Source organism: Oceanobacillus sp. HCA-5259 (genome assembly GCF_037892815.1).
Classification (GTDB): Bacteria; Bacillota; Bacilli; order Bacillales; family Amphibacillaceae; genus Oceanobacillus; species Oceanobacillus indicireducens.
On the sequence record NZ_JBBKBV010000006.1, the window covers coordinates 115,343 to 167,830 of the forward strand.

The 52,488-nt window shown below is 40.5% G+C and carries 53 protein-coding genes (1 of these 53 running past the window's edge); 3 read left to right on the forward strand and 50 right to left on the reverse strand.

Annotated elements, in window-relative coordinates:
- The 27 genes from fliF to smc form a co-directional block, all read right to left on the reverse strand.
- Nucleotides 1-1,461, reverse strand: partial view of a flagellar basal-body MS-ring/collar protein FliF gene (fliF, locus tag WKU33_RS05810; RefSeq protein WP_156855458.1) — the 5' portion only. 147 nt of this gene lie to the left of the window's left edge; the window shows 1,461 of its 1,608 coding nt (coding positions 1-1,461); it begins with the start codon at nucleotides 1,459-1,461; its stop codon lies beyond the left edge, outside the window.
- A gap of 73 nt (nucleotides 1,462-1,534) precedes the next feature.
- Nucleotides 1,535-1,834, reverse strand: a complete 300-nt coding sequence (gene fliE, locus WKU33_RS05815; RefSeq protein ID WP_156855459.1) for a flagellar hook-basal body complex protein FliE — start codon at nucleotides 1,832-1,834, stop codon at nucleotides 1,535-1,537.
- Nucleotides 1,835-1,854: 20 nt separating this feature from the next.
- Nucleotides 1,855-2,307: a flagellar basal body rod protein FlgC gene (gene flgC, locus WKU33_RS05820; protein WP_156855460.1), complete on the reverse strand. Its 453-nt coding sequence runs from the start codon at nucleotides 2,305-2,307 to the stop codon at nucleotides 1,855-1,857.
- A 2-nt stretch (nucleotides 2,308-2,309) separates the two neighbouring features.
- Complete coding sequence (gene flgB, locus WKU33_RS05825) at nucleotides 2,310-2,705, reverse strand: flagellar basal body rod protein FlgB (RefSeq protein ID WP_156855461.1); 396 nt, start codon at nucleotides 2,703-2,705, stop codon at nucleotides 2,310-2,312.
- Nucleotides 2,706-3,362: 657 nt separating this feature from the next.
- Nucleotides 3,363-4,142 carry a GTP-sensing pleiotropic transcriptional regulator CodY gene (gene codY, locus WKU33_RS05830; protein ID WP_156855462.1) on the reverse strand — a complete coding sequence of 260 codons (780 nt, stop codon included), beginning with the start codon at nucleotides 4,140-4,142 and terminating at the stop codon, nucleotides 3,363-3,365.
- A gap of 26 nt (nucleotides 4,143-4,168) precedes the next feature.
- A complete protein-coding gene (hslU, locus tag WKU33_RS05835) occupies nucleotides 4,169-5,563 on the reverse strand; it encodes an HslU--HslV peptidase ATPase subunit (RefSeq protein ID WP_156855463.1) in 1,395 nt (464 codons plus the stop codon).
- Nucleotides 5,564-5,582: 19 nt separating this feature from the next.
- On the reverse strand, nucleotides 5,583-6,128 hold the full coding sequence (gene hslV, locus WKU33_RS05840; RefSeq protein WP_156855464.1) for an ATP-dependent protease subunit HslV: 546 nt from the start codon (nucleotides 6,126-6,128) through the stop codon (nucleotides 5,583-5,585).
- 25 nt (nucleotides 6,129-6,153) lie between these two features.
- Complete coding sequence (gene xerC / locus WKU33_RS05845; RefSeq protein WP_336251632.1) at nucleotides 6,154-7,065, reverse strand: tyrosine recombinase XerC; 912 nt, start codon at nucleotides 7,063-7,065, stop codon at nucleotides 6,154-6,156.
- Between the two features lie 422 nt (nucleotides 7,066-7,487).
- Nucleotides 7,488-9,566, reverse strand: a complete 2,079-nt coding sequence (gene topA, locus WKU33_RS05850; protein ID WP_156855466.1) for a type I DNA topoisomerase — start codon at nucleotides 9,564-9,566, stop codon at nucleotides 7,488-7,490.
- Between the two features lie 195 nt (nucleotides 9,567-9,761).
- Complete coding sequence (dprA, locus tag WKU33_RS05855; protein WP_198042594.1) at nucleotides 9,762-10,667, reverse strand: DNA-processing protein DprA; 906 nt, start codon at nucleotides 10,665-10,667, stop codon at nucleotides 9,762-9,764.
- 65 nt (nucleotides 10,668-10,732) lie between these two features.
- Nucleotides 10,733-11,635: a succinate--CoA ligase subunit alpha gene (sucD, locus tag WKU33_RS05860; RefSeq protein ID WP_156855467.1), complete on the reverse strand. Its 903-nt coding sequence runs from the start codon at nucleotides 11,633-11,635 to the stop codon at nucleotides 10,733-10,735.
- Between the two features lie 52 nt (nucleotides 11,636-11,687).
- Nucleotides 11,688-12,848 carry an ADP-forming succinate--CoA ligase subunit beta gene (gene sucC, locus WKU33_RS05865; RefSeq protein WP_156855468.1) on the reverse strand — a complete coding sequence of 387 codons (1,161 nt, stop codon included), beginning with the start codon at nucleotides 12,846-12,848 and terminating at the stop codon, nucleotides 11,688-11,690.
- A 252-nt stretch (nucleotides 12,849-13,100) separates the two neighbouring features.
- Nucleotides 13,101-13,376 (reverse strand): EscU/YscU/HrcU family type III secretion system export apparatus switch protein, encoded by a 276-nt coding sequence (locus tag WKU33_RS05870; RefSeq protein WP_156855469.1) that lies wholly within the window; start codon nucleotides 13,374-13,376, stop codon nucleotides 13,101-13,103.
- Nucleotides 13,373-15,160, reverse strand: coding sequence for a hypothetical protein (locus tag WKU33_RS05875; protein WP_156855470.1), 1,788 nt, complete (start codon nucleotides 15,158-15,160; stop codon nucleotides 13,373-13,375). The genes WKU33_RS05870 and WKU33_RS05875 overlap by 4 nt, the downstream gene beginning before the upstream one ends.
- A 212-nt stretch (nucleotides 15,161-15,372) precedes the next feature.
- Nucleotides 15,373-16,146 (reverse strand): ribonuclease HII, encoded by a 774-nt coding sequence (locus WKU33_RS05880; protein ID WP_156855471.1) that lies wholly within the window; start codon nucleotides 16,144-16,146, stop codon nucleotides 15,373-15,375.
- Nucleotides 16,147-16,171: 25 nt separating this feature from the next.
- A complete protein-coding gene (ylqF, locus tag WKU33_RS05885; protein WP_156855472.1) occupies nucleotides 16,172-17,035 on the reverse strand; it encodes a ribosome biogenesis GTPase YlqF in 864 nt (287 codons plus the stop codon).
- Between the two features lie 9 nt (nucleotides 17,036-17,044).
- Nucleotides 17,045-17,608, reverse strand: a complete 564-nt coding sequence (gene lepB, locus WKU33_RS05890; protein WP_156855473.1) for a signal peptidase I — start codon at nucleotides 17,606-17,608, stop codon at nucleotides 17,045-17,047.
- 147 nt (nucleotides 17,609-17,755) lie between these two features.
- Nucleotides 17,756-18,100, reverse strand: a complete 345-nt coding sequence (rplS, locus tag WKU33_RS05895; protein ID WP_156855474.1) for a 50S ribosomal protein L19 — start codon at nucleotides 18,098-18,100, stop codon at nucleotides 17,756-17,758.
- A 175-nt stretch (nucleotides 18,101-18,275) separates the two neighbouring features.
- Nucleotides 18,276-19,019 (reverse strand): tRNA (guanosine(37)-N1)-methyltransferase TrmD, encoded by a 744-nt coding sequence (gene trmD, locus WKU33_RS05900; RefSeq protein WP_156855475.1) that lies wholly within the window; start codon nucleotides 19,017-19,019, stop codon nucleotides 18,276-18,278.
- The gene (gene rimM / locus WKU33_RS05905) at nucleotides 19,019-19,531 is read right to left on the reverse strand and encodes a ribosome maturation factor RimM (protein WP_156855476.1); all 513 of its coding nucleotides are present in this window, start codon (nucleotides 19,529-19,531) and stop codon (nucleotides 19,019-19,021) included. The genes trmD and rimM overlap by 1 nt, the downstream gene beginning before the upstream one ends.
- 12 nt (nucleotides 19,532-19,543) lie before the next feature.
- Nucleotides 19,544-19,933, reverse strand: a complete 390-nt coding sequence (locus WKU33_RS05910; RefSeq protein WP_156855477.1) for a YlqD family protein — start codon at nucleotides 19,931-19,933, stop codon at nucleotides 19,544-19,546.
- Between the two features lie 287 nt (nucleotides 19,934-20,220).
- Complete coding sequence (locus tag WKU33_RS05915) at nucleotides 20,221-20,448, reverse strand: KH domain-containing protein (RefSeq protein WP_156855478.1); 228 nt, start codon at nucleotides 20,446-20,448, stop codon at nucleotides 20,221-20,223.
- 9 nt (nucleotides 20,449-20,457) lie between these two features.
- Complete coding sequence (gene rpsP, locus WKU33_RS05920; RefSeq protein ID WP_156855479.1) at nucleotides 20,458-20,733, reverse strand: 30S ribosomal protein S16; 276 nt, start codon at nucleotides 20,731-20,733, stop codon at nucleotides 20,458-20,460.
- A 103-nt stretch (nucleotides 20,734-20,836) separates the two neighbouring features.
- Nucleotides 20,837-22,186 carry a signal recognition particle protein gene (gene ffh, locus WKU33_RS05925; RefSeq protein WP_156855480.1) on the reverse strand — a complete coding sequence of 450 codons (1,350 nt, stop codon included), beginning with the start codon at nucleotides 22,184-22,186 and terminating at the stop codon, nucleotides 20,837-20,839.
- Nucleotides 22,187-22,199: 13 nt separating this feature from the next.
- The gene (locus WKU33_RS05930; RefSeq protein WP_156855481.1) at nucleotides 22,200-22,517 is read right to left on the reverse strand and encodes a putative DNA-binding protein; all 318 of its coding nucleotides are present in this window, start codon (nucleotides 22,515-22,517) and stop codon (nucleotides 22,200-22,202) included.
- 77 nt (nucleotides 22,518-22,594) lie between these two features.
- Nucleotides 22,595-23,596 carry a signal recognition particle-docking protein FtsY gene (ftsY, locus tag WKU33_RS05935; RefSeq protein ID WP_156855482.1) on the reverse strand — a complete coding sequence of 334 codons (1,002 nt, stop codon included), beginning with the start codon at nucleotides 23,594-23,596 and terminating at the stop codon, nucleotides 22,595-22,597.
- Between the two features lie 15 nt (nucleotides 23,597-23,611).
- Nucleotides 23,612-27,178 (reverse strand): chromosome segregation protein SMC, encoded by a 3,567-nt coding sequence (gene smc, locus WKU33_RS05940; protein WP_340453659.1) that lies wholly within the window; start codon nucleotides 27,176-27,178, stop codon nucleotides 23,612-23,614.
- Nucleotides 27,179-27,402: 224 nt separating this feature from the next.
- On the opposite strand from smc, the gene WKU33_RS05945 reads away from it, so the two are divergent.
- Nucleotides 27,403-27,627: a DUF1128 family protein gene (locus tag WKU33_RS05945; RefSeq protein ID WP_156855484.1), complete on the forward strand. Its 225-nt coding sequence runs from the start codon at nucleotides 27,403-27,405 to the stop codon at nucleotides 27,625-27,627.
- A gap of 22 nt (nucleotides 27,628-27,649) precedes the next feature.
- Here WKU33_RS05945 and rnc read toward each other — a convergent pair whose 3' ends face one another.
- The 6 genes from rnc to fapR form a co-directional block, all read right to left on the reverse strand.
- Nucleotides 27,650-28,342 (reverse strand): ribonuclease III, encoded by a 693-nt coding sequence (gene rnc, locus WKU33_RS05950; RefSeq protein ID WP_156855485.1) that lies wholly within the window; start codon nucleotides 28,340-28,342, stop codon nucleotides 27,650-27,652.
- 82 nt (nucleotides 28,343-28,424) lie between these two features.
- The gene (acpP, locus tag WKU33_RS05955) at nucleotides 28,425-28,661 is read right to left on the reverse strand and encodes an acyl carrier protein (protein ID WP_156855486.1); all 237 of its coding nucleotides are present in this window, start codon (nucleotides 28,659-28,661) and stop codon (nucleotides 28,425-28,427) included.
- A gap of 148 nt (nucleotides 28,662-28,809) precedes the next feature.
- Complete coding sequence (gene fabG, locus WKU33_RS05960) at nucleotides 28,810-29,550, reverse strand: 3-oxoacyl-[acyl-carrier-protein] reductase (RefSeq protein WP_156855487.1); 741 nt, start codon at nucleotides 29,548-29,550, stop codon at nucleotides 28,810-28,812.
- A complete protein-coding gene (gene fabD, locus WKU33_RS05965; protein ID WP_156855488.1) occupies nucleotides 29,551-30,489 on the reverse strand; it encodes an ACP S-malonyltransferase in 939 nt (312 codons plus the stop codon). It lies immediately after the preceding gene.
- A 5-nt stretch (nucleotides 30,490-30,494) separates the two neighbouring features.
- Complete coding sequence (gene plsX / locus WKU33_RS05970; protein ID WP_336251629.1) at nucleotides 30,495-31,490, reverse strand: phosphate acyltransferase PlsX; 996 nt, start codon at nucleotides 31,488-31,490, stop codon at nucleotides 30,495-30,497.
- A gap of 1 nt (nucleotide 31,491) precedes the next feature.
- A complete protein-coding gene (fapR, locus tag WKU33_RS05975) occupies nucleotides 31,492-32,067 on the reverse strand; it encodes a transcription factor FapR (RefSeq protein ID WP_156855490.1) in 576 nt (191 codons plus the stop codon).
- Nucleotides 32,068-32,768: 701 nt separating this feature from the next.
- On the opposite strand from fapR, the gene WKU33_RS05980 reads away from it, so the two are divergent.
- The gene (locus WKU33_RS05980) at nucleotides 32,769-33,086 is read left to right on the forward strand and encodes a hypothetical protein (protein ID WP_336251628.1); all 318 of its coding nucleotides are present in this window, start codon (nucleotides 32,769-32,771) and stop codon (nucleotides 33,084-33,086) included.
- 492 nt (nucleotides 33,087-33,578) lie between these two features.
- On the opposite strand, the gene recG is transcribed toward WKU33_RS05980, so the two are convergent.
- The 5 genes from recG to WKU33_RS06005 all read right to left on the reverse strand — a co-directional run bounded on the left by recG (nucleotide 33,579) and on the right by WKU33_RS06005 (nucleotide 39,623).
- Nucleotides 33,579-35,612: an ATP-dependent DNA helicase RecG gene (recG, locus tag WKU33_RS05985; protein WP_340453664.1), complete on the reverse strand. Its 2,034-nt coding sequence runs from the start codon at nucleotides 35,610-35,612 to the stop codon at nucleotides 33,579-33,581.
- A gap of 14 nt (nucleotides 35,613-35,626) precedes the next feature.
- A complete protein-coding gene (sdaAA, locus tag WKU33_RS05990) occupies nucleotides 35,627-36,502 on the reverse strand; it encodes an L-serine ammonia-lyase, iron-sulfur-dependent, subunit alpha (protein WP_156855494.1) in 876 nt (291 codons plus the stop codon).
- Between the two features lie 19 nt (nucleotides 36,503-36,521).
- Complete coding sequence (sdaAB, locus tag WKU33_RS05995) at nucleotides 36,522-37,184, reverse strand: L-serine ammonia-lyase, iron-sulfur-dependent subunit beta (protein ID WP_156855495.1); 663 nt, start codon at nucleotides 37,182-37,184, stop codon at nucleotides 36,522-36,524.
- A 284-nt stretch (nucleotides 37,185-37,468) separates the two neighbouring features.
- Nucleotides 37,469-39,130, reverse strand: a complete 1,662-nt coding sequence (locus WKU33_RS06000; protein WP_156855496.1) for a DAK2 domain-containing protein — start codon at nucleotides 39,128-39,130, stop codon at nucleotides 37,469-37,471.
- Nucleotides 39,131-39,260: 130 nt separating this feature from the next.
- Entirely contained in the window at nucleotides 39,261-39,623 is a 363-nt protein-coding gene (locus WKU33_RS06005) for an Asp23/Gls24 family envelope stress response protein (RefSeq protein WP_156855497.1), read from the reverse strand.
- A 288-nt stretch (nucleotides 39,624-39,911) separates the two neighbouring features.
- Here WKU33_RS06005 and rpmB point away from each other — a divergent pair, with 288 nt between their 5' ends.
- Nucleotides 39,912-40,100, forward strand: coding sequence for a 50S ribosomal protein L28 (gene rpmB / locus WKU33_RS06010; RefSeq protein WP_156855498.1), 189 nt, complete (start codon nucleotides 39,912-39,914; stop codon nucleotides 40,098-40,100).
- Between the two features lie 255 nt (nucleotides 40,101-40,355).
- Here rpmB and spoVM read toward each other — a convergent pair whose 3' ends face one another.
- The 12 genes from spoVM to gmk form a co-directional block, all read right to left on the reverse strand.
- Nucleotides 40,356-40,466: a stage V sporulation protein SpoVM gene (spoVM, locus tag WKU33_RS06015; protein WP_229782517.1), complete on the reverse strand. Its 111-nt coding sequence runs from the start codon at nucleotides 40,464-40,466 to the stop codon at nucleotides 40,356-40,358.
- 12 nt (nucleotides 40,467-40,478) lie between these two features.
- Entirely contained in the window at nucleotides 40,479-41,132 is a 654-nt protein-coding gene (locus tag WKU33_RS06020; RefSeq protein ID WP_156855499.1) for a thiamine diphosphokinase, read from the reverse strand.
- Between the two features lie 3 nt (nucleotides 41,133-41,135).
- Nucleotides 41,136-41,795 carry a ribulose-phosphate 3-epimerase gene (rpe, locus tag WKU33_RS06025; protein WP_156855500.1) on the reverse strand — a complete coding sequence of 220 codons (660 nt, stop codon included), beginning with the start codon at nucleotides 41,793-41,795 and terminating at the stop codon, nucleotides 41,136-41,138.
- Between the two features lies 1 nt (nucleotide 41,796).
- Entirely contained in the window at nucleotides 41,797-42,681 is an 885-nt protein-coding gene (gene rsgA, locus WKU33_RS06030; protein ID WP_340453669.1) for a ribosome small subunit-dependent GTPase A, read from the reverse strand.
- A complete protein-coding gene (pknB, locus tag WKU33_RS06035; RefSeq protein WP_156855502.1) occupies nucleotides 42,682-44,748 on the reverse strand; it encodes a Stk1 family PASTA domain-containing Ser/Thr kinase in 2,067 nt (688 codons plus the stop codon).
- Nucleotides 44,745-45,503, reverse strand: a complete 759-nt coding sequence (locus WKU33_RS06040; protein ID WP_156855503.1) for a Stp1/IreP family PP2C-type Ser/Thr phosphatase — start codon at nucleotides 45,501-45,503, stop codon at nucleotides 44,745-44,747. Before WKU33_RS06040 ends, pknB begins: the two co-directional genes overlap by 4 nt.
- Before the next feature lie 43 nt (nucleotides 45,504-45,546).
- On the reverse strand, nucleotides 45,547-46,896 hold the full coding sequence (gene rsmB / locus WKU33_RS06045) for a 16S rRNA (cytosine(967)-C(5))-methyltransferase RsmB (protein WP_340453671.1): 1,350 nt from the start codon (nucleotides 46,894-46,896) through the stop codon (nucleotides 45,547-45,549).
- A gap of 1 nt (nucleotide 46,897) precedes the next feature.
- A complete protein-coding gene (gene fmt / locus WKU33_RS06050) occupies nucleotides 46,898-47,839 on the reverse strand; it encodes a methionyl-tRNA formyltransferase (protein ID WP_156855505.1) in 942 nt (313 codons plus the stop codon).
- Nucleotides 47,840-47,878: 39 nt separating this feature from the next.
- On the reverse strand, nucleotides 47,879-50,287 hold the full coding sequence (priA, locus tag WKU33_RS06055) for a primosomal protein N' (protein WP_336251627.1): 2,409 nt from the start codon (nucleotides 50,285-50,287) through the stop codon (nucleotides 47,879-47,881).
- A complete protein-coding gene (gene coaBC / locus WKU33_RS06060) occupies nucleotides 50,284-51,492 on the reverse strand; it encodes a bifunctional phosphopantothenoylcysteine decarboxylase/phosphopantothenate--cysteine ligase CoaBC (protein ID WP_336251626.1) in 1,209 nt (402 codons plus the stop codon). Before coaBC ends, priA begins: the two co-directional genes overlap by 4 nt.
- A 170-nt stretch (nucleotides 51,493-51,662) precedes the next feature.
- Nucleotides 51,663-51,863, reverse strand: coding sequence for a DNA-directed RNA polymerase subunit omega (rpoZ, locus tag WKU33_RS06065; RefSeq protein ID WP_156855508.1), 201 nt, complete (start codon nucleotides 51,861-51,863; stop codon nucleotides 51,663-51,665).
- 1 nt (nucleotide 51,864) lies between these two features.
- Nucleotides 51,865-52,479: a guanylate kinase gene (gmk, locus tag WKU33_RS06070; protein ID WP_336251625.1), complete on the reverse strand. Its 615-nt coding sequence runs from the start codon at nucleotides 52,477-52,479 to the stop codon at nucleotides 51,865-51,867.
- Nucleotides 52,480-52,488: the final 9 nt, after the last annotated feature.

Genomic DNA, 52,488 nt, shown 5'->3' on the forward strand with positions numbered 1-52,488 from the left:
CGGAGCTTCTTCTTCTACTTCTACTGATTCTGGCTCAGATGCTCGTCTATTCCGTATTAGCAATCCGACTAACACCAGAATGAGTAAGAATAAAATTCCCGCAACAATATAAACCCAAGTAGGAATAGCGGCACTTTCCGCTTCTTCTATAATGGGATTACCCGAGAATTCCTGAAAGACAATGGAGAATTTATCCTCTGGGTCTACCTCGCCGTCTTCTGTGTCGATTGACGTGTTGAGAATGGAGGCAAGAATCGATGATATTCCTTCTTCTACCGCATTTTGCTCCTGTTGCGTCAGAAATTGCGGATTCTCTTCATCTCCTTCTTTCACGCGGTCGACTGCAACTTGAATACCGAGGTCACGAATTTTATAGGGACTTTCCACAATTTCTTTACGAATTCGATTAAACTCATAATTGATTGCTTCCTTATCAAACTCATAATCTCCACCTTCTCCAGCTACTGCACCTGGGTAGTTTGTCACATCATTCTCGCCACTTCCAGGGACACCACCTTCACCCGCGTCTCCCGTATAGGATTCCTGAATAGTTTCTAAACTCACCGGAAGACCTTCCATGTTTTCAATATCAACCGGTTCAACTAATTCTTCTACCCGGTTTTCCTGTGTGAAGTCGATATCTGCGGTAACCGACACAATCACGTTATTAAGCCCAACCATTGCCCCTAACATCTGCTGCAGCCTACGCTGGACATCACGCTCCACTTCTTTTTTTACGGTTTGTTGATAATCGTGGGCATTTTGAACTGCATATTGGGAATTGTTTTCAAGGTCATAGTACTCAAAATACTGATTCATGATCCCAATATTTTCTTTTGATAAATTCGGAACTGCATTTGATACTAAATGATAAAGGGCACGAATCTGATGTTCTTCAAACTGATAGCCTGGTTGCGTTTCGAGCACAATCGCTGCAGTTGTTTCCCCTGTATCCTCGCCAACAAATACAGTCTGTTCCGGCAGATTAATCATTACTTCTGCACTTTGGATGCCATCTATACTTGTAATTAAATTCGCTAATTCCGTTTGCATCGCATCTAGTTTCATCATATTAAACTCATTATCTGTAGTCCCGAAAGATGAGTTCTCACTGAAGAAAGAATAATCAATATTCCCACTACTCGGTAGCCCTTGTCCGGCAAGTTCAACAAGTAATGTATCTACTCGGTCTTCAGGCACGGTTATGGTCGTACCGCTATCCTTTAACTCATAAGGCACACTTCTTGTATCAAGTTCAGCTTTTATTTGACTCGTTTCCTGAATGGATAAATTAGAATATAATGGCACAAATCTTTCATTCGAGCTAAACATGTAAAAAGAGATGCCGATAATAACGATAAGGATGCCTGCGGCCGATCCAATGTATATCATTTGCTGTTTTGAACGATTTCTCCAAAACGCTGTAAATGACTCTTTCCATTTCAATAACTTTTCCTTCATAAAATCCTCCACCACTATACACTGCTTATCAAATAGTTACATACTATGTATATTCTTCGATAGTCGTTTTACATTATATTTGCATCCGCATTATTTCGTTATAGGCATCAATTGCTTTTTGCTGTAATTTTACCGTCGTCTCAAGTGTGATGCTCGCTTTTTGGGCGGTTATCATGACTTGATGCAAATCTTGTACTTCTCCTGAAGCGAGTTTATCTGTCATTCTATCGGATTCAACTTGCAATTCATTCAAATTCTCGATAGCACCTTTTAACGTGTTTGCAAAATTTGCTTGGGCTTCCGCCGGAGTGGCCCGATTATTCACTGCCATGTCCGGTTGTACTTTCATATGGGGATTGAGCTGAATATTCATATTACCTGCTCCTTACACTTCTATTTTCCAATTTCGAGTGCTTTCATTAGTAGTCCTTTACTTGCATTCAAAGCGGTTATGTTCGCTTCGTAAGACCTAGTGGCACTCATAAGATCAACCATTTCTTGCAATGGATCTACATTTGGCATTGCTACGTAGCCTGCTTCATCAGCATCTGGGTGATTTGGATTAAAAACCATCTTAAAAGGTGTTTCGTCTTCTGTAATTACGGAAGCTCGCACTCCTTCTGTACCATTCGCTTTATTATTTGCAGCCTGTAGATGGGAACGGAAGCTTGCTCCTTCATTTTGAAAGGAAACCATCTTCCTGCGATACGGTTCCCACTCACCATTTTCATCCACTCTGGATCTGGTCGATTCGCTGTTTGCGATATTTGATGAAACAACATCCATTCTAAGACGCTGAGCAGTTAATGCACTGCCGCTCGTATTAATGCTATGGAAGATCGACAACTTTAATTACCTCCTCTTATAACTGTTTGCAAGCTGCCAAACTTTCCGTTGATCCGATCGATCAAACCATTATAATAGATTTGGTTTTTTGCAAGTTCCGTCATTTCTTTGTCAATATCCACATTGTTCCCGTTATGCTGATACATTGTGTTTTTATTGGTAACCATTTGGTGATTCGGTCCTTTTGAACTAGAAAACGGAATATGCCGTGGGTGTGTTCGTTTCGCTTGAATTTGGCTGTTCATTTCATCACGAAGCACATGTTTAAAAACAACGTCCTGCGACTTATAACCAGGGGTGTCCGCATTTGCGATGTTGTTGGAAATCGTCCGGTTTCTAGCTGAAGCATAATCTAGCGAACTTTCCAAATTCGAAATGGTTCCGCCAAATAAATCCATACGATTTTTCCTCCTATGTCCAATTTGCTATTGGTTCGGTCAACTAATAAATTACTACTACGCATATTGTAATTTAATTCCTATAGAATGTCTATCTTTTTCATGTTTTTCTAACACAATTCGACAAAATAGTTATAAAGAACTAGAACTAAAGTATTTTTTTACTTGATTTATACCGACATTCGACAGAAATCAGATAAATAAATTCGTTTTTTTGCATAGAAATCCAATCAAAGTTCGACAACTTATTATAACACAGTTCTTTATACATGTGTCAAAAGATTTAGTTGAAACGAATTAAAACCTTTATGTACCTATAAGTAAATTTGACAAAAAATAAACAAATGGAAAACAATTCCTTCATGTTTTCCATTTGTTTATGTATAAGAAACCATAAAATCAAAATGCTGTGATACTTAGGTATCCAGGGCTAGCCACGTCCGGCTCCAGCGCCCAGCAACTATCAAACTTCACACTCCTTCAATCGATAAGTCAACATCAACTCAGAACTAAAGGAGGGCCGCTTAAATACGGGCTAAAGCCCAACAGCGACATACCCCTAAAGGGGCATGTTTCCTTCATCTCATTCCGGAGTGCTCCAGTTTGTACGTTGCTGAACGGGCGCTTGCGCCTTTGAGCATTGATTTTAACATCAACTTATCTGGAGCGTAATTTCTCAAGTTCGACTAAGAATTTATCATTTAAAACTTTAATATATGTTCCTTTCATACCTAATGAACGAGACTCGATTACTCCAGCACTTTCCAACTTACGGAGTGCGTTCACAATCACTGAACGAGTAATACCTACACGGTCGGCAATTTTACTTGCAACGAGTAGACCTTCATTACCGTTCAATTCTTCAAAGATATGGTCGATCGCTTCTAGCTCACTATAAGAAAGGGAGCTGATAGCCATTTGAACAACAGCTTTACTTCTTGCTTCCATTTCAATTTCTTCGGATTTCTCCTGGAGAATTTCCATTCCGACAACTGTTGCACCATATTCAGCCAAAAGTAAATCGTCATCATTGAAAGCATTTTCTACACGTCCGAGAATCAATGTTCCAAGGCGCTCTCCCCCACCAAGAATTGGGACAATTGTTGTCAGCCCATCTTTAAAGAGCTCTTTGTTCTCTTCAGGGAACACGGTTTGCGGACTGTTAATGTCAAGGTTTGCTGTTGTTTCATAAACATTATATAAACCTTGTGTATAATCTTCAGGAAAACGTCTTTCCTCTAGCATTTGCTTCATACGTTCATTTTCAATCTCTTGACTTACCGCAACCCCAAGAAGTTTCCCTCTTCTGCTTACGATATAGATGTTGCCACCAATTACGTCACGTAATGTAGCGGACATCTCATTGAAGTTCACTGATTTACCTGCTGTTTTTTGTAACATTGCATTAATTTTTCTTGCTCTGTCTAATAGTTTCATTAGAAATCCTCCATTTGTGTTTTATTTTATAAGATGAATTGACTTAAGTCTTTGTTCTTTACAATATTGCCTAATTTTTGATCGACATACGCCGAAGTTATTTCAATTGTTTCCATTGTAATATCTGGAGCTTCAAACAATAAATCTTCTAATAACTTCTCAAGAATAGTATGAAGTCTCCGTGCCCCGATATTATCAGTATCTTGGTTGACTTGATAAGCAACCTCCGCGAGACGCTCAATGGCATCCTCTTTAAATACTATCGTGATTTCTTCCGTTTGTAATAATGCTTCATACTGCTTTGTCAGCGCATTTGAAGGGTCTGTCAGTATCTGCTTGAAATCTTCTACTGATAGCTTCTCCAATTCCACCCGAATCGGGAATCTCCCCTGAAGTTCGGGAATTAAATCAGATGGTTTCGACATATGGAAGGCACCTGCAGCAATGAATAAAATATGGTCTGTTTTAACTGGGCCATGTTTTGTAACGACTGTGGATCCTTCAACTATCGGTAAGATATCCCGCTGGACACCTTCTCGGGAGACGTTTGCTTGCTCACTCCCGCCACCAGCTACTTTATCGATTTCATCGATAAAGATAATTCCAGTCTGTTCTGCACGCTTTGTTGCTTCCTGAGCAACCTCTTCCATATCGACAAGTTTCTGTGCTTCTTGTTGCGTTAGCACTTCCCTTGCTTCACGGACCGGCAGTTTACGCTTCTTCTTTTTCGTTGGCATAAATTGTCCGAGGGCATCTTGCATATTCATCCCCATTTGCTCCATGCCCGAACCTTGCAGCATATCAAACATGGAAGGTGGTGTCTCAACAATTTCTACCGTAACGATTTTGTCTTCCATTTCTCCAAGGGCAAGCATTCGTTCAACTTGCTCACGCTTATTCCTGATTTCTGCGTCTTTAGGATCATCTGTACCCACATCATCGCTTGCTGATTGGTTTGTGAAAAGCATTTCAAAAGGATTCTTCATCTGTGTCTGTTTCTCAGTTTGCGGAACGAGCAAATTAACCAATCGTTTATTCGCTTCCTTCTCGGCCGCTTCTTGCACATTCACAAGCTTTTCTTCTTTCACCATGCGGACGGACATTTCAACGAGATCCCGAACCATCGATTCCACATCTCTACCGACGTAACCGACTTCTGTGAATTTCGTTGCTTCAACTTTAATGAAAGGCGCTTTTACCATTTTCGCAAGCCTGCGGGCAATTTCGGTTTTACCTACACCAGTAGGGCCGATCATTAAAATATTCTTCGGCACAATTTCTTCTTTAATCGTATCGTCCAGTTGCATGCGTCGATAACGATTCCGGAGGGCAACGGCAACAGATCGTTTTGCACTCTTTTGCCCGATAACGTATTTATCCAATTGTTCAACAATTTGTCTTGGAGTAAGCTCCATTCCCATACTTTGGAAATACCTCCTATTAATTGAGTACCTCTAAGGTGAGTTGGTCATTCGTATATACATCAATTTCTCCAGCCACCTCAAGAGCAGTTCTCGCTATTTGTTCAGCAGACAAACTATTCGAGTGTCTCACAAGAGCTCTACCAGCACTTAATGCATAGTTTCCTCCTGAACCGATTGCAAGAATCCCATCGTCGGGCTCAATTACTTCTCCTGTTCCTGATACAAGGTACATACTTTCTTTATTCATAACAATCAGCATGGCTTCTAACTTCCGGAGGACCCGGTCACTGCGCCACTCTTTAGCAAGTTCGACAGCTGCTCGGGTTAAATTACCGTTATATGCATTCAAATAGCTCTCGAATTTTTCAAAAAGGGTGAAAGCATCCGCTACTGAACCTGCAAATCCAGCCAATACTTGCTCATTATATAATTTACGGATCTTTTTCGCCCGGTGTTTCATAATTACTGCATTTCCTAGTGTAACCTGACCGTCTCCACATATCGCACAACTTCCATTATGTTGAATGGCAAAAATGGTTGTAGCATGCATCTCATTTGACATCTTCTTCACCTCGCGTCCCGATTAACTATTTATCATTTGCCCGCGGATGTGTCTTCATGTAAATATCGCGCAAATGACTTTTTGTAACATGCGTATAGATTTGGGTGGAAGACAAATTTTCATGACCTAATAATTCCTGCACAGTACGCAAATCTGCCCCTTCATTCAATAGATGAGTCGCAAATGTATGACGTAATTTATGTGGATGGAGATTAATTGTTAATGCCGCTTTATCCACCATTTTATCTAAGATGAGACGAATCCCTCTTGTTGTAAGGGGCGCGCCCCTGGCATTTAAAAAAACGGCATCCGTATTACTTTTCGCCTTCTCCAACAATAATACCCGGCCCTCTGTCAAATATGTTTCGAGAGCAATCTCTGCAAATCGGCCAAAGGGTACATACCTTTCCTTTCTCCCCTTACCTCTTACTAATATCGTCCCTACAGAAAAATCGATATCCTCAAGCAGTAAGCCTTGGCATTCACTAACCCGTATCCCAGTTCCGTATAAAATTTCCAGTAATGCCTGATCACGTTGACCTAATGGGTCAGCCATATCATTTACTTCAAACAGTTTCTCCAGTTCCTCCATATATAAAAATCCGGGAACAGCGCGTTCTTGTTTTGGCAAATGAATATGAACGAAAGGATTCGTATACGTATCATCTTCCCTTTCCAAATATTTATAGAAGCTTCTCAGGGATGATATTTTTCGTGATACGGATTTTCTCGACAACGCCTGGTTAAACAATTGGGTTAAATAAACACGAACAACTTGTGGATCAACGTCCTTAAGGCTCGTTATCCCTTCTCCCTTTAAAAAATGAAAGAAGGATTGCAGATCATCTTGATAATATTCAATTGTATAAGGGGAAGCATTTTTTTCTATTTGAAGATATGCTACAAATCCTTGACTTTTTTGTACAAAATCCTCCAATTCTTCACCCCATCATTTTCCTGAATAAATAATAACATAGCCTATGTTTGAAATCAATTAATTTACCAAAATAAAAACAAAATTCAGAATCGGTCTATATTACTGTATATCAAAATAATTCGACTTATCTTTGCACTTCTAAGCCCGAATCATGCCCGCCACTAAACAATTATATGCTTAGGATAATATATAGTCAATCAAGAGTATTTTAATTTATTTTGAAAAATACAATTTGGTGAACATTTTGTGAATGATTGATTAGATAAGAGTCTAAATTTTTACCATTGTATAGTATCTCACATTTTACAAAATTAATCTAATGAAATAATAAAGATTCTTTTGTTATTATCACTATTACCATTCTATTCCTTATGTATTCATAATTTTAGCAAAAAAATAAAGCTGCTCATCGGAATGAACAGCTAGCTTTGTTCGACTTCTTTATAGTCACAGTTTGTACATTGTACTTGAGTTGCTTTTTTCACTTTCTTTTCAACCAGTAAAGATTCACACTTCGGACAAGGACGTGCGATTGGTTTGTCCCAAGATACGAAATCACATTCTGGGAATCGATCACAGCCATAGAATACTCGGCGTTTTTTCGATTTACGCTCAACAATATTTCCTTCTTTACATTTCGGACAGTCTATACCGATTTCTTTTAAGATCGGCTTCGTATTACGGCAATCCGGGAAATTCGAACACGCGATGAACGTACCGTATCTTCCCATTTTATAGACCATTTCATGGCCACATTTCTCACATTCAATACCAGCGGGTTCGTCTTTAATCTCGATTTTTTCCATTTCTTTCTCAGCGAAATCTAGACGCTTCTCAAAGTCTTTGTAGAAGTTATCAATTACTTCCACCCAGCCTGTTTTACCTTCTTCAATTGCATCCAAATCTTTTTCCATATCAGCTGTAAAATCTACATCGATTATTTCTGGGAAATACTCCTCTACAGCGTCACTTACAATTGTTCCAAGTTCTGTTGGAATGAATCTTTTATTATCAATAGACACATAGCCTCTTCGCTGAATCGTATCAAGGGTAGGTGCATAGGTAGACGGTCTACCAATCCCTAATTCTTCCATTGCACGGACGAGGCGTGCCTCTGTGTATCGCGGCGGTGGTTGTGTGAAGTGTTGCTTCGGATCAATTTCTTTTGCTTCAATCTTCATTCCTTCTTCAAGATCTGGAAGTAATTTATTTTCCACCTTTTTATTATCGTCGGTACCTTCGATATAAACTTTCATAAAGCCCTCGAACTTTATTTGGGAACCAGTTGCTCTAAATTCAACGTCATTATTTAGTAAATGAGCAGTCACAGTATCCATTACGGCAGGTGACATAAGACTTGCAATAAATCTTTCCCAAATTAGTTTGTAAAGCCGGTACTGATCATTAGAGAGTACCTCTTTTAATGAGCGGGGATCACGCATTACGGACGTCGGGCGAATTGCTTCGTGGGCATCTTGTGCTCCCGGTTTATTTGCTGAACCCTTTTGTGAACCTATAAATTTTTTTCCATACTTCTCTTCAATATAGCCTTTCGCTTCTTCTTTCGCTGTCTCAGAAATTCTGGTGGAATCTGTACGCATATAAGTGATGAGTCCTGTAATCCCGCCAGACTTCCTTCCTAAATCGATCCCTTCATAAAGCTGCTGGGCAACCATCATCGTCTTTCTTGCTCTAAAGTTCAGCTTTCTTGCAGCTTCTTGTTGCAGGGATGATGTAATAAACGGTTTAGCAGGATTCCTTTTTCGTTCCCGTTTATTTACTTTTTCTACACGGAAATAATCTTCGGTAAGTTTTTTCCGGATGTTTTGCACATCTTCTTCAGACTTTAATTCCTGCTTTTTTCCGTCCACGCCATAGAAATTACCTTCAAATGTTTCTTTTTCTTTTTGAAATAAAGCTTCAATCGTCCAATATTCCTCTGGTTTAAAGTTAACGATTTCCTTTTCTCGGTCAATGATCATTTTCAATGCGACAGATTGAACTCTTCCTGCACTTAATCCTTTTTTCACTTTCTTCCAAAGTAAAGGACTGATATTGTAACCGACGAGCCGGTCGAGTATTCGTCTTGCTTGTTGTGCGTCAACCAAATCATGATCAATTGATCGTGGGTGTTTAAATGACTCTTTAATTGCGTCTTTTGTAATTTCATTGAACACAACACGGCAATCGGAGTCTTCATCAACTTTTAAGGCATGGGCTAGGTGCCATGCGATAGCTTCCCCTTCTCTGTCCGGGTCAGCTGCCAGGTATATTTTCTTTGCTTTTTTCGCGGCTTTGCGCAGTTCTTTTAACACTTCGCCTTTACCACGGATTGTTATATATTTGGGGGCATAGTCATTTTCCACGTCTACACCCGTTTGGCTTTTTGGCAAATCACGGACATGTCCCATTGAAGCTTTTACAGTATATTTTTTTCCTAAATATCGTTCGATTGTCTTCGCCTTTGCTGGCGACTCAACAATCACTAAGTAATCTGACATAACATTTCCTCCTAAGATGAGGTTTAAAAATGAAATCTTCACTTATACTAATGACTTACAGAGCTTTTGTCAAACTTATTATCTAAAAGTACTATTTACACTTTTAAAAAATCAGCGTTTTAATGGTAAAAAAGTGACATTATAATAGAAGGAACTACATTCGCTTTTCGAGGGCCCCAGTAGAATTCCTGTGAGTTAACGCACAACTTTGTAGTTGTCTAATTGTTGTTGTGATAGCCATTCTTCTTGAATGTCACTGGCATGTTGCGTTAGTTTGGCTCCTTCTTGGATAAGGAGGTGACAGCCTTTAGTTTGAGGAATGAGGGGTGATCCTGGAACGGCGAAGACTTCTCTTCCTTGATCAAGCGCCTGTTCAACCGTTATCATCGTCCCGCTTCTTTCCATCGCTTCAATCACCAGTATGCCAAAGGATATCCCACTTATAATCCGGTTCCTCTCTGGAAAATGATGTTTCGCCGGTCGCACAAAAGGAGGATATTCACTAATAACAAGGCCGCTTCTCCTTATCTCATTAAATAATGTAATATGTTCCTTCGGGTAAATATATTCAAAGCCACCACCCAAAACAGCAATTGTTTTATGGTGATGGTCGAGTGTAAGTTGATGAGCATAGCCATCTATTCCCTTTGCCATACCACTTGCGATTACCCATTCATCCCGCACCAACGGACGAAGGATATGCTCCATTTTCGGGATTGCCTCACCAGATGGTTTGCGGGAACCGATGACACTTAATATTTTACTTTGCTTTAATAAAGATATATCCCCACAAGCATAGAGTACAAGCGGAGCATCTTTTATTTTTCTTAACATGGATGGATAGGCCTCGTCAACTATTGTAATGATCTTATATTGCTTTATCACATCAATAAAGCGTTTTTTTAATTCGGGATCTTTTAGGCGAGCATGGAGCTTATTTGCTGTGTCGATACGAAGGGAAAAATGCTGGTTTAATTCTGTTGGGGTCATTTCATAAAGCGAGGCTAGAGTTGGATCTTTCAGCATAAAACGATAAATCATTTTCCTGCTTGCTATATTCGTCAGATGGACATGAATCAATCGATAACGAATATTCTTCACTGTCCTCACATCCTTTTTATTAGTAAAGAGGGCTAAAAGCGTACTTTCAGCCCTCTTTCATTTTATTAAAGGGTTTTACACTTTTCAGCTAAGCCCTTTTCTTCCAATACTTTAATCATCGTTTCACCCATAACAGCAGGTGTGTCAGCAACAGTAATGCCACAATCTTTCATGACGCGGGTCTTCTCTTCGGCTGTACCTTTTCCGCCGGAGATGATAGCACCAGCATGTCCCATCCGTTTTCCTGGGGGTGCAGTTGCTCCACCAATAAAGCCTACTACTGGTTTCGTCATATTATCTTTTATCCATTCTGCCGCTTCTTCTTCAGCAGTTCCGCCGATTTCCCCGATCATAATCACTGCTTCCGTTTCCGGATCCTTATTAAAGGCATCAAGGACATCAATAAAGTCAGTACCATTAACTGGGTCCCCGCCAATACCAACAGCGGAAGTTTGGCCATAACCAGCCTGTGTCAGCTGATGTACTGCTTCGTAAGTAAGTGTTCCCGAACGAGAAACGACTCCGATATGGCCTTTTTTATGGATATATCCAGGCATAATTCCAATCTTTGTCTCGTCAGCTGTAATAACACCCGGACAGTTCGGGCCGATTAAACGAGTTTTCTTCCCTTCCATATAGCGCTTCACTTTTACCATATCAAGTACTGGAATATGCTCTGTAATACAGATGACTAAATCAAGTTCAGCATCCGTTGCCTCAATGATTGCGTCAGCCGCAAACGGTGCTGGTACATAGATTACAGACGCATTCGCACCTGTCGCATCAACCGCTTCCTGAACGGTGTTAAAAACAGGCACACCTTCCACTTCTGAACCACCTTTTTTCGGTGAAGTTCCTCCTACGATTTTTGTCCCGTATTCAAGCATTTGTTTCGTGTGGAATCTAGCAGTTCCACCGGTAATGCCTTGGACAATTACTTTTGTATCTTTATTAACAAATACACCCATTTAGTTTGTCCGCCCTTTCTCTATTTTCCAATTTTCATAGATTGATTTCGAATTATTTTACTAGAGAAACAATCTTCTGTGCTCCATCCGCCATAGAGCTTGCAGAAGTGATATTTAAGCCAGATTCATTTAGAATTTTCTTACCTAAATCTACGTTTGTTCCTTCTAAACGGACTACTAAAGGAATTTGCAAGCCAACTTCCTTTGTAGCAGCCACAACCCCTTCAGCGATAACATCACACTTCATAATGCCACCAAAGATATTGACAAAAATACCTTTCACATTCTCGTCAGAAAGTATGATTTTAAATGCTTCGGTAACTTTTTCAGCTGTTGCACCACCACCAACATCGAGGAAGTTAGCCGGTTCGCCGCCATAATATTTGATAATGTCCATGGTAGACATCGCAAGCCCTGCACCATTTACCATACAGCCGATATTCCCATCAAGGGAAACATAGCTCAAGTCATGTTTGCTTGCTTCGATTTCCTTTTCATCTTCTTCATCCAAGTCGCGAAGTTCTTGCACTTCCGGCTGGCGATAAAGTGCGTTTTCATCAAAATTCAGCTTAGCATCGAGTGCAAGAACATTCCCGTCACCAGTTGTAACAAGTGGATTAATCTCTGCAATCGAGCAGTCTTTTGCTACAAAAGCTTCATATAATGCAGTCATGAAACCGACCGCTTTGTTTATTAAATCATGAGGAATATTCATATTAAATGCCATACGGCGGGCTTGATAAGGCATGAGTCCTACTACCGGATCAACAACCTCATAGAAGATTTTTTCCGGTGTTGCTTCTGCGACTTCCTCAATTTCCGTACCGCCTTCTTCAGAGCCCATCATGACAACACGTGAAGTTGCTCGGTCTAAGACGACACCAATATAGTATTCTTTTTGGATATCGCAACCTTCTTCAATTAAAAGCCGTTTCACTTCCTTGCCTTCTGGTCCAGTTTGTTGTGTAACTAAAACTTTGCCTAGGATTTCCTCTGCATATGTACGAACCTCTTCCATATTTTTAGCTACTTTTACCCCTCCGGCTTTGCCTCGTCCACCCGCGTGGATTTGTGCCTTTACTACGTTAACGTCCGTTCCTAGCTTTTCAGCTGCTTCCACTGCTTCATCAACAGTATACGCAACATATCCTCTAGGAACCTTCACGCCAAATTCACGTAGTAGTTCTTTGGCTTGATACTCATGAATGTTCATCTTTCATCCTCCCAACATAATAAATGCAATTCCATTGTATAAAATTAAAACCGTTTTCACAAGAAATATGCGATAGTCGGTTAATAATCTTGCATATTTTTATCACGTATTAACGGTCTGTAATATCCCCTCATCTAAACATAAGGGAAGCTCAAAATGTCAAGGCGGGGATATACAGTCCGTAAATACCTGATTCTGTTCAACTAACATTCAGTGGGGAGGGTAAGATCCCCCACTGAATGAAGGTTCACTTTATGATTTATCAGCATATTCGCGATCTGCTTGATAAATAAATGCAAATACTTCCGCGACAACTTGATAAAGTTCTTCAGGTATCACTTCATTTACATTTAATTCAGCTAATAACTCTACAAGACTCTCATCCTCGACAATCGGTACATTATGCTCTTCTGCAAGTTTTATAATTTCTTCGGCTACATAACCTTTCCCTGCAGCACTGACAATAGGAGCGTTATGCTTATCCTGTTTATAACTCAATGAAACCGCTCTTCTTCGCTTTTCAGTCATATGCGAAAATCAACTCCCTGTCTGCTATCTGACAATTTTTCATCCATAATAGCTGGTAGGTTCTCTTTTTCTTCCAGCTTTTTAAAAGTAATGGAAGTCAAACGGTAATTTAAGTTTGCTAGATTTTCACCAAGCATATCTTTAAATAAGTTGGCAACCCCCGGGATGCCTCGTGTATTATTAAAAACCGTCAATGAAACCGACCGTTGCTGAATATTTACATCAATAACCGTTTCTTTAAGATTCCCGAGTTCCAAGTAAAAGAGGATACGACAATAATCAGGATCGATTTTGTCTTCATCATTTTTCTTTCCTTCCAGTTCAATCATCAAATCTTTAACAAGTCCGAGACGTTCAGCCGGTACTTGTAACATAGCCTGGATATTCGTAGGTGTCTCATTCACACTCTGCAATTGCAAGCCTTGAATCAAGTGCAGTAATTTAGTCTGATGCTGTGCTCCCGAATTGTCTTCACCTGACGCAAGCTGGAGAAGCAGCCCTTTTAATGTATCGTTTAGATTTCCTGGGTCTCTTTCCGTTACTAATCGATTCTCATAGTTTAACCCGAGCATGGTAATAGACTGGCGGACTTGTTCAAGAAATCTTTCCTTAGGAGCGAGGTTAAGAAATTCCACAGAATCTTTAGCTTGTTTACTGAGCGAAGTTAATAAAGATAAATTTTCTTTGCTTCCGAGCGACTGAATTCCCCGAAATACTGCTAGAACATCCTGTTCCGTCCCTCCCGCCAGTTGCCGGTCTAATAAAGGGAAAAACGTCTCATTTATGTCTTGTTGAACTTCAAAAATTAATTCTTTCGGTATCATATTCCCGGATACTTGCAATAATTTTAATTGCGGTTCCCAGCGATTTAAAAACTGTTGTACTGCACCATGGAATCGGCTTCTTTCACTATCCAAACGGTTAAACAACTGAAAGACTTCTTCTTCACTCAATCGGAACGGAAGGCTTGGACTCGTTTGCCCTTTTTCTAGCGAACTAGCCCGCATGTCTAAAAAGTTATTCCACTCCTTAACCCAGCCGGGAAAATCGACTTTTGCTGAAATTACGCCTAACCCTTGTAAAGCGCGGAATAACGTTTGGTTATCCGCAGAATTCTGAACGTTTATTTCCTTCATTAATGCTTCATTAAAGGGAAGTGGAGCCTCATTTAATCTTGTAATGTTTTCCTCTATACGTCGCGCGATATCAGTTCTTAAGGTGGATGACAAATTGTTAGCCTGTTGTAATACAACATTCAGTTGCTCTGAGACTGTCACAGTTTTACTTGTAACGAGCGACTGGAGAATTGTTTCAGTCATTGGCAATTTATTTGCGAGCATTTCCACTAATGCAGCTGTTGCATGGGTTTTATTTTTTTCACCCTTTAAGAGTTCTATTGCTTGTTGAAGTTCATTTTTATCGAAAGGAACCGAATAGCGCATAAGTAGTTGCAATAATTGCAGATTGTGCTTAGTCGTTTTTATTCCCAATTGCCTTAAAAGCTTGGACAAATCAACTTTATCATCCCTTTTCAACTGTTCACCGAGTACACGCAGCTGGAGCGAGCCAGCGGTGGAAGCCACCTGAAAATGATAGCTTCCACCAAGCACTAAACCAACTTGTAAACTTGCAATCAAACGATTTCCACCAAGTCTAATTTCCGCTTTATTTTCAGGATAAAGTTTCAATACTTCACCTTGGATGATTTGCCCAGGACGAAGGGATTGTCGCTCGGTGCGGTTAAGCTCTAATGTATTTGAATTTAGTATTTGCGACAATTGCAATGGAGAAACCTCCTTTTTAACCGATAAAGTGAAACTTCATTCAGTGGGTGTATTACAGACCGTTAATACGTGATAAAGTGAACCTTCATTCAGTGGGGGATCTTTCCCCCACTGAATGTTAGTTGAACAGAATCAGGTATTTACGGACTGTATATCCCCGCCTTGACATTTTGAGCTTCCCTTATGTTTAGATTAGGGGGTATTACAGACCGTTAATACGTGATAAATTCACGAATTGGGGCAAAGGATTTCCGGTGATAGGGAGATATGCCGTATGATTGTAATCCTTCCAGATGTTTTTTCGTTCCATAACCCATATTAGAATTAAAGTCATACATTGGAAACTCATTATGTATTTCTTTCATCAGACGATCACGTGTCACTTTAGCAAGAACACTTGCAGCCGCGATTGAAACGCTTCTCGCATCCCCTTTGATAATGGCTTCACTCGACATCTTGAGTTCGGGTAATTGGACAGCATCGATTAATACATGATTAGGCTGCTTCTCCAAACCTCGAACCGCTTCGTACATGGCGAGCTTAGTCGCCTCTAAAATGTTCATTTGATCGATTGTTTCGTTGGAGATAACTGCAATATGATAGCTGATCGCCTGTTCTTTAATAATTGCATAAAAGTAATCACGATCTTTTTCCGACAGTTGTTTGGAATCATTTAAACCGAGGAGCTTAAAATCTTGTGGTAAGATGACGGATGCCGCAACGACTGGACCAGCAAGTGGCCCTCGGCCGGCTTCATCGACTCCCGCGACAAGCTTTCGGCCGCTATTTCTTGCCTCATTTTCAAAATAACACATTTCTCTGAAGGCAATGATTTGCTGTTGTTTCTTTTCCTGTAATTTTGCATGTTTTCGAACGAGTGCTTGGACTCCTTTCCTATCATCCTGCTTTAACTGTTCGACTATTTCCTCCGTTATTTCCCCATTTTCAAACAGCTGTCTTATAACAGCTATTGATTTCTCTCTCATACATACACCTTATTTCTGTCCATCATTATTCTTCCATACTTACGTCATCCGGTGCTTCCAATGAAACCCTCCCTATTCTGCCACTGCGCAGGTCACGTAGTACTAATTCCGATACTTTATCAAAATCAACTTCGCCCCCGCTTTCCAATGCACCGCGCTTTTTACCGATACGCTCAAATATTTCAACCATGTCATCAAGGTCTGCTTCTACGCCATAACGTTCTAGTAACAAATCAGGGTATTTTCGTTGTAAAAATTTAATAACAAAGACGACGATGTCCTGTAAGGAAATCACTTGGTCTTTTATTGTGCCGATTGAGGCAAGCCGATAGCCGACAACTTGATCTTCAAATTTCGGCCACAATATTCCGGGTGTATCAAGTAACTCAAAATCCTTCTTAATCTTTATCCAGAGCTGTTGTTTCGTAATGCCGGGCCGGTCCCCTGTCTTAGCTGCTTTTCTGTTCGCCAGGCGGTTAATTAATGTCGATTTGCCGACATTTGGGATACCCAATATCATAGCCCTGTGCGGTCGGGCTTTCATTCCCTTTGCCACGAGCTGATCTATTTTCTTTTTTCCAAGTTGTTTCGCTAGCTGAACGACTTGTTTCATATCATCTCTATTACTAGCATCTACAGCGACAGCAGGAATGTTTCTTTCTTTATAATAAGTAAGCCATGCTGCAGTAACGTTAGGATCTGCGAGGTCTCGCTTCATAAGCACAACCATTTTATCCTTATTCTGCACAATTTGGTGCAACATCGGATTTTCTGATGATAAGGGGGCCCTTGCATCGAGCAACTCTATAACGAAGTCAACAAGCCTTAAATTCCCTTCAACTTCACGTCTTGCCTTTGCCATATGGCCTGGAAACCACTGTACTTGCATGGCGATCACCTACTCTCCTACAAATTGAATTCGATCAAATGGCCAGTAAATCAAACTGGTTTTTCCTACAATTTGATCCATTGAAATTAGTCCTATCATGCGACTATCGGTGGAATTTCCTCGATTATCTCCAAGCACCAATACATGCCCTTCCGGTATAACATCGTAATTGCCCGGGATTTCCTCCAAAGAGAAATCATTACGGACAGAGTCGAAGGTGTTTGCATCGCTGTCGTTTTCTCGTAAAAAGTCCTGCGCCACAGGGTCTCCATCAATATACAGTACATCATCAATTACTGCTACATGTTCGCCTGGAAGTCCTATGACTCTTTTAATGAAATCCTTTTGTGAGGATGCGTGAAATACGACGATATCAAATCGTTCCGGATCATGAAAATAATAACTAAATTTGTTTACGATCATCTGATCTCGGTCATGTAATGTTGGTAGCATCGATGGACCATCTACAATGATTGGTGCGAATAAAAACATCCGCACAATAAAGGCGAGGCCAAGTGCTACCAATAATGCTTTCGTCCATTCTACCCATTCATTTTTCTTCTTCTTTGCCATCTGTTCTCCTCCGACACTCACATTTCCTTATCCTTATTAAGTTTGAACAATAAGTATGTTCATTATAACATTGAATAAGCGACTAGAGCATTAAAAAAGGAGCTTGAACATGTGCTCAAAGCTCCTTTCTTTTTATTATTTCTGTAATTAGCGACGTTCTTTAATGCGCGCTGCTTTACCACGTAGATTACGTAGGTAGTATAACTTAGCACGGCGTACAGTACCTTTACGAGTTACTTCAATCTTGTCAACGCGTGGTGAATGTACTGGGAAAGTACGCTCAACACCTACACCGTAAGAGATTTTTCTTACTGTGAATGTTTCGCTGATACCACCGTTTTGACGTTTGATAACGACGCCTTCGAAAATCTGGATACGCTCACGTGTACCTTCAACAACTTTAACGTGAACTTTCACGGTATCTCCCGGGCGGAATTCCGGACGATCTGTACGAAGCTGATCTTTTGTAATTTCTGCAATTAATTCTTGCATTTGCTTCACTCCTTCCAAACCAATGTTCATCATTCTCTAAAGGAACAGCGGAACATCGTTTATACGTGCATAAACACAACAACTAATATAGCATAAATCCGCATAGTATTCAACACATTTCTAAAAACATTTGGATTCCCCTGTGAAATTGTAATACTGGAGGTCCGCAGTCTTGTTATTCTATTGATTTATTTTGTTTGATTTCGTCTAGAATCTGCTTTTCTTCTTCTGTAAAGAAATAGTTTTCTAGGAGGTCTGGGCGACGTTCAAGGGTGCGGTTTAGGGACTCCGTTTTTCGCCATCTTGCAATTTTCGCATGATCTCCAGAAAGTAAAACATCAGGAACCGACATGTTGCGAAATGTCGCAGGTCTTGTGTAATGGGGATGTTCTAATAACCCTGTTGAAAATGAATCTTCAACTGCAGAGATTTCATTTCCAAGCACATCAGGCAAAAGACGAACGACACTGTCAACAATAACCATCGCCCCAAGCTCGCCACCAGTCAATACATAATCTCCAATAGAAATTTCATCTGTTGCAAGCCCTGTACGAATTCTTTCATCATAGCCTTCATAATGTCCACAAATAAAAATAAGATGTTCTTCCTTCGCCAGTTCTTCTGCTTTCTGTTGCGTATAACGTTCACCTTGGGGACAGAGGAGCACAATTCGAGGCTTTGTAGCTTTGTCTTCCAGACATGCATCTACTGCATCAAATACCGGCTGCGGCGTAAGTACCATGCCAGCACCTCCGCCATAAGGATAATCATCTACTTTACGATGTTTATTCGTCGTGTAATCTCGAAAGTTAACAAGATTATACGAAAATTTATTTTTTTCCTGGGCTTTCTTCAAGATGGATGATTGGAAAACCCCCTCCATCATTTCAGGGAATAATGTCAAAATATCGATATGCATTAATCAAGCAGTCCTTCCATCGGTTCAATAAAAATGCTTTTTTCTTGAACATCTATTCGTTTCACAACAGACTCAATATAAGGGATGTAGGCATCTTTCTTACCAGGGCGCTGTAAAACCCAGACATCGTTTGCGCCTGGTGCAAGTATTTCTTTAATTGTACCGAGCTTTTCGTCAGCAGTCGTATATACAGTACATCCGATAATTTCATGATAATAATATTCATTTTCCTCAAGCTCTGTCTGCTGATCTTCATGGATCTGTAAATAATGTCCTTTATATTTTTCCACATCATTGATGTTATCCATACCTTCGAAAGTAATCAGATCGAATCCTTTATGTATCCGATGACTGGCAATAATGAGTGGAAGCGTCGTTTCTTTGTCCTTTATATAAACGGTTTCTCCAATTCTAAACCGCTCTTCAAAATCAGTAATCCGCTTTATTTTCACTTCTCCTCGAACACCGTGTGTGTTGATGATTTTTCCAATATTAAACATTTTGTCAGCCATATCTGCACCTACCTACTCTTCTATTCGTACAACAATATTATCTTTTATAACAATTGCCTGCTGCTTCATTAACTCTTCCCAATTTGTCCCAATACCTACTTCAACAAGAGATTCAACTTCCCCTTCGACAATCTCACTTCCTAAATCTAAGACTTCGAGCTGCTCTTCCTTAAATTCAATTAGTTCGATTTTCTCTTTCCGTTTTTGAACTTCTTGATGGAATTTCCGCTCAACTTCTTGCTTATGAGCGCCTTTTTTATTAAGCATTTTTCTTTTCTCAAAAAGTAACTGTTGACACTCTTGTTCAAGTCGCATTTTCTGATCAAATAAATGAGCCTTTAATTTCTCTTTGCTCTTTTCCGTAATAATTTGTCTCACTTCAACTCTTTTAATAATTTTCACTGTTTTCCCTCACTTCCAGGCGTTTTACCAAATCAATTATGGATATTATTTAAAAAGAGGGTTAATCCTGATAAAGTGAACCTTCATTCAGTAGGGGTTTCCTCACCTCTCCCACTGAATGTTAGTTGAACAGAATCAGGGATTTACGGACTGTATATCTCTCACCTTCACATCTTAGGCTTCAATCCTGTTTAGAGATAGGGGTATTACAAACTGTTAATTCGTGATAAATGATTCAGTTAGAATGTGCAAAAGGGAAAGAAGAACCACTGGTCCCTTTCCCTTTTTTACATGATATCCAAATAAATCCGCTTATTCTCTTCCGTTTTTGCTGCATAAACAACGGTTCGAATCGCTTTTGCAATACGTCCATTCTTGCCAATCACTTTGCCAACATCATCTTCATGTACTTTGAGATGATAAACGATCTTCGTTTCCTCTTCCCTTTCTGTAACGCTGATATCCTCTGGATAATCAACGAGGGAAGTGACAATAGTTTCGATTAGGGCTTTCATGGTATCACACTACTTTGCTTGATTTTTTTGCTCGTGGAATTTTTGCATGATGCCTTCTGTTGAAAACAGATTGCGGACTGTATCACTTGGTTTAGCACCATTACCTAACCATTTAAGTGCTTTTTCTTCATCGATTTTAACTTCAACCGGGCTAACTACCGGGTTATATGTTCCGATTTGTTCGATTTGACGTCCATCACGTGGTGAGCGGGAATCTGCTACAACAATACGGTAAAATGGATTTCTTTTAGAACCCATACGTTTTAAACGAATTTTAACAGCCATTGATTGCACCTCCAATAATAGTTAATCACAATTTTAAATTCTAACAGAAAATATATAGTCTGTAAAGGGTTTTTACATGACATGCAAAAATAATTTCGTTGTTTTACATAAATGGCAGTTTGAAGCCGCCACCTTTACCCTTTTTCCCTTTTTGCATATTAGTCATTTGCTTCATCATTTTCTTCATTTCATCAAATTGCTTGAGCAACCGGTTCACCTGGGAAACGGTTGTACCAGAACCTTTTGCAATTCGCTTCTTCCTGCTGGCGTTAATAATACCCGGTTCCTGGCGCTCTTTTTTCGTCATGGATTTAGCGATTGCTTCAACCTGCGCGAGCTGTTTTTCATCAATTTGGGCGTTTTTCAACCCTTTCATCTTACCAGCACCCGGCAGCATGCCTAGTAGTTCGTCAAGTGGTCCCATTTGTTTTACTTGATCCATTTGTTCCAGGAAATCGTCAAAGGTGAAAGACATGGAACGCATTTTCTCCTCTAACGCTTTCGCCTGTTTCTCATCAACATTCGTCTGGGCTTTCTCGATTAATGATAAGACGTCACCCATTCCAAGAATTCTGGAAGCCATTCGTTCAGGATGGAAAGGTTCAAGCTGATCAAGTTTCTCCCCCATACCAGCAAATTTAATCGGCTTATCGGTGACCGCTTTAATGGATAATGCAGCACCGCCTCGGGTATCCCCGTCGAGTTTCGTTAATACAACTCCGCTAATATCCAGCTGATCATTAAAGCTTTCTGCAACATTAACTGCATCTTGACCAGTCATGGCGTCAACAACAAGGAATATCTCATCCGGGTTTGCGATTTTCTTAATTTCCTCAAGTTCTGTCATTAATTCCGTGTCCACGTGTAAACGACCAGCCGTGTCAATAATGACATAGTCATGATGGTCTTCTTTCGCTTTTTCAATTGCCTGCTTGGCGATATCTACCGGATTTGCCTCTGTTCCTAGAGAGAAAACAGGCATATCCAATTGACTACCAAGGGTTTCCAGTTGCTTGATCGCAGCCGGTCGATAGACGTCACACGCTACAAGCATCGGCTTACGATTATAATTTTTCCGTAAGAGGTTGGCAAGCTTTCCTGTCGTTGTTGTTTTACCTGCACCTTGTAAACCAACCATCATAATAATAGTTGGCGGACGGTCAGCTACAGCAATTTTACTGTTTTCTCCACCCATTAATTCAGTTAATTCATCACGGACAATTTTAATAACTTGCTGTCCCGGTGTAAGACTTTCCATTACTTCCTGGCCAACTGCCCGTTCCTTGATACGATTGATTAAATCTTTAACAACCTTAAAGTTTACATCAGCTTCAAGAAGGGCGAGCCGGATTTCGCGGGACATTTCTTTAATATCCTGTTCAGAAACCTTACCCTTTCCCGTTATCTTCTTGATCGTACTTTGCAGGCGTTCGGCTAAGCCTTCAAATGCCATAGAAGGTATCCTCCTAATCCAATTCTTTTAGTTTGTTGACTAACTGTTTTATTTCTTCATCGGATGCAATTTGTTCCAGCTCGTTCATAATCTTCGTCCGCTTGCAGAACTTTTCATATAAATTCAGCTTTTCTTCATAGGATTCGAGCATTGCTTCCGTTCGTTTAATATTGTCATAAACTGCTTGACGTGATACGGAAAACACTTCCGAAATCTCACTTAGTGAAAGGTCTTCCAAATAATATAATTTCATATACTTTTTTTGTTTTGACGTTAAAAGATCTTGATAAAAATCAAACAAAAAATTAATGCGCATTGTTTTTTCCAGCAATGGCAACGCCCCTTGTTAAGTGAAATCTCTTTACAAGTAATCATAACGAATAGATTGCTTAACTGTCAAGAAACGTCCTATTCTTCCGCACTTTCTTCTAACATATCAGCAAATAAACCATAAACAAATAAGGAAGCATCAAACTCTTGTAAATCACCTATTTGTTCTCCTAGGCCGATATATTTGACCGGGATCTTCAATTCATTTCGGATAGCAAGTACGATACCACCTTTTGCTGTACCATCCAACTTCGTCAAAACGATGCCAGATACATCTGTCGCACCTGAGAAAGTCTTCGCCTGGTTTAAGGCGTTCTGTCCTGTTGTTGCGTCAAGAACTAGTAATACTTCATGCGGTGCTCCAGGAACCTCCCTTTCAATAACACGCTTGATTTTCTCTAGTTCATTCATTAAATTAACTTTATTTTGCAGTCTGCCTGCGGTATCACATAGAAGCACATCCGCGTTACGCGATTTGGCAGCACGGATACCGTCATAGATCACAGCTGCTGGATCACTACCGGCACTTTGCTTAATCACTTCAACATCAGCGCGCTTCCCCCACTCTTCAAGTTGTTCAATAGCCCCAGCACGGAATGTATCGCCTGCTGCCATCATTACTTTTTTCCCTTCTTGCTTCAACTGATGGGCAAGCTTACCGATGGAGGTCGTTTTCCCAACACCGTTTACTCCAACGACTAAAATAACGGTCATTTCATTTTCCTGGATATTCAGGCGCTCAATATCCTCGTCATCTTCCCCGTAATAGATTTCTACCAATTTTTCCGAAATAACATCTTTGATCTCTTTTGTATCTTTAATATTTTGACGTTTCACTTCCATCTTCAGTTCATCAACTAAATCCATCACTGTCGTGACACCTACGTCTGCAGCTATGAGAACTTCCTCCAATTCCTCGAAAAAGTCTTCATCAACTTTACGGTAACGTGCTAGTAAATCATTAATTCTGCCAGAGAAAACTCCCCGGGTCTTCTTCATGCCTTCTTTATACTTCTCTTGAACTTGGTTAGCTTCCTCATCTTGTTTAAAACGTTTTTTAAATTTATCAAAAAAACTCATGTCCCTTTTTCCTCCTTATGATTCGACTAGATCAGCGGTCTCTTCCAGTTTTACGGAAACGAGACGGGATACTCCAGATTCTTGCATTGTTACACCATATAGCACATCTGCTTCTTCCATTGTGCCTTTCCGGTGGGTAATTACAATAAATTGTGTCTGTTCACTGTAAAGTTTTACATATTTTGCAAAACGGGTTACATTCGCTTCATCCAGCGCGGCTTCCACCTCATCGAGAATACAGAAAGGGACAGGACGGACTCTTAAAATGGCAAATAATAACGCAATTGCTGTCAGTGCCCGTTCTCCACCTGAAAGAAGTCCTAGTTGCTGAAGTTTCTTTCCAGGAGGTTGAGCAATAATTTCCACACCGGTTTCCAACATCTTATTCGGATCGGTAAGCTTCAATTCTGCTTTTCCACCACCGAACAGCTCTTTAAACACCGTCTCGAACTCTTCTTTTATCGCCTGAAAAGTAGTTTCAAATCGTTCAATCATTTCTACATCAAGTTCTGCAATGACTTTGTATAGCGTAGTTTTCGCATCTATGAGATCAGTCTGTTGCTCGGTCAAGAAGGTGTATCTTTCATGGATTCGCTCATATTCATCGATCGACCCGAGATTAACCGTACCTAAATTAGCAATCCGTTGTTTTAATTGCTCTACTTCCTGTTTCGATTGATGGATATCTGTTGATTTCTCAAAAGTTTGCTTGGCCTTCTCAAATGTTATCGTATATTCCGTCTGCAAATGCGTTAATCGGTTCTCAAGCTCGACATCAAGACGGTTCATCTTCACTTCATGTTGTTGAATAGTTGCAAGCATTGCCTGACTACGTTTATTTTCTTCCCGCAGTTCTTTCTCTTCGTCACTAATCGTTTGTGTCCGATTTGCCCGATCATTGCGCAGTTCTTGAATGGATGTTGTTAACGCATCCTTTGTTATCTTCTCTTCTGATATGGCTGCATCAATCGTTTCTTCCGTTTCTTCATTCTCAAGAATCGAATCAAGCTCTGTTAATTTTTCAATATTCTCTTTCAACATAGCTGAAGTCGTTTGGACTTGTTCTTTCAAGCTTTTCACTTTATCTGATTGGTTACGGTAACGCTCTTCCTGTTTTGCAAGCAATAATTTTTGTTCATGATATTGATTCTGCAGTAGCTCCCTGTTTTCTTTAACAGCAGATTCTTCTTTGGTTAGCTGTTCAATTTGTGCTTCTGCCTCTTTTAGTTTCATTTTCAATTCTGCCAACCGTTCCTCAAGTTCCGTTTTCCGTTGTTTCAGATACTCCGTGTCTTCTAGGTATTGTTTCTCTTCCTGATCATAAAGGGAGAGACTGTCATTTAATGATTTCAATTGCAATTCAACTTCATGAAAAGAAGATTGCAAGGCTTGTAATTGCTGTTGTTCGGTCGTCAATGTTTGTTCCTCAGACCGCAATTCCCGTTCTTTTTCTTCCGTGATTCTTTTTTGTTCTTCCACTCGTTTGGCAAAAGTTTCAGTTCGGGGTTCGTAGCTCGTTAATTTATCTCGTAACTCTTCCAGTTCCTTCTCTCTTGTAAATAAGGACTGGTTCTTTTGTCTGGTGGCTCCACCTGTCATTGCCCCACCTGGAGCGACAACGTCACCTTCGAGCGTTACAATCCGATATTTTCTGCCTGTTAGTCCAGCAATTTCATTTGCATCTTTCAGTGTCTCGGTAATGATGACATGCCCCATCAAGTGATTAACGGCACGCTGATAATTTGGCGTTGTCTCTACTAATTCAGCTGCAATACCAACGAATCCGTGATGTTCTTTTATTCGCTCAACTAGCTGCCTTGGAACATACCTTTCTTGAATAGTTGTAAGTGGTAGAAACGTTGCTCTACCGTTATTTGTCTTCTTCAACCAAGTAATTGCTGTACGGGCAATTCGTTCATCTGGAACGACAATATGTTGTGCCTGGCCTCCAAGAACTGTTTCAATTGCAAGGATATAAGCTTTAGGGACTTCAATAAGCTCAATAACTGCTCCTTCAATCTGCTGTAATTCTCCCTTTTCCCTTGCCTTCAGAATTGCCTTTACACCGTGAAAGAAGCCTTGAAAATCTTCCTTCATTTCCTCAAGCATTTCTTTTTTGGATTTTAACTTTTCGATATATTGATAACCTTGATACAGCTTCTTCTGCATATCTTGGAATTGTCTGCGATTCGCTTCTACATCAATCCTAAGCTGTTTGATCTTCTGCTCACTTGTCTCACAAATTTCCTGCTGCCGCTGCCGCTCTTTTTCTGCTTCCTCTCTTACTTGTTCAAGCTTCTTTCTTTCTTCGAGGGATGCTTTGAACCTTTCAGCTTGTCTTTGATTTTTATTATTATATTGTTCCGATTGTCTATCAATCGACTGCAATTCATTGCGACTAGCAGCCTGTTCATTCAAAAGCTCGATATAGTCAGATTTTAATTCTTCAATTTGTTCTGCTATTGTTTCTTCTGTTCGACTCAATTTCGTTTCAAGATCTTTAATTGATTCTCTTATTTTTTCCTTTTCGGCTAAGAACGTTTTTCGTTTTTCTTCTTCTTCTTTTAACTGCTCTTCTGTATTTCTCAGCTGAGACTCTGTATATTTCTGGTCGTCCAACAGTTTTTGTTTATTTTCTCCGTGATGCTTACTGCGTTCGGAGAGGAGTTGCTTTTTCCCTTCCAATTTCTCCAGTTGTTCTGTCGATTGGAGTAGTTTCCCTTGCAGTTCCTCAATTCTTTCATCCAACTGCAAGTTCTGTTCTTTCTGTTCTTCAATCCATACTTCTTTTTGTTGAATCTCCGCTTTTAATGCGATATGCTTCTCATTTTCTGTTCCAAGCTGTTGTTTGATCGTCTTCCATTGTTCATGGAGCGTTTCTATTTCTGCGATTAGTAAGGAGATTTCCTTCTCTTTCAACTGGTCCTTTAAAGTTAAGTACTGATTTGCGGTATTCTTTTGTTCCTCGAGTGGTCCGAGTTGTGATTCGATTTCATGAAGTATGTCTTCCACTCTGTTCAAGTTCTCTTGTGTTTCTGCAAGCTTATATTCTGATTTCTTCTTCCGTTGTTTATATTTTAAAACACCTGCAGCTTCTTCAAAAATCGTTCTTCTTTCTTCCGCTTTCGAACTAAGGATTTCTTCTACTTTCCCTTGACTGATAATGGAGAAAGCTTCTCTTCCTAATCCGGAATCCATAAATAGATCGATAATATCTTTTAATCGGCAGGATTGTTTATTAATATAGAATTCACTTTCCCCAGAACGATAAACCCTTCTTGTTACACTGACTTCTTCATATTCAAGGGGCAAAGCTTTATCTTTGTTATCCAATACGAGGGTCACTTCGGCAACATTTAATGCTTTACGGGTGTCACTTCCTTGGAATATGATATCTTCCATTTTGGAACCGCGTAAAGATTTCGCAGATTGCTCGCCCAACACCCAACGTATCGCGTCGGTTATATTACTTTTTCCACTACCATTTGGTCCGACTACCGCGGTTACACCTGGAACAAATTCAATCGAAATTCGTTCCGCAAACGACTTAAAGCCGAGACTTTCCAATTTTTTTAAATACATATTCATTCTCCTATTATATAACAAACAACTTTTGGGAAATCGCTTGTATATATAAGGTTTTTCAACTTATTCATTTTATCATAATCTACTTGCCAAAAGAAGTCTGGCATACATTTTCCAGCGGATACGATTCGTAATTTGCAACATTGAGATGGAATTGGTATATTTAAATGGATATTTTTATCTATCATACAGCTTCAGGCTATTATTTCGGGAGGGGTTTCATGTCTTTTGACGAGGTTAGTCAAGAAAACTTAGCGATAATGCTTCATGAGCTTGCAGATCATTTAAATGTTGCTAATCGTGGTCTATTTGATGCGGAAGACTATGATTTGGACAAATACGATGATTTGAAATTATTACACCAGGTCATTATCAACAAAGGCAAATTAAGCGCTCTAGAATCACAGGCATTTGTCGATGAATTAGCTGCCATTCGTAAAAAATAAATCAGTGGATTTTCCCACTGATTTATTTTTTCGGTCCATTTAATTGATCCAACGCAAGTTTTGCGGCGCGTTGTTCGGCTTCTTTTTTGGATCTGCCGAGTCCTTCGCCAATTGTTTTTCCATTGATACTTACGTGAACGAGAAATTCCCGATCATGTGAGGGACCTTTTTCTTCTACAACTTCATAAGTCACCTTTTGGTTTTTATCTTGTTGCACAAATTCCTGAAGCTTGCTTTTATAATCCATCCCATGCGAAAAAGCGCCAATTTTTATTTTCGGAAAGACATGTTCCCCTAAAAACTCAAGAACTTTTTCATAGCCTTGATCGAGATACAATGCACCTAAAAACGCTTCAAAGACGTCCGCTAATATGGCAGGACGATCTCTTCCACCCGTTTGCTCTTCGCCCCTGCCAAGCAGTAAATACTCTCCAAATTGTAAATCCCTTGCAAAGTTTTCTAATGAAGGCTCACAAACAATAGATGCACGTAACTTCGACAATTCCCCCTCCGGCATCTGCTGGTAGGTGGAATAAAGATATTGGGAAACACCCAACTCTAGTACCGCATCCCCAAGGAATTCCAATCTTTCATTGTCCGAAAACTCTTCTTGACGATGCTCATTCACATAGGATGAATGGGTAAATGCCTGATGTAACAATGATTTTTGCTTAAAATTAATCTGCAGCTGTTGTTCTAGTTCACTCAAATCCATACAGCTCACCTCTTCAAAATATGAAGAGACCGGGATAAAACACTCTCATTGTATGTAAAATCCCAGCCTCTTCCCTCTTTTATTATTGAGAAACACTGTTGATATAATTTACAGCGTCACCCACTGTATTAATTTTCTCAGCTTCTTCATCAGCGATTTCCATGTCGAATTCGTCTTCAAGCTCCATTACAAGCTCAACTACGTCAAGGGAATCCGCTTCAAGGTCATCTTTAAATGACGCTTCCAACGTAACTTTTTCCTCTTCTACATCAAGACGATCAACAATGATTTCTTTTACACGTTCAAACACATCTGCCACACCGTTCACCTCCCTTCAAAGTTAATAGCCACGTCTGCTCTCTGCCCGGCAAAGACCAAATAAGTACAAACACTCTTCGGTGAGTCGAGTGATCTCCGGGTCCCAGGCGTCCGCGAAACTTATTGTAATGGCGCTACACCTTTGTTTGTTACATCACCATTCCGCCATCAATATGTATCGTTTGTCCGGTGATATAGCTAGCGTCTTCGGAGGCTAAGAAGCGCACAACTTTCGCGACATCTTCCGGTTCACCAAAGCGATCTAACGGGATCATCGATAGCATAGCTTCCTTTTGTTCATCATTTAGTGCATCGGTCATATCTGTTGAGATAAAGCCCGGCGCAACTGCATTCACTAAAATGTTTCGGGAAGCTAGTTCTTTTGCTGTTGTCTTTGTAAGCCCGATTACTCCTGCTTTTGCTGCTACGTAATTGGCTTGTCCTGGGTTTCCGCTTACTCCGACAATCGACGCAACATTGACAATTCTGCCCGCACGTTGCTTCATCATTTGCCTTGTTACGGCTTTCGTACAAAGGAAGACACCTTTTAAATTTGTGTTAATAACATCGTCAAATTCTTCTTCCTTCATACGCATCAATAAATTATCTCTCGTAACACCAGCATTATTTACAAGGACGTCCAAGCTGCCGAATTCATTAATTACTTCTTTTACCATTGCTTTTACGCTATCTTCGTCTGAAACGTTGGCTTGAACCGGGAACGATTGGACACCATAGCTTTTAAGTTCTTCAGCTACTTCTTTTGCTTTCGCTTCACTTCCTGCATAGTTAACAGCAACATTGGCTCCTTGCTTTGCAAATTCAATTGCAATCGTTCTGCCGATACCTCTAGACGCACCAGTTACTAATACGCTTTTGCCCTTTAACATTTAAGCATCCTCCTTGTACCATTCCAAAAAGTCGTGTAATGATTTCGTATCTTGCACAGCAAATGTTTTCGTTTTTCGGTCGATTTTCCGGAGCAGGCCAGATAATACTTTACCGTTTCCTATTTCAACAAAAGCATCGATTTCTTCTGTCATCATAGCCCGAATGGATGCTTCAAATTGAACTGGTGAATAAAGCTGCTTGATGAGTAAATCTTTAATTTCATCTTTTGCTGTCACCGGAGTAGCAGAGACATTTGCATAGACTGGAATGCTTGCATTGTTAATCTCAATCCCATCTAAGTAACTTGCAAATTCTTCGTTCGCCGTTTTCATTAGCCTGGAATGGAATGGTCCACTGACATTAAGCGGAAGAACTCGTTTTGCACCTTTTTGTTTTAATTGTTCTGCAGCGATTTCAATGCCTTTTACAGAACCCGAAATAACAATTTGTCCAGGACAATTCAAGTTAGCAAGATCAACTACTTCCTCCTTAATTCCCTGTAAGACTTCTGTGATTTCTTCTTCAGAAAGACCAAGGACTGCAGCCATCGTTCCTTGCCCCTTTGGAAAAGCTCGCTCCATCAAGCGACCTCTTGTTGCAACAAGGGGGACGGCGTCTTCAAAGGATATAGATCCGGAAGCCACTAATGCACTGTATTCACCGAGACTATGGCCGACTGTCATAATTGGTTGAATACCTTCTTTTAGCAAAACTTGCTCGATCGCTACACTCGTAAGCAGGAGTGCAGGTTGAGCATTTTCCGTTTCCGTTAGCGTTTCTTGAGGTCCGTTAAACATTATATCTGTAATATCTTTATTTAATAAATCATTCGCTCGGTGAAAGAATTCTTTCACTTCTGGATACGTATCATAAAATTCTTTCCCCATCCCAACAGCTTGGGAACCTTGCCCAGGGAACATAAATGCTACCCGTTTCATATCACTCACTCCTCTACATTCATTGTTCCTATCGTTTCGCCTATCATTTCTGTTACATCATGGTCAACCATATGTTTCGCTTGACGTATTGCGTTAACAATCGCCCGGCTTTTCGATGAACCGTGGGCTTTAATGACCGGTGCAGCAAGGCCGAAAAGACCAGCTCCGCCATATTCTGAGTAATCTAACCGGTTTTTCAGTGCTCCTAAGTCATTTTTCACAAGACCTGCAGCGAGTTTCGTTTTAATAGAGGACATAAACGTTTCTTTGAGTAAGGTAAAAACAGTTTGTGCTGTCCCCTCAATTGTCTTTAATGCAACATTCCCGCTAAAACCATCCGTTACAACGACATCTGCTGCATGATCAAACAAATCACGAGCTTCGACGTTTCCGATAAAATTGATTGGTGCTTCTCCCAGCAATTCAAAGGCTTTCTTCGTTAGTTCATTTCCTTTGGCGTCTTCGGTCCCAACGTTTAAAAGGGCTACAGTCGGATTTTTAATTCCTCTTACCTTTTCCGAATAGATCGATCCCATAATACCGTACTGCAGCAAATGGCTTGCTTTCGCTTCTACATTTGCCCCAACATCAAGAAACACGAAACCTTGTCCATTAATAGTCGGAAGTGTTGGACTTAATGCCGGACGGGAAATCCCTGGAATCCGTCCAACGATAAAGAGACCGGCACTCATTAAGGCACCAGTATTTCCAGCAGAAATACAAGCATCCGCTCTTCCCTCTTTAACTTCTTTAGCCATCAATACAAGGGAGGCATCCTTTTTACGACGAACGGCCCGTACCGGTTCATCTTCACTCGTAATTACTTCTTCTGTATGTATGATTGAGATGTTTTTCGAATCTGTTAAATAAGTTTTGATTTTCGCTTCGTCACCTATTAATGTAATCGATAAGTCGTCAAACTCACGAATAGCGTCCATTGCACCTTCGACGATTTCTTTCGGTGCATGGTCACCACCCATTGCATCTATTGCTAATTTCATATTATTCGTCACCTGTTTCCTCATTGGATTGGAACATTTGAAAAGTGCCTGTAAACACAACTTCCTGTTCTACATAACTTGTAACGCGAACAACTGTCAACCCTTTATCATTTTTTCCTTCGACCGTTGCTTTGGCAATAACCCGCTCACCTTCCTTTACTTGGCGGGTAAAGGTGATTTCCGATTTGGCAGTCAATGCCAGTTCATCATTGATTACAGCTACCGCAAGTGAATTGGCTTGGGCGAATAAATGGTGCCCTCTAGCAATCTTGTTTCTTGAAAAGACAAGATCTTTTGAGATATCCAAAATAGAAATTGCTCGCTCATCCAGTTCTAAATCAATGATTTCACCAATCACCTCTTCAATTTGCAAAGCACGAACCGTTTCATTCCATTGGTCTTTCGCAACGGACTTAATTCGCTCACGCATTTCAGGAATACCGAGTTCCATCCGGTCTAACCGGATCGTTTGAATGCTTACATTAAATTCATTCGCCAATTGTTCATCTGTAATAAATGGAATTTCCTCGATTTTCTCTTTTAGAAGCTGCTGTCTTTCTGCTTTTGTTTTTTTCATTCTGCACCTTCCACACCGTACTTTATCGCAGTGTAACTGACTGAAGGATTCCACTAAAAGATACAACCATTTAATTCTAAGTGGGAGATTCAACAGCCAGTGACTTCCCGATTGGTTCAACTAACATTCAGTTGAGGATGAAACGTCGACTAAAAAGAAACGTTCTGTCGCAACGTTGGCACTAACACATTCTGTGCGTCGCCCCCCTGAATAAAGTTCACTTTAAGACTTGGTACTAATAGTAACACAAATGCTTATTAAAGGGTAGCATTTTTTTCACTAAAGCTCAAGTGTAGCAATGCTAAATGAATAAATATCAATACTTCGTTTTAATAAGCACCGTTTATAAAAAATATTATTGAGTCGTCCAATAAAACTGCGGTTAAGTAGTTAAAGACACTTACCTATACAAGATTATTATACTTAACTCGAAGTATAAAGTACAAGAAGCTTATTGCTAATAGCGTTTATACAATCTTCCTGTACTTTATTCAAAAAAGAGGTTTTATGGTGTACAATTTACTTGTACGAGTAGATAGGTGTAATACAACATAGATCAATCTAGATTTTTTGACAAAGACAAATGGGAATCGATGGGACCTGAAGAGATTAATAAATTGGAAAGCAATTTCCAATTTATCGTATCTGAGGCAGAGAAGAAGAATAAACAACAAGACTAAATGTGTAGAGGAGGAGAACAAATGAAGGAAAATGGAATGGAATTGTTACTAAAAGAACTTAAAGCTATGAACGAGAAAATCACAGCAATTGAAACGAAAATGGCAACAAAGAATGATTTAGAATCTATAAATCTAAAAATTGATTCTATCTCCAAGCAAGCCGTAAAGAACGCTGAGGACATTTCAGTTATTAAAGAAAACCAAGAAAAGGCAACTGAAAAGCATAACGAAATCTTGTCTACATTGAATGATTTAGCCACTAAAGAAGACCTCGAATACCTCGACAAAAAAGTCGGCGAACATGATCGGGAAATATTTAAAATTAAAAATAGAGCTTAGTAATAACACAGTATTAATACACCACGACTAAACACACCAGGATAACGTTTATTTTGGTGTGTTTTTGAAAAACAACGCGAACACTTTTTCACGAGTTTTGCCACTATTTCGGCACGCGGACCACCAGTCCATGATGCTTAAAGCATTTCGTAAACTGCAGGAATGGGATGCGAATCTATTTACAATGTATGTTGCCCTTCCCTATACATGGTTCAGAGATATGATTTCGATGATCTTTTATTAATTCAAAACTTGACTCACGATTTTAAAGTAACGGAAAAATTGTGTGAGAGAAGAATGGACCATATAAAAAGAAATATGCCTGTTCTGTTACCAAATTGTCGCTAAAACCAAAGCAATATATAACTGAGGATACTTTTGGAAGTGGTTTTAAAAACACTACCCTCAAACCCCTAGGTATCAAAGGATTTGAGGGCTTATAAGCATTACAACAGTAAGATATAATACGAAATGCAAGCCATTCTGAGAAAATCAATCTAATTTCGTATGAAGGTCTGGATCTGTTTCGAGCAACTCCCGTAGTTTTCTGTATTCGTCATCTGTCTCGAGCAATTCCTGATTGACAATATAAGTTGCATCATTTCTTGCCGTTTCAAGTGCCCGATAATCATGTACCATATCCGCTACTTTAAATTCCGGGATCCCACTTTGCTTTCTCCCAAAGAAGTCACCAGGACCCCGGAGCTGCAGATCCCTTTCCGCCAATTCAAATCCGTTATTTGTCTCTGTCATAATGCTCATTCTTTCCTTCCCCACATCATTCTTCGGTTCAGCAATCAAGATACAATAACTTTGCTTGTCGCCTCTTCCAACTCTCCCTCGCAACTGGTGAAGTTGCGCCAACCCGAAGCGTTCAGCATCATAAATAACCATAATTGTGGCATTTGGAACATTCACTCCAACTTCAACAACTGTTGTTGAAACGAGAACTTGAATTTTGTTTTCAGCATACTCTTTCATAACCGCATCTTTTTCATCAGCTGGAAGACGGCCGTGCATTAAGCCAACCTTTATTTCCGGTGGGAAAAACTCAACCAATTGATGATAAAGATCGACGGCATTCTGGATATCCAATTTATCGGATTCTTCGATGAGTGGGCTGATGAGATATGCTTGTTCACCACTTTCCACATGTTTGATTATAAAATTCAAAATACGCTCAAACATATTTTCTTTTACCCAGAGGGTTTCTACTTCTTTTCTCCCAGCTGGCATCTCATTTATTTGGGACACATCCATGTCACCAAAAGCCGTAATTGCCAGCGTACGGGGAATCGGAGTTGCCGTCATAAATAACACGTCGGGATGCAGTCCTTTATCCCTTAGCGTTCGGCGCTGCTCTACTCCGAAACGATGCTGTTCATCAACAATCACAAGACCGAGATCTTGGAATAGGACATCATCTTGAATCAATGCATGGGTACCGATGATTAAATCTACATCCCCCGCCTCAAGTCCAGTTAATATCTCTCTACGCTCCTTCGTCTTCACCGACCCTGTAAGAAGACGCACATTCGCAAGCTCCCCGAACAATTCTTGTAAGGATTGATAATGCTGTTCCGCAAGTATTTCCGTTGGGACCATTAATGCCCCTTGTTTTCCGGCTGTCAAAGAAGCATAAAGACAGATGGCTGCAACTGCAGTCTTCCCTGAACCTACATCACCCTGCAACAACCGATTCATCCGGTATGAAGAACGCATGTCTAAGAGAATTTCTTCAAGTGAGGAATTTTGCGCATTTGTTAATTTGAAAGGAAATCGTTCGATAAAGCTGTTCACTTTTTCTTCATCATACTTTTGTGCATTCCCTTCTGTTGCTTCTCGATGCTTCTTACGTAAAAGCTGCATTTTCAACTGGAAAAGTAAAAATTCCTCATAAATGTATCTTCTTCGTGCATGCTTCAGTTGAACACGATTTTGCGGAAAGTGCAGCATTTCTACCGCATCTTTCCGAGATGGTAGCTTATATGCTGTTAAATAGGACTCAGGAAGAATCTCTGTTATTTGGTCACCATAATCTTCAAGCGCTTGAGAAATCACCTTTTTCAACCGGTAATTTGTTATGTCTCCTTTTACAGAATACATTGGTTGGATTTCTGTCGAATCTTCCTGGGCACCCTTGCGATAGTTGCTGACGGTAATCTGCAGTCTATGGGCGTCCCATTTACCAGTAAGCGTAACAGTATCCCCTGCATTCAATTGTTTCTTCGCGAACGCGCGATTGAACATTACCGCTTTGATTGCAACATTCTCAACATCTACCGTTAATACTAAACGCGACTTTTTTCTTCCATAAAAAGTAAGGGAAGGCTCGTATAAAATCCTTCCCACAATCGTTACTTTATCTTCATGGATTAGTTCGCTTAGCGGTAAAACTTCCAATACGTCATATTTATACGGCAAATAATGCAACAAATCTTCAATCGTATATACATTCATTAGGTTTAAATCTTCGGCAAATTTTCCCCCGATTCCTTTTACATTTTTTACTGATTCGTTAAGCAAGGCAATCACTCTTTCTAAACAGAAACACCAAATATTTTTTCCTTTAAAAGTCTTCCCGTTGGAGTATCAGCAAGACCTCCTTCCCCAGTCTCCCGAAGACTTGAGGGCATCTGTCTGCCAATCCGGTACATTGCACCAACTACTTCATCTGCTGGAATCCTGCTTGTTACACCAGCTAAAGCGAGATCAGCAGAAACAATCGCTTGAGAGGAACCTAGCGCATTCCGTTTTACGCAAGGCACTTCAACTAATCCAGCTACTGGATCACAAACTAAACCGAGCATATTTTTTAATGTAATCGCAAAGGCATCAGCAGATTGTTGAGCAGTACCACCTGCCATTTCCACAATTGCAGCCGCTGCCATCGCGCCTGCTGAACCGACTTCAGCTTGACATCCACCAGCGGCACCTGAAATAAACGCATTGTTCGCTACAACAAAACCGAAAGCTCCTGCAGTGAATAAGTAACGGATCATTTGCTCACGGGTCGGGTTCAACTGGTTCTTCACCGCAAAAAGTGTCCCCGGTACACATCCGGCGCTCCCAGCTGTTGGTGTAGCACAAATAACCCCCATCGCAGCATTTACTTCATTCGTCCCCATCGCTTTACTGACTGCATCAAGTAGGATTGGTCCAGATAACGGTGTTTTCTCTTGCATATATTTCTGTACAAGCACTGCGTCTCCGCCTGTAAGCCCGGTTACTGACTGTACACCTTGTAATGCTCGTTCAATAGCATTTTCCATCACTTGCAAATTCTTTTCCATTTCTAAAACTATGTCTTCACGGCTGCGCTCTTTAACATCCATTTCCTGAAGAATCATTACTTCCGAAATCGGTATGTTTTTCGTCTCTGCAATTTCCACCAATTCAGCAATTGTGCGAAACATGTGCATTCCCCTTTCGATTCTAACTTTCTATTTTCGAAATCTGGATAATATGTTCCCTAGATTGTAATTCTTTTAATAGATTATCATCGACATTTTGGTCGACTTCAATGACCATTAGCGCCTCTTTCCCGACATCTTTCCGGTTCACTTCCATATGTCCGATGTTAATTTCGTGTTTCGCCAATACTTCGGTTACCGATGCAATAGTCCCAAAGCGGTCGTTATGCATAATAAGAATCGCCGGATGGTTTCCTGAAAGCCTTAACTGGAATCCGTTCAATTCAGTAATTTCTACTTTTCCGCCACCAATTGAAATTCCGACTAATTCTAACTTGTCTTTATCATCACCGATAAGGAGTCTTGCAGTATTCGGGTGATCTACACGTGAGTTATCTTCAATAAATTCAATTTCCAATCCATTTTCTTTTGCAATAGTTAAAGCTTTGCTCATCCTGACGTCATCTGTTGCAAATCCAAGTAATCCACCTGCAAGTGCAAAATCTGTTCCATGGCCTTTGTACGTTTTGGCGAAAGATTCATAGAGATAGATTTTCGCCCATGTTGGCTGTTTTCCAAACAAATTGCGTGCAGCAAGCCCAATTCGCGCAGCTCCTGCCGTATGTGAGCTTGATGGCCCAATCATCACCGGTCCAATAATATCGAATACGGAATTATATTTCATCTTAAACACCGCCTTTTATCGACTACTCATTTCCACTCCAATTATAGCAAAAAAGCTTACAGCATGCATAATACAGGAAGGTTTTTCTACTCAAGGTCCGCAATTCCGATATCTCTCGCTTTCCGTAGGCGAACAGGTTAATCTTCGGGCTAAGCACTAAGGTCTCACCTTGGCCAAAGGTTGTTCTAGTTACGGAGCTCGTCACATGACGTGACCGTTCTTATGATGGACTAAAAAACCGCATCGTACCGAGGTTGTTTGGTAGATGCGGTTGGTGATTTGGTTTATTCGACAGCGAAGATATAGGAATAGATTGGCTGTTCTCCGTTATGGATTTCAATCTCTATATCCTCAAAGTACTCTTCAACATAAGCTTCTATCTCAGCGACTTCTGTTTCTGTAACATCTTCACCATAAAGAATGGTCAAGATTTCATCGTCTTCTGTGATAAGTTCGTTTAATAACGATTTGACAGCTTCTTGTTTCTTTTCGTTGGAAGCAATAATCTTACCATCTTCAATTGCCATAAAGTGATCTTTTTCAATCGTTATCCCATCAATTTGCGTATCACGAACGGCATACGTAATTTGGCCAGTTTTCACTTCTTTACTAGCCGCCTCCATCGCTTCCTGGTTCGCTGCTAACTCAGCTTCAGGATCAAAGACAAGCATGGCACTGATCCCTTGAGGGATTGTTCTTGTCGGAACTACAGCGACATTTTCGTCCGCGATGTCTGCTGCCTGCTCAGCTGCCATTTGGATATTCTTATTGTTTGGCAGAACGAGTACATTTTTAGCATGGGCTCTCGTTATTGCTTCTGTAATATCCTTCGTGCTCGGATTCATTGTTTGTCCGCCCTCAATAACTACTGTGGCCCCGAGACTTTCAAACAACGCTTTAAGTCCAGCCCCCATTGTAACGGTAACAATGCCATACTCGGCTTTTTCTATCGGTGTGTTTGTTTTTTCTTTGTTGCTAACAATCGCACTATGCTGTTCACGCATATTTTCGATCTTCATGTTAATCAAACTACCGTAGCGCTGTCCGAGTGTTAAACAATCTCCTGGCTGTTCGGAATGAACATGAACTTTAACAATTTCATCATCGGAAACAACAAGTAAGGAATCCCCTATTTCACTTAATGTTTCACGGAATTCCTCTTCATTATATGGATAGTCTTTTAGCTTATCGTCTTCAAATTTAACCATAAACTCTGTACAATATCCGTAAACAATTTCAGATGTATCCATGAAATCTTGCGTTATTTTATGATGTTCCGCATTGACAAGATCTTCCATCTCTACTTCAACTGTTTCTTCTGGAAGTTCTTCCCCTTTAAGCGCCGCTAGGAATCCTTCATAAATCGTCACTAATCCCTGTCCTCCCGAATCAACAACACCAACTTCTTTTAAAACAGGAAGTAAATCCGGTGTACGCTTTAAGGATGCCTTCGCTTCAATTAAAGTTTTCTCCATGAGGGCGATAATATCTGTTTCCACCTTAGCAATTTCTACTGCTTTATTAGCTGCATCTTTTGCAACAGTAAGGATTGTTCCCTCTACAGGTTTCATTACCGCTTTATAGGCTGTAGTCACTCCAGCTTCGAATGCATGGGCAAAGTCTTCTGCTTCCAATGTTTCTAAATTTTCCATTCCTCTACCAAATCCGCGGAAAATTTGTGACAGGATAACACCTGAGTTTCCTCGCGCCCCCATCAATAAACCTTTAGCAAATGCATTTGCAATAACAGAAACATCGTCTGAATCCGTTTGCTTCACTTCATTTACACCTGAGGTCATTGATAAGTTCATATTTGTTCCTGTATCCCCGTCCGGTACCGGAAACACATTTAATGCGTCGATTTTTTGTGCATTGTTCGATAGGTGATGTGCTCCGGAGAGGATCATCTGTGTTAACAGACTACCATCTAACTTATGTATAGTCACCATACTTCCTCCTTAAATAAACCATGCCTAACTCCTGTTAACTGCTCATACGGTCAGGAACTGTTCAGTAACTTGTACGAAAACAGTAGAGAGGAGATTAACAGGCGTTAGCAATTCCATGTAGTTTTCCTTAATCGTTAGACACTCGGACTCCTTGGATGTATATATTTACCGAGTCAATAGATAGGCCTAATGATTGTTCCAGTGTATATTTCACTTGAGACTGCACATTGCTCGCAACCTCAGAAATTTTCGTGCCATAGCTTACGATGATATATAGATCGATATGCAATTCTTCATCTTCCTGCCGGACTACGATACCGCGGGAATAGTTTTCTTTCCGTAAAATTTCAGCGATCCCATCACGTATTTGACTTTTGGATGCCATACCTACAATCCCGTAACATTCTACAGCTGTACCTCCGGCAATCGTTGCGATGACATCATTAGTGATTGTAACTTGACCATCGTTTGTGTGAAGTTCAATGGACATGAGGATCCTCCTTCATGATTTCAATTTCGTAAAAATAAAATAATTAATAAAGCCTTGTCCTATACTAACTTATAAAGCATAAGGCTATTCTACTACAATCCACCTTTTTTTAAAAGTGAATGTGTGATTTACAAGCTCGTTATTTTCTCTTCTTACAATGGCGGATTTTTTTCTATCTGTCAAGCAATTTTTCTTTGCAGCAAAAAAAGTTTCGTTGCATTCTCAGTTAACTTGTGATAAATTATATAAGTATGAAAATGATATTTGGTATAGTAAGGAGGGAATGTCATGGCTAGAAAATGTGTTGTAACTGGACGTAAAACGAGCAGCGGAAATCTACGTTCTCATGCTATGAACTCCAACAGACGTAAATGGAAAGCGAATGTACAAAAAGTACGTATCATGGTAGATGGTAAACCAAAACGTGTATATGTATCCGCACGTGCTTTGAAATCAGGTAAAGTAGAGCGCGTATAATCGCATGGGCTCCATGATGAATTGTGTACAACCCCAAAAAAGTACTCTAATCCAAGAGTGCTTTTTTATTTTGTCCAAATGCCAACTTGTAAACCAAGCTTTCTATCCAGATCCGTAGCACTCTCCCCGCGGAAAGCGAGAGATATCGGAACTGCGCATCTCCAGTAGCAAACGGTTGAACATATTCTAAATTTAATCAAGTCTCTAAAGCAAAAAACACAGCTTCTGTCGCGTAATGGACAAAAGCCGTGTTTTTTATTTATCTTTTTTAAATACACCCATGACCACTTTCACAAATCCACCAATAAACCTTGGGAGCTTAATCGTATAGAATTTAATAGGTTCCCCCTCCTTCGTACAAACCAAGCTTCACGCCTCTTAAGAATCTCTACTCTTTATTAATAATAATATGCCTCGTCTGTACGAAAAATTCCCACTTTCATGAGATAGTTCATTGGAGATGCAAAGTGTTGATCCCCAGGTGATTGTTTCATTCTCTAACGGATAATAAAAGCCATTTAGCGTAATACCTTCTACAACCTCACTGAATGGAACGAAAGATACATACGGATAATCAGGGTCTCTCTCTATTGTATGTGTTCCCGGTTTCGTTAAAACTAATTGATTTTGTCTATCAATGATTTTGCCGATTATCCCTTTTTCTAGAATTCGGTATAATAGCTGGATATTTATTAATTCATGATCTTTCCTGCCGGCTGTCACCCCGAATAAAAGAATTGTTGCCGGTTGAAGTTGAAAAGCTTTGTTTAACGCTAGTTCTAAATCTGTTTCATCTTTCTCACTCGGCAGCTTATTAAAATTACTTACCTTTTCCCGGATAAGTTTCATTTCTTCTGTCGTAACAGAATCAAAATCCCCCACCGCATCATGAATTTCTAAACCGGAACGAAGAATATGGAGAGCGCCACGGTCCGCACCGATCCACAAATCCACTGTACGCTTATAAATGGTGAGATCTGGCAATGTTTCTCCCGGGCCACTGCCTACAATTCCAATTGTGAGGTGATTCATGTATTATTCATCCCTTGTCGCATCAACAATTGCTTTAATTGCTTGTTTTCTATCTGGCTGGCTGAAAATAGCACTACCAGCGACAAGTACGTCTGCTCCTGCATCTGTACAAATTTTTGCAGTGTCTGTGTTGACTCCGCCATCCACTTCAATTTCAAAGGAAAGACCCATTTCTTTCCGCCAGCTGTCAAGCTGACGAATCTTATTCACCGTCTCTGGGATAAATTTCTGACCACCAAAGCCTGGGTTTACTGTCATGATTAGTACCATATCAATGTCTTTTAGGATTGGTAACAAGAGTTCTGCAGGAGTTGCTGGATTAATTACTACCCCCGCCTTTACGCCATTATCCCGTATTAATTGGATCGTGCGGTGCAAGTGGGTGCAAGCTTCCTGATGAACCGTTATAATATCCGCTCCAGCCTTTGCAAATGCAGGGATATACTGATCTGGATTTTCAATCATTAAATGGACATCAAGCGGGAGTTCTGTTACCGGGCGTATCGCCTCGACAATTAATGGGCCAATCGTAATATTAGGAACGAAATGGCCATCCATCACATCAACGTGAATATAATCAGCGCCATATGTAGCGACTTCCTTAATTTCATTACCTAATTGAGCAAAATCAGCAGATAAAATAGATGGTGCAATTTTTACCATGTTAATACCTCGGCTTTCTCAACATAATTTCTTCTAAAAATCTTACATAATTTCCGTAACGTGATGCGGCAATTTCTCCTGTTGAAACTGCTGCTTTTACTGCACATTTAGGTTCTTTTAGATGCATACATCCCCTAAATTTACAGTCTCCCAATCGTTCGCGAAATTCGGGGAAACAATAAGATAATTCATTTGCTTCCAATGTATCGAATTCAAGGGAGCTAAAACCCGGTGTATCTGCAACAAGACCATTATACATTTCGAGCAATTCAACATGTCTTGTCGTATGTCTCCCTCTTCCAAGGCTTTCAGATATCTCACCTGTCTTTAAATCAAGGGAGTCGTCAAGCATATTAAGAATAGTTGATTTTCCAACACCAGACTGACCAGCAATAACAGTAATATGATCCTTAAAATAGTGCTCGAGAGCATTAAAGCCTTGCCCGTCCTTCATGGATAGCAGCTCTGTACGATAACCAATATTCTCGTATAACTTGCGGTACGATTCCATTTTTTCTTTTTCTGCGGCAGATGTTAAATCCATCTTTGTAATAAAAATGACTGGTTGAATGTCTCTCGACTCGATAAGTACTAAAAAACGATCTAATAATGTCTCATTGAAATCAGGTGCTTTAGCAGAAGTAACGATAATCGCTTGTGTTATATTGGCAATCGGCGGCCGTACCAGCTCATTCGAACGGGGCTTAATTTCCATGATATATCCTTCATTTGGATCTTCATACTCGAAGGTCACAAGATCACCGACGAGGGGGGTAATATTCTGGTTACGGAATACCCCTCTCCCGCGGCATTGATAGATTGACCCGTCTTCTGTCTTCACATAATAGAAGCCGCTTAATGCTTTAATAATTCTGCCTTCCTCCATTTAGTCACCCTCTTCATAAGATACTACATCGTTCGTCACAATTTCATCGTCTCTCGTAATGATATATTCCGCTTCGTCATTGTAAGCAATGAGAAGTGTGAAAGTTACCGGAGTATCTTCCGTAATTGTTAATTCTTCATAAACATCCGAAACATTGTTATTCACGTCACCAATATAAATACGTACGGTCTGTTCTACCGGCTCTTCTGGTGTCTCCTCTTCTTCCGTACCTTCTTCTCCTGTTTCATCATCTTCATCCTCGCTATTTCCTGTGTAAGGAACAGTAAGCGTGATACGGTGGGAGGTTGGTGGTATTTCACGTGGACCGGTGGAAATATATACATCAACGGATGCGCCTTCTTCCAGTTCAGTTCCAGACTCAGGTGATTGTCGGATTACTTTGCCTTCTTCTACATTATCCGAATTCTCTTCATGTTTTGTGAACACAAGATTATTCTTTTCCAAATAATCCCTTGCTTCTTTCTCTGTCATACCCGTTAAATTATTCAAACTGATCAGCTCAGGACCAATACTCACTTCGAATATTACCCGGGTTTCGCTCGGGATGACCTCTGTATCTGGTGAGGGCTGGAGTTGATTCGTAATTTCTCCTGATGGACGATCGGAATGTTTTTCAACGGTGAAAATATTCTCTGGATCGAATCCTTCACCTTCTAAGATATGCATCACTTGATCGATATCTTGTCCGACATAATCCTCCATCGGAAAATGTTCTTTCCCTTCACTTACAGTTAATGTAACCGTTGATTCTTCTTTCACTGTACGCCCAGCAGACGGACTCATGGAAATAACATGTCCCTCTTCAACTTCATCGGAAAATGTGAGTTCTTCCTCAACAATAAGATTCAAATTCTCTAGCTGCTCTTTTGCATCCTCATATTCTTCTCCCACGACGTCAATAAGCTCAACATCTTTTGGCAACAAAATTCCAGGCACAAAAAATAACACAACAACAGTAGCCGCAAGCAAAACGAAGAGTATACTTATAATGAGCAACCACTTTTTCTTCTTGCTTTTTTTCTTCTTTTCTTTCGGTTTCTTGCCTTTCTTTTTATTTCCTTTTTCATCCGGTTTTGGAGGATAAGATTTCGTTGTATTATTTGGCTTACTTACGATTGTTTCCTCATTTTCCGAACCATGAAACTGATCATCGGTTATAATTGGAATCGCCCGCGTTTCCTCGCCGGCTTCTACTGGTGGTTCGTAGGGCGGTTCGTTCAGCCGGTCCGGATCAAGTGCATGGTTGACTGCATCTTCAAGTTCATAGATGGACTGGTAACGGTGGAACGGGTCTTTTGCAGTTGCTTTTAATACGATATTTTCTACACTCTGTGGTATATCTGGATTATATTGTCTTACAGATGGTGTTTTACTTTGTAAATGTTTCAAAGCAATCGACACAGGTGATTGACCGGAAAAAGGCAAGCGACCGGTTAATAACTCGTAAAACAGAATCCCAATCGAATAAATATCCGATTTTTTCGTTGCCATACCGCCTCTTGCCTGTTCAGGAGATAGGTAGTGGACAGAGCCGAGAATGGAATTCGTCTGAGTGAGTGAAGTGGCACTTAACGCAATCGCAATTCCAAAGTCCGTGACCTTTGCTTGACCAAAGCTGTTCATCAGAATATTTTGCGGTTTAATATCCCGATGGACAATATCATTATCATGGGCATGGGCAATAGCTGATATGATTTGCTTAACAATATCTACCGCTTCATTGACCTCAATCGGGCCTTGTTGTTGTATGTATTCTTTCAATGTTAAACCGTCAACATATTCCATAACCATATAAAGATTGTCTTCTTCTTCCCCAACATCAAAGATATTTACAATATTAGGATGAGTCAGGCTCGTTGCAGCTTGTGCTTCCCTGTCAAAGCGGGTAGTAAATTCCGTGTCGTTAATATACTCACTCCGGAGTGCTTTAATTGCAACATCACGCTCCAGGATTGTATCGCGCGCAAGATAAACTTCTGCCATACCACCGCTACCAATCTTTTTAATGATCTTGTAGCGTTCATTTAATAGCTGGCCTTGTCTCATTCCGTTTCACCCGCTCTCACTGCCTGTTCATGGTGTATAAGTGCGATCGAGATGTTGTCCTCTCCACCACGCTCGTTTGCAAGACCAATCATTTCTTCACCTATTTCCTGCAAAACAGCTTGTTTAGACAGGATATCCTCTATTTCTGCATCCATTAGTTTATTGGTCAACCCATCAGAACATAGTAACAGTTTATCTTCCACTTCCCAACCAATTGTCTGAATCTCACATTCTGTCATTGCCTCTGTTCCAAGTGCACGTACTAAAACATTTTTCCTTGGATGGTAGGCTGCATCATCGGGTGAAATTTGTCCGGCACGGAGCAATTCATTAACTAACGAATGATCCTCAGTAAGTTGCTTTAGCTTTCCGTCGTTATATAAATAGCCACGACTGTCTCCAATATGGGCGATCGTGATGAATTCATCTGTGCAGGCAGCAAGGACAACAGTAGTGCCCATTCCTTCAAGCTCTACTTGTTCTTTTGCTTCCGTATAGACGACGTCATTCGCTTCTTTTACCGTCTCCAATATCCAAGCTTCCAGTTCCGTTGCCTGTTGAAACTGGACTTCTTTTTCCCATTTCTGTTGAATGAAATTTGTCGCAAGTTCGCTCGCAACTTCTCCGGCAGAATGACCTCCCATTCCATCAGCGACGATTGCGAGCACTTGATTTGCCTGATTATAAAAGATGCCGCCTGAATCTTCGTTATGGCTTCGCACCTTGCCGACATCCGTTATAAAGTATGCTTCCATGTTGACCCCCCTTTATTCTGACTTCCTTTTACATAGAATGACGTCAAGTTCCTTTCTTTAAACGGGTAAGAAAGAAACCGTCCGTGCCGAAACTCTGCGGGAATAGCTGAAATCCATATTCGGTGATACCGATAGAAGACTGTAATTCTTCCGGAAGCTCCTTAAAGAAATCGCCATCGACTGTAAAAGCAGGATTTTCCTTAAGAAAGCTTTTTACCACTTGTTCATTCTCCATTTTTTCAATCGTACATGTGCTGTAGACGAATAAACCATCATCCTTAAGTAAATCAGCAACATGATTGAGAATATCAAGCTGGATTATGTGCAGCCTTTCAATATCTTGCTCTGACTTTTCATATTTGATCTCCGGCTTACTGTTGATTACTCCTAGACCTGAACAAGGTGCATCAACCAGAATCCGGTCAAAGCTTGCTTCAGCGTATTTTTCTTTTAATTTACGAGCATCATGAGCCGTTGCATGGATGATAGAGAGCCCTAATGTTCTTTGCTTTTCCTCGATGAGCTTCACTTTCTTCTTGTGCAGGTCATGGGCATATACAATTCCTTCGTTAAGCATTTTCTCCGCTATATGTGTTGCTTTCCCGCCTGGAGCACTGCAGGAATCGAGAACATCCATTCCAGGTTCAGGTTTTAACATTTCGGCAACTAACATCGAGCTCTCATCTTGAATTGTCAGTTTTCCTTCAGTAAATAATTTACTTGATAGCACATTCCCTTTCTCAATTTGAATGCCTTGCTTTGAAAAAAGGGAAGGTTTTACAGTAAATCCTTCCTGTTCCAATTCAGCCATCGCTTCTTCACGGGAAATTTTTAATGGTTGAATACGGACGGACATCGGCTTCTCTTTTAAATTTGCCTGGCAGATTGCTTCAGCTGTTTGAAAGCCATACTGCTGAATCCAGCGGTTCACAAGCCATTTAGGGTGACTTGTCTCAACAGAAAGTCTCTTCAGCGGATCTTTTATCTCAGCTAAATCGCGAACGCCATTTCGCTGAATATTCCGGAGAACCCCGTTGACAAAACCCTGGATGCCACGATGTCCCTTTTTCTTTGCAATTTCAACTGCTTCATGAATAACTGCATGGTCTGGAATCTTATCCAAATAAACCATTTGGTAGACGGACATCCGTAATAGCATTCTTACCCAGTCGTCGATTTTTTTATTCGGGTCAACATACTTGGAAAGATAGTAATCGAGCGTCATTTTCCTTTCCAATGTTCCGTAGACAATCTGTGTTAAGAGTGCTTCGTCTTTTGGATTCAGTTCATTTTTCTTTATTTCTTGATTGATTAATAAATGACTGAAGCCATGGTCCTTTTCAATCCGTACTAATAATTCCAGTATCAAGTTTCTTAGTTTAGTTGTCTTCATCTTATTCTCCTAAACGTACGCCGACTTGAATTCGCTCGCCCGACCCTTGAAGATAATCTTTGACAAGCATCCTTGTTTTACCTGCTGGTTGAATTTCTGTAATTCGAATTCCTTTTTTATCCCCGCAAACGACAATGAAGTCAGCCTGATCATTTTTAGCGACGATTTCCCCGGCCTTTCCTTCATATGTTTTCCCATCGGTTTCACCCCACCATATCTTCATTGTTTTACCAAGATAGGTCGTGTAGGCAACCGGCCATGGATGTAAGCCACGGATTTGATTGTAAATTTCCGTACTGCTCTTATTCCAATCAATCCATTCATCTTCTCGTTTAATGTTCGCTGCGAACGTCGCCTGTTCTTCTTCCTGCGGGATTGTTGTCAGCTGTCTGTTAAACAGTTTTGGGAGTGTTTCGATTAATAACTTAGCACCAGCTTCCGATAATTTATCATGAAGGGTACCGACATGGTCTCGGGCAGCAATTGGTACGGTGACTTGTGCCAGCATATCACCCGCATCGAGTTTCTCGACCATATACATAATGGTGATCCCTGTTTCTTTTTTACCTTGAATAATGGCATGGTGAATCGGTGCCCCGCCCCGCAATTCCGGTAGTAAAGATGCATGGACGTTAATACAGCCGAACGGTGGTGCTTCGAGCAGTTTATTCGGAAGCAATTGACCATAAGCCGCTGTGACAATAACATCCGGATTTGCATCCATTATTGCTTGATAATCTTCTCGCAATCGTTCTGGCTGGAACACCGGCAGCCCCAAATCTTCTGCAGCCTGTTTCACTGGGGAAGGCGTAATAACTCGTTTTCTCCCCTTGGGTCTGTCGGGCTGGGTCACTACTAAAACTATTTCGTGCTCCTCGCGGGCAAGCGCGTGAAGAATTGGTACAGAAAAGTCCGGTGTCCCCATAAATACGATTCTTTTCATTTTTTTACCTACTTTCTAATCCATCATGATGTTGTTCTATTACATCATCTGATAAGGTTGCATATCAACAATAATTTGTAAGTCGTGTTTTTGAATCTGTTCTTTAAAGTTGTTTGTAACTTCTTGAATAAAAGTACGTAACTTAGGTTCGTGCTTGTATTTTATCATGCATTGGTAACGATATCTATCCTTAATGCGTGGGATTGGTGAAGGTGTCGGTCCAAGGATGATTGTTTCTGGACCAACTTTCATCAATAATTGTTGAACGAACTGCTGTGTAGCCTGTACAACTTGTACATGGTTCTCATGCGTAATCGTTATGAGCGCCAGATAATAGTAAGGAGGATAGCGAAACGCTCTTCGCATCGCCATTTCTTTTTTATAAAAGTCTTCAAAGTTATACTTACTCGCAAGTTCGATACTATAATGATCCGGTGTGTAGGTTTGAACAATGACTTCTCCAGGTAAATCATGCCTCCCTGCACGACCGCTTACTTGGGTAAGAAGCTGAAATGTCTTTTCAGATGATCGAAAATCAGGCAAATGTAGCATGGAATCGGCCGTGAGCACCCCAACCAATGTGACATTTTCAAAATCGAGTCCTTTTGCGATCATTTGCGTTCCTAAAAGAATATCTGCTTTATGTTCACTGAACTCACGAAGCAGCTTTTCATGAGCACCTTTTCTTCTCGTCGTATCTACATCCATCCTGATCACTCGGGCTTCGGGGATTAATTGGGTGAGTGACTCTTCCACCCGCTGTGTCCCTGTACCAAAGTAACGGATCAAATCACTGGAACATTCTGGACACACGTTTGGCACTTCTTCTTCATACGAACAATAATGACACTTCAGCAAATGGCTGTTCTTATGATAGGTTAAGGCAATATCACAATGCGGGCATTCTTTTACATGCCCACAGTCCCGGCACATAATAAAGGTCGAGTATCCTCTTCTGTTTAAGAGAAGGACAATTTGTTCACCTTTTGCAATACAATCTCTTATTTTCTCCATGAGCAGACGCGAGAACATCGTTCGGTTCCCTGCGTGGAGCTCCCTTCGCATATCGACGGTAATGACTTCAGGCAGCGGTTTATCATTCGTCCTTTTCGTGAGGGTAGCTAACTTATATACTCCTTTTGCGGCTCTCGCATAGGATTCAAGGGTCGGAGTGGCACTCCCAAGAACGACTGGGAAGTTTTGATCCTTCCCTCTTTTAATTGCAACATCCCTTGCATGATAACGCGGTTGATCTTCTTGCTTATAGCTTGTCTCATGCTCTTCATCAATAATGATAATCCCGAGGTTTTCAAATGGGGAAAAGATAGCGGAACGGGCTCCGACAACAACTTGCACTTCTTTACGTTGGATTTTCCGCCATTCATCAAATTTCTCCCCCGCTGACAACGCACTGTGCATGACAGCTACATTTCTCCCGAATCTACCTTTGAATCGTTTCACCATCTGAGGTGTTAGGGAAATCTCGGGGACGAGCACAATCGCTTCTTTCCCTTTCTTAATTACTTCTTGAATCGCTTGTAAATAAATTTCCGTTTTCCCGCTGCCGGTTACACCGTGCACAAGGATCACTTCATGTTCATTATTTTCAATACTTGCTAGGATTGGTTCAATCGCTTGTTGTTGTTCGGGCTTTAGCGGAAGCGGATCTGTTCGTTCGATTGCATCATCATTATACGGATTCCGATATGTTTCTTTTTGGTATGTATCTAGAAGTCCTTTATCAATTAATGCCTTCACCGTGCTTGTTGTCGTTCCTATCGTTTGCAGTAATGATTTCTGTTTAATCTCCTGCGGGTTTTCAATGAAAAATTCAATAATTGCCCGCTGCTTCCTTGCAGATTGGGACAAATCATGTAAAGCTTCTTCCAATAAGTGAATTTCTTTTTTCGGATATACGAATGTTTCAAATTTCTTTGTGATTTTCGACTTAACGATATAATCGATCTGGACTTCCCCTGCATCTACTGCTTTTTTTAAATGTTGATAGTTTAACGCAGAGGCTTCAAATTCTTCAAATGGAATAACATCCCGACCTTGGAACAGATCTTCCAATTCATCTGACAATACTTCACCGCTGAGACGATTGATCTCTTTCTTATACTTCGACTTGAGTACCTGGGGAAGCATTACTTGTAGAGCAACAATTGAAAGGGATAGTGTTCGATGAGCTAACCATTTACCTAAATCAAGCAATTCTTTTGTAAGAACGGGAACTAAGTCTAGCACTTCTTCAATAGGTTTTAACTTATTAAAGGATGATGTATCCGTGATTTCTACTACAAACCCCATAATTTTCCTTGGACCAAACGGAACAATAACACGCATCCCCGGAGTCAGCACATGCGTGAAACGGTCTGGTATTTCATAATCAAAGGTTTGGTCGATGGCAAAAGAAGGCACATCGACGATTACTTTTGCTACGTTCAATCTAACTCATCCTTCATATCACGAATAATAAGTTTCCATAAATTTTCTGCAATTGCTTTTTTCGATGCAAGCGGTAAGTTTTCTTCTTCCAGCTTACGATTTAAATACGTAACGATGTTTGTATCGCCCGCAAAACCTGCCCCTTCAGAAGAAACATTATTAATCACAATAGCATCAAGATTTTTCTTTTCTAATTTACCTTTACCGTATTCAAGGACTTTTTCGGTCTCTGCTGCAAACCCAACAAGGAATTGGTGCTGCTTCTCCTCTCCCAGAGACTGGAGAATATCCTTTGTTCGTTCCATTTCTATAATAAGATCATCGCCTGATTTTTTAACTTTTTCTTTAAAAGTTTGTTTCGGCCGGTAATCCGATACTGCTGCGGCTTTTATTACAATATCACTTTCTGGGAAAAATCGATGGATTGCCTGATACATTTCTTCTGCGGAGACAACATCGACCCGTTTAATACCACCGTTCTTCATCTGATTACCTGTAGGTCCCGCTACAACCGTCACTTCGGCACCGAGTTCTGCTGCAGCTTCAGCTAAGGCAAAGCCCATTTTTCCTGATGAGCGATTAGATAAGAAACGGACTGGGTCAATGACTTCCCGTGTAGGTCCGGCAGAAATCAAGACGCGTTTTCCTTTTAAAGGCTCGTCCTTTTGTTGATGGTCCTCGATCACTTCGATAATTGTTTCCGGTTCTTCGAGTCTACCTTTCCCAACGTAGCCACAAGCTAAATAACCGGCACCTGGTTCAATGAAGTGATATCCCCACTCATCCAATTGCTGCATGTTCTCAACTACAGCAGGATTTGCATACATATGCACATTCATCGCAGGAGCAATATACACTTCCGCCCGGGTTGCAAGCAGAGTAGTGGACAGCATATCGTCCGCAATCCCGTTCGCTAACTTTCCAATAATATTGGCTGTCGCTGGGGCGATTATCGCAATCTCTGCCCAATCAGCTAAATCAATATGGGCAATCTTTTCAGGATCTTTTTCGTCAAAAGTATCTATATATACAGGGTTTCGGGATAAGGCCTGGAAGGTGAGCGGAGAAACAAATTTCGTTGCATTTTCCGTCATCAAGACTCTTACATTCGCACCTTTTTGTGTCAACTTACTCGTAAGCGCACAAGCCTTGTAAACAGCAATCCCACCAGAAACCCCCAACAAAATATTCTTTCCTCTAACCACACAAAAACCCCCTTCTCAACTCCCTTCAGTTTAACATATTTAACAACAAAAGCGGAAGCGTGCGCATAGGGACGTACAAACTGGAATACTACGTAATGAGATAAAGGAAACACAGTGGAGGACGTATGGACATTTCAAAAAGAAAAAACCCCGCTATAAAAGCGAGGCGTTTATTCTTCTTCTGCAATATACAATTTTCCATCCGCAATTTCTTCTAGTGCCACCCCAACAAACGTGTGGGAAGATGGCTCTTCAACCATCGATTTTTTATTTTCAGCCAACTGCCTTGCACGTCTTGCAGATAGTGTGACTAATTCATACTTTGAATAAATTTTTTCCTGTAACTGGTCAATGGATGGTTCTAGCATCATGTCAATCTACCTCCAATATTTTTCTATATAGCTTTTCCACTCGTTCTCTTTTCATATGCTCCGCTTTAATAATCGCTTTTACTCGGTCCACGGCTAGATCGACGTCATCATTTACGACTACATAATCATAAGCATGCATCATTTCAATTTCATTACGGGCCTCTTTTAACCGGTTGCCGACAAGTTCTTCCGTTTCCGTTCCACGGCTTACGATGCGGTTCTTTAATTCATCAAGACTCGGAGGAAAGAGAAAAATAAAAACTCCTTGCGGGAAGTTATTTTTCACCTGTAAAGCTCCTTGGACTTCAATCTCAAGAAATACGTCTTTTCCCTTTGCTAATGTTTCCTCAACAAAAGCTTTCGGTGTTCCATAATAATTATTAACATATTTGGCGTATTCTAAAAGTTCGTTATCTGTAATCATTTGCTCGAATTTTTCTTTCGAACGGTAAAAATAATCTACACCCTCCACTTCACCCGGTCGCATATTTCTAGTTGTCATGGAAATGGAGTATTGTAAATCTGTCTGCTCCTCAAAAAGCCTTTTTCGAACGGTTCCTTTTCCAACACCAGATGGTCCTGAAAGGATAAATAATATACCTGACTCATCCTTCAATTGCTCTTC

Bases quoted from the DNA above. Each gene is read 5' to 3' on its own strand.
- pknB (WP_156855502.1), bottom strand. From the start codon at position 44,748: ATGAGACAAGGCCAGCTATTAAATGAACGCTACAAGATCATTAAAAAG.
- flgB (WP_156855461.1), bottom strand. From the start codon at position 2,705: ATGGATTTATTTGGCGGAACCATTTCGAATTTGGAAAGTTCGCTAGAT.
- trmD (WP_156855475.1), bottom strand. From the start codon at position 19,019: ATGCATATCGATATTTTGACATTATTCCCTGAAATGATGGAGGGGGTT.
- ffh (WP_156855480.1), bottom strand. From the start codon at position 22,186: ATGGCATTTGAAGGCTTAGCCGAACGCCTGCAAAGTACGATCAAGAAG.
- rpoZ (WP_156855508.1), bottom strand. From the start codon at position 51,863: ATGATGCTAGAACCATCCATTGACCAGTTACAGGAAAAAATTTATTCA.
- fabG (WP_156855487.1), bottom strand. From the start codon at position 29,550: ATGTTAAAGGGCAAAAGCGTATTAGTAACTGGTGCGTCTAGAGGTATC.
- rsgA (WP_340453669.1), bottom strand. From the start codon at position 42,681: ATGGAGGAAGGCAGAATTATTAAAGCATTAAGCGGCTTCTATTATGTG.
- fliE (WP_156855459.1), bottom strand. From the start codon at position 1,834: ATGAATATTCAGCTCAATCCCCATATGAAAGTACAACCGGACATGGCA.
- topA (WP_156855466.1), bottom strand. From the start codon at position 9,566: ATGTCAGATTACTTAGTGATTGTTGAGTCGCCAGCAAAGGCGAAGACA.
- rpmB (WP_156855498.1), top strand. From the start codon at position 39,912: ATGGCTAGAAAATGTGTTGTAACTGGACGTAAAACGAGCAGCGGAAAT.
- fabD (WP_156855488.1), bottom strand. From the start codon at position 30,489: ATGAAACGGGTAGCATTTATGTTCCCTGGGCAAGGTTCCCAAGCTGTT.
- smc (WP_340453659.1), bottom strand. From the start codon at position 27,178: ATGTATTTAAAAAAATTGGAAAGTCTCGGCTTTAAGTCGTTTGCGGAA.
- WKU33_RS06040 (WP_156855503.1), bottom strand. From the start codon at position 45,503: ATGGAAGCATACTTTATAACGGATGTCGGCAAGGTGCGAAGCCATAAC.
- WKU33_RS05915 (WP_156855478.1), bottom strand. From the start codon at position 20,448: ATGAAAGCCCTAATCGAAACTATTGTCACTTCCCTCGTTGATTATCCA.
- WKU33_RS05945 (WP_156855484.1), top strand. From the start codon at position 27,403: ATGTCTTTTGACGAGGTTAGTCAAGAAAACTTAGCGATAATGCTTCAT.
- WKU33_RS05870 (WP_156855469.1), bottom strand. From the start codon at position 13,376: ATGACTGAAAAGCGAAGAAGAGCGGTTTCATTGAGTTATAAACAGGAT.
- ylqF (WP_156855472.1), bottom strand. From the start codon at position 17,035: ATGCAAGTACAGTGGTTTCCAGGCCATATGGCAAAGGCAAGACGTGAA.
- ftsY (WP_156855482.1), bottom strand. From the start codon at position 23,596: ATGAGTTTTTTTGATAAATTTAAAAAACGTTTTAAACAAGATGAGGAA.
- hslU (WP_156855463.1), bottom strand. From the start codon at position 5,563: ATGGGAATGGAGCTTACTCCAAGACAAATTGTTGAACAATTGGATAAA.
- plsX (WP_336251629.1), bottom strand. From the start codon at position 31,490: ATGAAATTAGCAATAGATGCAATGGGTGGTGACCATGCACCGAAAGAA.
- fmt (WP_156855505.1), bottom strand. From the start codon at position 47,839: ATGAAAAGAATCGTATTTATGGGGACACCGGACTTTTCTGTACCAATT.
- fapR (WP_156855490.1), bottom strand. From the start codon at position 32,067: ATGAAAAAAACAAAAGCAGAAAGACAGCAGCTTCTAAAAGAGAAAATC.
- rnc (WP_156855485.1), bottom strand. From the start codon at position 28,342: ATGGATTTGAGTGAACTAGAACAACAGCTGCAGATTAATTTTAAGCAA.
- WKU33_RS05980 (WP_336251628.1), top strand. From the start codon at position 32,769: ATGAAGGAAAATGGAATGGAATTGTTACTAAAAGAACTTAAAGCTATG.
- rplS (WP_156855474.1), bottom strand. From the start codon at position 18,100: ATGCAAGAATTAATTGCAGAAATTACAAAAGATCAGCTTCGTACAGAT.
- sdaAB (WP_156855495.1), bottom strand. From the start codon at position 37,184: ATGAAATATAATTCCGTATTCGATATTATTGGACCGGTGATGATTGGG.
- sucC (WP_156855468.1), bottom strand. From the start codon at position 12,848: ATGAACATTCATGAGTATCAAGCCAAAGAACTACTACGTGAATTTGGC.
- hslV (WP_156855464.1), bottom strand. From the start codon at position 6,128: ATGTCAAATGAGATGCATGCTACAACCATTTTTGCCATTCAACATAAT.
- rpe (WP_156855500.1), bottom strand. From the start codon at position 41,795: ATGGTAAAAATTGCACCATCTATTTTATCTGCTGATTTTGCTCAATTA.
- rimM (WP_156855476.1), bottom strand. From the start codon at position 19,531: ATGGCTGACAAAATGTTTAATATTGGAAAAATCATCAACACACACGGT.
- codY (WP_156855462.1), bottom strand. From the start codon at position 4,142: ATGAAACTATTAGACAGAGCAAGAAAAATTAATGCAATGTTACAAAAA.
- rsmB (WP_340453671.1), bottom strand. From the start codon at position 46,896: ATGAAGACAACTAAACTAAGAAACTTGATACTGGAATTATTAGTACGG.
- WKU33_RS05880 (WP_156855471.1), bottom strand. From the start codon at position 16,146: ATGAGAGAGAAATCAATAGCTGTTATAAGACAGCTGTTTGAAAATGGG.
- sdaAA (WP_156855494.1), bottom strand. From the start codon at position 36,502: ATGTTTCGCACAATTGCTGAATTGGTGGAAATTGCAGAGACGAAAAAC.
- rpsP (WP_156855479.1), bottom strand. From the start codon at position 20,733: ATGGCTGTTAAAATTCGTTTAAAACGTATGGGTTCTAAAAGAAATCCA.
- sucD (WP_156855467.1), bottom strand. From the start codon at position 11,635: ATGGGTGTATTTGTTAATAAAGATACAAAAGTAATTGTCCAAGGCATT.
- lepB (WP_156855473.1), bottom strand. From the start codon at position 17,608: ATGGCAAAGAAGAAGAAAAATGAATGGGTAGAATGGACGAAAGCATTA.
- WKU33_RS06005 (WP_156855497.1), bottom strand. From the start codon at position 39,623: ATGTCCATTGAACTTCACACAAACGATGGTCAAGTTACAATCACTAAT.
- WKU33_RS06020 (WP_156855499.1), bottom strand. From the start codon at position 41,132: ATGAATCACCTCACAATTGGAATTGTAGGCAGTGGCCCGGGAGAAACA.